This window comes from Rhizobium sp. BR 250, assembly GCF_047445855.1.
GTDB classification, from domain to species: domain Bacteria; phylum Pseudomonadota; class Alphaproteobacteria; order Rhizobiales; family Rhizobiaceae; genus Agrobacterium; species Agrobacterium tumefaciens_I.
The window spans coordinates 1-45,328 of sequence record NZ_JARWKW010000022.1 but is presented as its reverse complement, the minus strand read 5'-3'; the positions used below and the strand labels follow the sequence as shown (position 1 = coordinate 45,328).

General features: G+C 60.2%; 36 protein-coding genes and 3 pseudogenes. 22 read left to right on the top strand and 17 right to left on the bottom strand.

From position 1 onward, the window contains the following. Nucleotides 1-651: 651 nt before the first annotated feature. Nucleotides 652-1,637, bottom strand: a pseudogene (locus QD336_RS23660) (GlxA family transcriptional regulator). A 52-nt stretch (nt 1,638-1,689) separates the two neighbouring features. On the opposite strand from QD336_RS23660, the pseudogene QD336_RS23655 reads away from it, so the two are divergent. Beyond that, nucleotides 1,690-2,356 (top strand): annotated as a pseudogene (locus tag QD336_RS23655) (DJ-1/PfpI family protein). Between the two features lie 460 nt (nt 2,357-2,816). Here the strand turns inward: QD336_RS23655 and uppZ are convergent. Beyond that, nucleotides 2,817-3,800, bottom strand: coding sequence for a polysaccharide biosynthesis acyltransferase UppZ (uppZ, locus tag QD336_RS23650; protein ID WP_499172385.1), 984 nt, complete (start codon nt 3,798-3,800; stop codon nt 2,817-2,819). 654 nt (nt 3,801-4,454) lie between these two features. Between uppZ and uppW the strand changes: the two genes are divergently transcribed. After that, nucleotides 4,455-5,873, top strand: coding sequence for a Wzy-type polysaccharide biosynthesis protein UppW (gene uppW / locus QD336_RS23645; protein ID WP_499172384.1), 1,419 nt, complete (start codon nt 4,455-4,457; stop codon nt 5,871-5,873). A gap of 245 nt (nt 5,874-6,118) precedes the next feature. On the opposite strand, the gene QD336_RS23640 is transcribed toward uppW, so the two are convergent. After that, a complete protein-coding gene (locus QD336_RS23640; RefSeq protein WP_499172382.1) occupies nt 6,119-7,255 on the bottom strand; it encodes an ROK family transcriptional regulator in 1,137 nt (378 codons plus the stop codon). Nucleotides 7,256-7,370: 115 nt separating this feature from the next. Between QD336_RS23640 and QD336_RS23635 the strand changes: the two genes are divergently transcribed. From QD336_RS23635 to QD336_RS23610, 6 genes are read left to right on the top strand one after another with little or no spacing between them, the layout of a single operon-like run. Then, on the top strand, nt 7,371-8,738 hold the full coding sequence (locus tag QD336_RS23635) for an ABC transporter substrate-binding protein (protein WP_499172381.1): 1,368 nt from the start codon (nt 7,371-7,373) through the stop codon (nt 8,736-8,738). 60 nt (nt 8,739-8,798) lie between these two features. Continuing rightward, the gene (locus QD336_RS23630) at nt 8,799-9,710 is read left to right on the top strand and encodes a carbohydrate ABC transporter permease (RefSeq protein ID WP_499172380.1); all 912 of its coding nucleotides are present in this window, start codon (nt 8,799-8,801) and stop codon (nt 9,708-9,710) included. Beyond that, the gene (locus tag QD336_RS23625; RefSeq protein ID WP_499172378.1) at nt 9,711-10,790 is read left to right on the top strand and encodes a carbohydrate ABC transporter permease; all 1,080 of its coding nucleotides are present in this window, start codon (nt 9,711-9,713) and stop codon (nt 10,788-10,790) included. 4 nt (nt 10,791-10,794) lie between these two features. Then, a complete protein-coding gene (locus tag QD336_RS23620) occupies nt 10,795-11,850 on the top strand; it encodes an ABC transporter ATP-binding protein (RefSeq protein WP_499172376.1) in 1,056 nt (351 codons plus the stop codon). Then, nucleotides 11,847-12,560, top strand: coding sequence for a glycerophosphodiester phosphodiesterase (locus QD336_RS23615; protein ID WP_499172375.1), 714 nt, complete (start codon nt 11,847-11,849; stop codon nt 12,558-12,560). Before QD336_RS23620 ends, QD336_RS23615 begins: the two co-directional genes overlap by 4 nt. Further along, nucleotides 12,557-13,429, top strand: a complete 873-nt coding sequence (locus tag QD336_RS23610; protein ID WP_499172374.1) for an endonuclease/exonuclease/phosphatase family protein — start codon at nt 12,557-12,559, stop codon at nt 13,427-13,429. Before QD336_RS23615 ends, QD336_RS23610 begins: the two co-directional genes overlap by 4 nt. 477 nt (nt 13,430-13,906) lie before the next feature. On the opposite strand, the gene QD336_RS23605 is transcribed toward QD336_RS23610, so the two are convergent. Further along, nucleotides 13,907-15,394, bottom strand: coding sequence for a xylulokinase (locus tag QD336_RS23605; RefSeq protein WP_499172373.1), 1,488 nt, complete (start codon nt 15,392-15,394; stop codon nt 13,907-13,909). Between the two features lie 120 nt (nt 15,395-15,514). Further along, on the bottom strand, nt 15,515-16,501 hold the full coding sequence (locus tag QD336_RS23600; RefSeq protein WP_499172372.1) for a sugar-binding transcriptional regulator: 987 nt from the start codon (nt 16,499-16,501) through the stop codon (nt 15,515-15,517). A gap of 129 nt (nt 16,502-16,630) precedes the next feature. Here QD336_RS23600 and QD336_RS23595 point away from each other — a divergent pair, with 129 nt between their 5' ends. The 11 genes from QD336_RS23595 (at nt 16,631) to QD336_RS23545 (ending at nt 29,388) form a co-directional block, all read left to right on the top strand. Beyond that, a complete protein-coding gene (locus tag QD336_RS23595) occupies nt 16,631-17,974 on the top strand; it encodes a sn-glycerol-1-phosphate dehydrogenase (RefSeq protein ID WP_499172371.1) in 1,344 nt (447 codons plus the stop codon). Nucleotides 17,975-17,978: 4 nt separating this feature from the next. Beyond that, complete coding sequence (locus QD336_RS23590; RefSeq protein ID WP_499172370.1) at nt 17,979-18,791, top strand: HAD-IIB family hydrolase; 813 nt, start codon at nt 17,979-17,981, stop codon at nt 18,789-18,791. After that, entirely contained in the window at nt 18,788-20,323 is a 1,536-nt protein-coding gene (gene glpD / locus QD336_RS23585; RefSeq protein ID WP_499172369.1) for a glycerol-3-phosphate dehydrogenase, read from the top strand. The genes QD336_RS23590 and glpD overlap by 4 nt, the downstream gene beginning before the upstream one ends. Before the next feature lie 124 nt (nt 20,324-20,447). Next, a complete protein-coding gene (locus tag QD336_RS23580) occupies nt 20,448-21,335 on the top strand; it encodes a carbohydrate ABC transporter permease (RefSeq protein WP_269344501.1) in 888 nt (295 codons plus the stop codon). Nucleotides 21,336-21,337: 2 nt separating this feature from the next. After that, on the top strand, nt 21,338-22,213 hold the full coding sequence (locus QD336_RS23575) for a carbohydrate ABC transporter permease (protein WP_269344502.1): 876 nt from the start codon (nt 21,338-21,340) through the stop codon (nt 22,211-22,213). Nucleotides 22,214-22,295: 82 nt separating this feature from the next. Next, nucleotides 22,296-23,792, top strand: a complete 1,497-nt coding sequence (locus tag QD336_RS23570) for an ABC transporter substrate-binding protein (protein WP_499172368.1) — start codon at nt 22,296-22,298, stop codon at nt 23,790-23,792. Nucleotides 23,793-23,868: 76 nt separating this feature from the next. Further along, complete coding sequence (locus QD336_RS23565) at nt 23,869-24,594, top strand: SDR family oxidoreductase (protein ID WP_269344506.1); 726 nt, start codon at nt 23,869-23,871, stop codon at nt 24,592-24,594. 50 nt (nt 24,595-24,644) lie between these two features. Next, nucleotides 24,645-25,709 (top strand): ABC transporter ATP-binding protein, encoded by a 1,065-nt coding sequence (locus tag QD336_RS23560; protein WP_269344508.1) that lies wholly within the window; start codon nt 24,645-24,647, stop codon nt 25,707-25,709. A 72-nt stretch (nt 25,710-25,781) separates the two neighbouring features. After that, the gene (locus QD336_RS23555) at nt 25,782-27,830 is read left to right on the top strand and encodes a bifunctional aldolase/short-chain dehydrogenase (protein WP_499172367.1); all 2,049 of its coding nucleotides are present in this window, start codon (nt 25,782-25,784) and stop codon (nt 27,828-27,830) included. A gap of 33 nt (nt 27,831-27,863) precedes the next feature. After that, nucleotides 27,864-28,886 (top strand): NAD(P)H-dependent glycerol-3-phosphate dehydrogenase, encoded by a 1,023-nt coding sequence (locus QD336_RS23550; protein WP_499172366.1) that lies wholly within the window; start codon nt 27,864-27,866, stop codon nt 28,884-28,886. Nucleotides 28,887-28,950: 64 nt separating this feature from the next. Then, entirely contained in the window at nt 28,951-29,388 is a 438-nt protein-coding gene (locus tag QD336_RS23545) for an RpiB/LacA/LacB family sugar-phosphate isomerase (RefSeq protein WP_269344514.1), read from the top strand. Nucleotides 29,389-29,440: 52 nt separating this feature from the next. On the opposite strand, the gene QD336_RS23540 is transcribed toward QD336_RS23545, so the two are convergent. Further along, nucleotides 29,441-29,602 (bottom strand): hypothetical protein, encoded by a 162-nt coding sequence (locus tag QD336_RS23540; RefSeq protein ID WP_499172365.1) that lies wholly within the window; start codon nt 29,600-29,602, stop codon nt 29,441-29,443. A gap of 187 nt (nt 29,603-29,789) precedes the next feature. Between QD336_RS23540 and QD336_RS23535 the strand changes: the two genes are divergently transcribed. Then, nucleotides 29,790-31,823 carry a DUF4034 domain-containing protein gene (locus QD336_RS23535; protein WP_499172364.1) on the top strand — a complete coding sequence of 678 codons (2,034 nt, stop codon included), beginning with the start codon at nt 29,790-29,792 and terminating at the stop codon, nt 31,821-31,823. A gap of 197 nt (nt 31,824-32,020) precedes the next feature. Continuing rightward, complete coding sequence (locus QD336_RS23530) at nt 32,021-33,724, top strand: M48 family metalloprotease (protein ID WP_499172363.1); 1,704 nt, start codon at nt 32,021-32,023, stop codon at nt 33,722-33,724. A 112-nt stretch (nt 33,725-33,836) separates the two neighbouring features. Here QD336_RS23530 and QD336_RS23525 read toward each other — a convergent pair whose 3' ends face one another. The 10 genes from QD336_RS23525 to QD336_RS23480 form a co-directional block, all read right to left on the bottom strand. Beyond that, nucleotides 33,837-35,339, bottom strand: coding sequence for a SecDF P1 head subdomain-containing protein (locus QD336_RS23525; protein WP_499172362.1), 1,503 nt, complete (start codon nt 35,337-35,339; stop codon nt 33,837-33,839). Nucleotides 35,340-35,433: 94 nt separating this feature from the next. Next, nucleotides 35,434-35,784 carry a hypothetical protein gene (locus QD336_RS23520; protein ID WP_499172361.1) on the bottom strand — a complete coding sequence of 117 codons (351 nt, stop codon included), beginning with the start codon at nt 35,782-35,784 and terminating at the stop codon, nt 35,434-35,436. Between the two features lie 128 nt (nt 35,785-35,912). Further along, nucleotides 35,913-36,701 carry a hypothetical protein gene (locus QD336_RS23515; RefSeq protein WP_499172360.1) on the bottom strand — a complete coding sequence of 263 codons (789 nt, stop codon included), beginning with the start codon at nt 36,699-36,701 and terminating at the stop codon, nt 35,913-35,915. Then, nucleotides 36,698-37,240 (bottom strand): hypothetical protein, encoded by a 543-nt coding sequence (locus QD336_RS23510; RefSeq protein WP_499172359.1) that lies wholly within the window; start codon nt 37,238-37,240, stop codon nt 36,698-36,700. Before QD336_RS23510 ends, QD336_RS23515 begins: the two co-directional genes overlap by 4 nt. A gap of 198 nt (nt 37,241-37,438) precedes the next feature. Then, nucleotides 37,439-38,482, bottom strand: coding sequence for an ABC transporter ATP-binding protein (locus QD336_RS23505; protein ID WP_499172358.1), 1,044 nt, complete (start codon nt 38,480-38,482; stop codon nt 37,439-37,441). A 15-nt stretch (nt 38,483-38,497) separates the two neighbouring features. Next, nucleotides 38,498-39,340, bottom strand: coding sequence for a carbohydrate ABC transporter permease (locus QD336_RS23500; protein ID WP_080813145.1), 843 nt, complete (start codon nt 39,338-39,340; stop codon nt 38,498-38,500). Beyond that, entirely contained in the window at nt 39,330-40,256 is a 927-nt protein-coding gene (locus tag QD336_RS23495) for a carbohydrate ABC transporter permease (RefSeq protein ID WP_499172357.1), read from the bottom strand. The genes QD336_RS23500 and QD336_RS23495 overlap by 11 nt, the downstream gene beginning before the upstream one ends. Nucleotides 40,257-40,311: 55 nt before the next feature. After that, a complete protein-coding gene (locus tag QD336_RS23490) occupies nt 40,312-41,571 on the bottom strand; it encodes an ABC transporter substrate-binding protein (protein ID WP_499172356.1) in 1,260 nt (419 codons plus the stop codon). 29 nt (nt 41,572-41,600) lie between these two features. Continuing rightward, the gene (locus tag QD336_RS23485; RefSeq protein ID WP_499172355.1) at nt 41,601-43,211 is read right to left on the bottom strand and encodes an FAD-dependent oxidoreductase; all 1,611 of its coding nucleotides are present in this window, start codon (nt 43,209-43,211) and stop codon (nt 41,601-41,603) included. A 1-nt stretch (nt 43,212) separates the two neighbouring features. Beyond that, nucleotides 43,213-44,259 (bottom strand): LacI family DNA-binding transcriptional regulator, encoded by a 1,047-nt coding sequence (locus tag QD336_RS23480; protein WP_499172353.1) that lies wholly within the window; start codon nt 44,257-44,259, stop codon nt 43,213-43,215. Between the two features lie 278 nt (nt 44,260-44,537). On the opposite strand from QD336_RS23480, the pseudogene QD336_RS23475 reads away from it, so the two are divergent. Continuing rightward, nucleotides 44,538-44,659, top strand: a pseudogene (locus QD336_RS23475) (DUF4172 domain-containing protein); the annotation flags it as partial. Nucleotides 44,660-44,669: 10 nt separating this feature from the next. Here the strand turns inward: QD336_RS23475 and QD336_RS23470 are convergent. Then, a partial coding sequence (locus tag QD336_RS23470) for a hypothetical protein (RefSeq protein WP_499172352.1) occupies nt 44,670-45,328 on the bottom strand: 659 nt, incomplete at its 5' end.

Sequence of the window (45,328 nt, the reverse complement as noted above, 5' to 3'; positions counted from 1 at the left end):
CTCCATCACGACGATCGAAGCGCCTTGCCCGGCCATAAATCTTCGAAAATGCTGCCGGGGTAGCTTCCGCCGGAACTTCACCTCTCCGGAAAGCAAAGCTCCGTGAACCTGAAAAACGTTCTTCGCCAGATCGATCCCAATCATCGTGTCGTATGTCATGCTGCCATCCTTCCACCCGTTGGATTTAACCCGACCATCCTCTGACAGAACGTGCCGGGTGGGTAGAGCGGCAACCACGCCATCTATTCAAGGGAACACACAACGCCCTGGCCAATGAGGACTGGTGGGAAGCTTCTGGACTTGTCACAATCTACAGCGACGAGTTCTTCAAACGTGCGGACATAACCATGCATCGTGATGGGGCGGGAGGTTCAAAGCGGATGTCGCGGGCGAAACGCAGTTCGGTCATTCGATGCGCCACTGGCCGTTCAACTGAATGCCTATCGCAATTCGGCAACTGCGGATGAACTGTTGCAATGGTTCGACAGGTTCTTACGGAAAGATGATTTCGTTTTTTCGGAAGAAAAACGCGGTGCGGATCTCTACCTCAGGGGAGCTGTCAGATAGCCACCGTTTTGGTCGCAAAGACTGTCCCCGTCAAAAGCAGGGAACAGGCGTGTACGGTCCAGGGCCACCAGAGATCAGCTGCAATCAGCCACGAAACCTTTCCTGCCATTCTTTCGGTCCGACTCCCAATCTGCGCAGGAACAGCCGCCGCATCGTTTCCGGTGATCCGAATCCGCACTTTCGAGCAGTTGTTGCTGCAGAGGTGCCGGTCTCCAGTAGTCCCTGCGCCCTCTCCAGGCGGATCATCTCGACCGCCTCAGCCGGGGTGCGACCTGTCCGTTGCCGGTAATGGCGGACAAAAGAGCGACGACTCATGCCGGCCTGGTCAGCGAGGGTCTCCAGCGTGATATGGTGCGCAAGATTTGCAGCGACCCAGGCGTGCAGTTCCGTGAACTTGTCGTCGACCGTCTGAAGACCGAGTGGCCCACTGAACTGGGACTGGCCCCCCGGGCGCTTCAGAAAAACGACAAGCTCGCGTGCGACGGCGAGAGCAAGTGCGCGGCCGTGATCTTCTTCCACCATCGCCAGAGCGAGGTCGATCCCTGCTGTCACACCCGCCGAGGTCCACACTGAACCGTCGCGCAGAAAGATCGGGTCGCGTTCAAGACGTACCTTTGGAAATCGGTTTGTGAACTCGTCGCACCGGCGCCAATGGGTAACGGCACGGCGACCATTCAGCAGGCCTGCCTCCGCCAGCAGGAATGTGCCGCTGCAAACGGAGGCCATGCGCCGGACACGGGGTGCGCGATCGTAAACCATTCGATCAGTGCCGGCCGGTTGCAGGCGGCATTGACGCCGCTTCCGCCAGCGACGATGGCCGTATCAGGCGCAGGTTTGCCCGTTGGCAAGGTCTGGCAAAGCAGCGTTATGCCGGAGTTGCACGTCACCTGCGTCTCTTCCGCGACCAAGGTAACTTCGTAGGGCCTGTAGGTCGTTGTTCGGGATAACCTGTTGGCGGATGCGAATACCTGGGCCGGGCCGGTTGCATCGAGAACCTGAGCATCAGGGAAAACGAGGATTTCGATCTGACGTAACATCACGATTGGCCTGAAGCGAGGGAATATTGGCATTCGCGCCAGAGCATTTAGTGCAATGGTGGCTGCGTCAAGACAGGAGAAACCAATGACCCTTCGCTTCGGTATTCTTTGCTTCCCGGGTGTTCAGCAGCTCGATCTCACAGGCCCTTATGAGGTATTCGCTTCCGCGCGCGATACGCAGGTCGATCTCGTCTGGAAAACCACCGGACCGGTACGTGCCTAGACCGGACTGTGGTTGACACCCGACAGGACCTTCGAGGAAGCGCCATCCTATGATGTGATCTGTGTGCCTGGCGGCGGTGGCGTAAATCCCCTCTTGACCGACACGGAGACACTGGATTTTTTGCGGCACCAGGCGAAAACGGCGCGCTTTGTCACCTCGGTCTGCACGGGTTCACTGGTGCTTGGCCAAGCCGGACTGCTTGCCGGCAAACGGGCAGCTACGCACTGGAACGCGATGGATTTTTTGCAGCGGTTCGGGGGCGATCGCGGTGGACGAGCGCGTTGTTCGTGATGGCACCCTGATAACCGCAGGCGGTGTTACGTCCGGGATCGATTTCGGGCTTGCTATCATTGCCGAACTGATGGGACAGGACGAGGCAGAGATAATTCAGCTGTCGCTGGAATATGCATCAGCGCCGCCCTTCGATGCCGGTGTGCCCAGCCGAGCCAGTAAAGAAATCCTCGCGGTGGCCCGTCAGCGTATGGCGAGGTCGCGAGAGGAGAGGGAGGTTTTGTTGTCTCGGGAATAGATAGTTGCCATCACAAAACGCATGAAAAAGGCGGCACTTCATTCTCCCTCGCCGCACGAGACGCTGGACGAGAACGAAGGGCCCTCACAAGGTCCGCGCTATTTCTCGATCTGCGAAGCGGTCGCGACCGGGATCCGGCGTAGGCAAATGGCGGCAGTCTCCGTCGGCTCTGTTTTGATCGTCCGCGTCACAAGGTTAGGATCTATCGGTCCGTTAGATAGGACAAAAGGTCCCTTGCAGGAGCGTCAATTGACCTGTTCCTCGCACATGTCGACAATCCGGTCGCGGTAGTACGGCGCTCCATCCACCCTTCTTGATCAAATTCAAGAATGGCGTTGGTTACCGATGATTGATTCAGGATGGTGATTGTCCGCATCCGGCACCGATAAGCCGTCCGATTATTCAGAAAAGATCGGAGTTCCTGTGCTTCTTGGTGTTGTCCTCGCGGTCGATCCCGGCGTCAGCGCATCGATACGGCATGGTCCCGTTGGCGCGGCACGGCGCTACCCTTGCGTCTGAAAAACTTGATAAGCGGTTTCTCGAACAGGAAATGCGCCAAGACCGACACGGCCAGTGCAACGACGATGATGACCGCTCCTGCGAGAATACCGGGCGCCAATATCTTATGAATGATTGAGATCACCAAGCCATGCAGAAGATAGAGGGCGTAGGATGAGTCCCCGATAATCTCGATTGGTTTCAGCAGACGTCTCGGCCATAATCCGGCATTTTCGAGCCACACGCATCCGGCCACAAGGAAAAAGGCAGGTACGCCCCATGTTATCAGGCGCAGCATTCCAGATTGCTCGCTTATCATGGCCGCGGCAACAAAACCCGTCAGTGATATGACAAGCGCGGCGATACCCGCTTGTCCGCCCTGGAACATAAAGCGCGACAGCAGAAGCCCGCCAAGGAACTCCAGCAAGAGCGGCGAGGTCCAGGTTTGTATAAAGGGGGATTGTGTGGGTAAAACCTGTCCCGCCAAGGCCATGACGGACAGGATGCCGACCGTTACGGCCAGCGGCGCGCGCCAGGCAAGTCCAAGCGCGAAGACAATATAGAAGAACATTTCCATATTAAGGGTCCAGCCCACAACCAAAAGGGGAGCTACTTCGCCGTTGTCGCCTGTATAGGGAATAAAAAGCAGCGATTTCCATAAATGCTCGGGGGTAAAGGTAAAGGTGGAAAAAACGCCCGCCATCGCACCGGCGCACATCACCAAGGTCACGGCCCAGTATAAGGGCACAATACGGACCAGCCTGTGATATAAAAACACCCCCGGTCCCGCCGCCGTCGCGAAAGAACCCATGATGAGGCCGGAGATGACAAAAAAGACATCCACACCCGCCGCCCCAATCGTAAATGGGTCACCGATTATATGAAACAGCAGGACCGAAAACGCCGCGAGCGCCCTCAGAAACTGGATGGAATAAACCTTTTGCATTGCCGCTCCTGAAGTACTCAACCGTTCACGTCCTTCACCTCAAATGCAGACAGAGGCAGCGAGTCGCGCCAACTCGAAAAAGTTGCCGAACTCTCCTGTTTACGATGCTTGCAAGGATTGATGAGGTATACGTTCAAAAAAATACCTAAAATCTGAAGAACCAGATGGCCAGAATTATTCTTGCCAGAAGCAGCCATCTCATGTGTAATTGACTAACGCCCTGGTTACGGACGCCTATATGCCGCAACCTAGTCGATTTTGACAGTGTTGTTGGGATAATGCCGGGCCCGACGTCCCCGGTCAGGTCAGTAAAGAACCCCTCACGATACCCTCAATCAAAGACATCTTCTAGTTGAGGCCCATAAGCCTGAACTGGCATCTTCCCGTCAAGTGCCGAGTTGGGAGTTCGTCGCAAAGGCACCACTTTATCGAGTTTATCGGGACGACAAGAGAATCTAACCCGAGCCAGAATCTGCACACTGTTTGATTGCAGAAAAGCATCTGTTTCTCCGCTTAGGCCTCTTTCCTTCATAACGGAATTGCTATTCATCCGTGCATTCGGGATAACTAAAAAATAGGGTTTTCTCGGGATATTGATGTCACCGGAATGAAGCATCGGGCACACATGGGAAAAATGGCAGAGAAGATCCCCTTATGGATGCAGCGCACGAAGAACAGACGCGTGGAAATTGGCGGAATACACTGTTTTATGTGACGTTCCTTTATTTTACGGTCGGTTTCTCGCCCTATATTTCTCTCTCGTCGACCTATCTGGGCTCCGCCATGGCGGAGGGGTCCAACCTGCTGAACCAGCTTACCGCGATCATCCTGCTTTTCAGTTTCATGGTGTTCATGGTGAAGGAACGGTCTTTCTCCATCGTCTTCACGCCGCGTCTGCTGATGGCGGCGATTTTCGGCTGGTATATTTTCACCTCCGTCGTGGGGGAGGCGCCGATGTTTTCGCTGCGGCGGCTCGTCATGTGCGCCATCATCTGCGTGCTTGCCGGTTGCTTTTTGCAATTGCCGCGCACGGAACGACATTTCGCCACGCTGCTTGCCAGCTGCGCGATGATTATCCTTTTCCTGTGCTATTTCGGCGTCATCGTCCTGCCGTCACGGTCGATCCACCAGGCGAGCGATGCGCTTGAGCCCCTTCTTGCGGGTAACTGGCGCGGGGTCTTCCAGCACAAGAACGAGGCTGCCTCGGTCATGGCGGTGTTGATCATCGTTGCGATTTATCTCTGCAAGCGCTGGTCCTTCATCGGTGGTTTGCTGGTGCTGCTGCTATCAATGTTCTTTCTGATAAAATCAGGTGGCAAGACCGTACTCGGGCTGGTGCCGATCATCATCGCAACGGGCTGGTTCATCGTCGGCTGGCCCGGCTGGCGCTATATGGTGGTGACCCTGCTTTTGTTGGTCTTTACCGTTGTGGTCGTCGGCACCACAATCGATCCGGTCTTTTCGCAGATGCTGACAAGGATGGGGCTCGATGCCAGTTTCACCGGAAGAACCGATATTTGGGCCGTTGCGATCGATTATATCCGCCAACGCCCGATCCTTGGCTACGGTTATCAGGCGTTCTGGCGCAGCGACACCTTGATGTCGAGCATCACCGATAGCAACAGCTGGGCAACGACTGCGCCGGCGGCACACAACGGATATTTCGATCTGCTGCTTGCGGGTGGTATCCCGGGCCTGGTGCTGGTGATGGCGTGGATTTATCTGCTACCGCTTCATTATCTCGGCAAAATGGATGAGGTGACGCGCAACAGCCCGTTGACGCGGCTTTACGTCGGTATCTGGCTTTATGTGCTGCTCTATGGCTTTCTGGAAACTCTATTCTTGCTTAGCGCGGGCTTCGTCTGGTTTTTCCTCCTCGTGGCCGTGATGGGCCTGCATCTGCAGGCGAACGCCAGCCTCGTCGAAAACGAGGCTGAGCCGGAATCTGCGCGAACCGGCGCTGATGCGGACAGGGCTAAGATACCGCACTTGCGATTGGCTGTTGCCCGAAAGAAGTTCGCAACTGCCCAGTTGGCGCGAAACTCAGAGTCCGGCCAAAAAAGAGCTGAGTGAATAAGCCAGCTATGATTTTGTGCGTTTGCTTGGGACGAGCGCCAATCCGCGGAGCGTCAGGGATGGAAGGTCGTTCAATACTGTGCGCCGAGGCGCTCGACCGAATTTCCCGCGACCAGCAGCGTTAGAGATACCCAAGTCGGGTCGATTGACGACCAGAAGTCGCCAAGACCTAATTTGAACCTCTCGATTTACCGGAATAGCGCGTCGCAGAGGATCGTAAATTGTCTTAGCTTGGCGCCGGCCTAGGGCGGCGACGTCATGTGGTGCAGGACGAGCGCTGCCGCGCCGAGCGCGGCGCTGTTCGTGGCCGGGATTTCCGACAGAAGAATGCGGGGCTGGCCAAGCGTGGCGCCGTCGAAAAGCGCTGGGCGCGAGAAATCCATCCATCCGATCAGGGCGCGGCGGACACTTTTGGGAAGCGTGCCGCCGATGTAGATAGCGGGCGGATCGAGAATGGCGCCGGCTGCGAAGGCGAGGCGCGCGGCTTCCGGCCCGGCCCGTTGCAGCCACCGTTCGACGCTTTCCGGTGCGGCGGCCAGCACGGTCTCCCATTCATCAGGATCGCGACCCTGTGGCAGGACCACGCCATCGGCCTTGAGCCAGGCGGCAAGGTCGTCGAACGACGGCCGGCACATGGAGCGGGGGCGCAGCGCGCCGATCTCGCCGGCATTGCCGATGGCGCCGCGATAGAGATTGCCGTTGAGAACGACCGCGCCGCCGATACCGCTGCCGAGATAGAGGTGGAAGAAGCTCTCGTGATGTTCCGGGTTGCCGACCGTCAACTCGCCGATGGCGGCGGCATTGGCGTCATTTTCCACGATCACGGAGCAGCCCAACGCATCCGACAAGGTGGCCGCGATGTCGATGCCGCCCCATCGGCCCACATCCTCGGCCAGATCGAGGGCGGGCTCCGTGCTGCGGAAACGGATGGGCAGCGCAAAACCGGCGCCGATCAGGTCGGCGGCCGATATGCCGGTTCGCGACAGGAGCGCTTCCGCGCCTCCCGCAATCGTCGCCGCAACGTTATCGAAGGTTGCGAAGCTGTTGCGGATCTGGTGCTCGCCGCGGAGCGTACCGCAGAAATCGAGGAGCGTCAGATAGACGGAATAGTAGTCGGCATGGATACCGAGCGCATAGCCCGCATCCGGTGAAAGCCGCAAATCGATTTGCGGCGGTCCCCGATGACCTTGCCGCCGCCCACTCTCGACAACGATGCCGCGCACCATCAGTTCGTGGATCAGCATGCTGACCGCTGCCGGGGTGAGGCCGCAGAGGGCTGCCAACTCTGCCCGTGACGCGGGCGCCGAGCGCCGCAGAAGGTGGATGAGCCGCTGATGGCTGCCGCTCAGTCCCATTAAATCAGTTTTTTCATTCAGCATTTTCGATGTCTCAAAAAAATCGCGCGCGACAACAGAATTGTCATTCGATTGTTAAGTAAGCAACTTAATTAATTAATCAACAATCGCTATTCCACCAAATCCAAGTGAGGTAATCATGTTTCGAACTCTGGCTCTTGCAGCGACGGCCGTCGCCCTTCTTTCATCGGCCGCAAATGCCGAAGAAATCAAGCTGAAGTTGTGGACCCTTGCCGATCGCAATGGCCCTGCGCGCACCACCAACATCGAGGACGCCGCCGCTATCCTTAACAGCCAGTACAAGGCCGCCGGCGTCGACAAGACGATCGTGATCGAGGTAAACAACAGTGGCCAGAAGGGTTGGGACGACTACGCTCTCGATACGCTGAAGGCTTTTGCGGTCAATCAGGGCCCGGATATCTACCTGCTTCCGCACGAATGGATCGGCCAGTTTGCGACCGACGGCTATGCCAAGGCGCTGGACGAGGAAATCGCCGCCAAGCCATGGGTCTACGGCGATGTATTGCCGGTGCTGTGGAATTCCGTCAAGGGCACCGATGGCAAGGTCTACGCGATCCCGCAGGACGCCGAGATTCGCATGTTCTTCTACAACAAGGACATGCTGCGCAAGATCGGCAAGGACGAAGCCTTTATCGATGCTATTCCCGCCAGGGTCGAGGCGGGTGAGTTCACGCTCGACGATTTCACCGCACTCAGCAAGGAAGTGGTTGAAAAGGGTGCCGCCCAGTACGGGATGCTGCATCGCCCGAATGTCGGTATCGATTATCTGATGGTCTTCGCGTCGAATGGCGTGAAGTTTACCGACGAGAAAACCGGCAAGCTGCTTTTCCCCAAGAAGGAAATGGAAGCGGCCCTCTCCTGGTATGAGCGCAACGCCAAGGAAGGCGTCACCCCCGTCGACAACACGGCGATGAGCTGGGAGGCGATCCAGACCGCCTTCAAGCAGGAAAAGGCCTTCGTCTTCCATCAGGGCGTGTGGGCTGTTGCCTGGCAGGTCGGCGACAAGCTCGGCGCAACCTGGCCGACGGACGGCAAGGGCTATTTCAACAAGATCGGCTGGATCCCGGCGCCGGCCGCCGAAAAGGGCGGAAAACCCGCCAACCTGTCGCACCCGATCGCCTACGCGATCAACCCGAAGGGAACGAATGCAGCGATCGCTGCCGATCTGGTGGCGCTCGCCTCGCTTCCCTATTTCAACACCAAGCACGCGGTTTCTTCCTACCACACCGCCATCAGTAACGCCCAGACTGCCATGCCGGACTACAAGGCGAACTGGGCGCTCGAAGCTGCATCGCCGATGATGGTGCACGCCAAATTCGTACCCAACCACACCAAGTTCGGCAGCTATAACAAGGTGCTGTTCAGCGGCCTCCAGGCCGTCGAGACCGGCCGCATGAGTGCTGCCCAGGCCGTCGAATTCATCGCCGACGAGCTGGAAGTCCAGTTCGGCAGCGACGTGGAAATTCGCGACGCGCTCTCCAACTGACGATCAGCGAAGGCAGGCGGGCCAAGCTTTCGCCTGCCTTCGGCATTCAGGACCCCATCCATGATGTCACGACCGCCAAGACACCACCGGCCCGCCCGCCCGATCCTCTATCTGATGCCCGCGATCATCATATTGTCGGTGTTCTTCATCGCGCCGATCCTGATCGATGTCGTCATCGCCTTCACCAATATGGGCGCAAATCTGAAGGTGGAGAAATTCACCTTCGACAACGTCATGCGCATGCTCGGCCGCGACAGCCGCCTGCCGATGGTGCTGATGACGACGTTCATCTACGTGACAGCCACGCTGTTCCTGTTCAATATCGGCCTCGGGGCCATCCTTGCCGTTACGACGACGGCGGTGCCGGAGCGGCTTGGCGCCTTCTTCCGCGGCCTCTGGCTTTTGCCGCGCATGAGCCCGGCGGTACTTTACGGCGTATTGTGGATCTGGGTCGCCGATCCGACTTCCTACGGCCTCATCAATCAGATCGGCGGCGCTCTCGGCTTTCCGCTGCTCAATCTGCGCAACGACCAGCCGCTGCTTCTGATCGTCATCGCAAACGGCATGGTTGGTGCCTCCTTCGCCATGGTCATCATGACCTCGACGATCCGTTCCATCCCGTCGCATCTGTTCAGCGCCGCCCGCATCGACGGCGCTGGCGAATGGTCGGTGCTGCGCCATGTGGTGCTGCCGGCGCTGCTGCCGCCGCTGCGCTTCATCACCATCTACCAGGCGCTCTCGCTGATGACGACCTACGAATACATCCTGCTGATTACCCGCGGCGGACCGGTCTACGATTCCACCACCTACGCGCTCTACGTCTATCGCCGCGCCTTCGAAAGCGGCGCCTATGCCTATGGCGCGGCGCTGGCGCTCGGCCTGATGGTGATCGGCGTTGCGGTCACGCTGCTGCAATGGCGCATGACCGGCATGAAGCAGAGCTTCACCGCCCCGAAGATCGAGGTATTGTAAATGACCGTGACCACCATCGCAGGGGCTCCGGACCGAAAAACCACGGACTGGAGCCGCCTGGCCCGCCGGACGCTCTGGAACCGCACCGGCTTTCTAGCCATCGTCATCGGCTTCCTCACCGTCATTTCCCTGCCGATCGTCCTTCCTTACCTCTGGCTGCTGGCGATCTCGCTGACGGACAAGGGCGGCGATGGAACCGCCATCCTCTGGCGGCTGTTTGCTGTTGCTGCGGCCGGCTATCTTGCGCTGATCGCCATCGCCCTCTTTGCCCCCGAGGGGCAAACAGCCAGGCGGCTGCGGTGGGGGGTGATGCTTGCAACGGTCGCCGTCTTCGCTGCCGGAGTAGGCCCCTACCTGACCGTCGACAATTTTGCCTTTCTCTGGGACCCTGCCAGCGTGGCGGCCGAGCGCGGTAGCCAGAGCCGCATCGGCCTCATGCCGTCGGTCTGGTCGGCGATGGGCAATTCCTTCGCCTTTGCCGGCGCGCAGACGCTGATCGTGACAGTCGTTGCCGCACCTGCCGCCTATGCACTGTCGCGCTTTTCCTTCGCCGGGCGGGAAAGTTTTCTGCGCGGGCTGTTGTTGCTGCACGCCTTTCCGGCGCTGGCGCTGACAGTGGCCATCTTCATCCAGATGTACTGGATGGGTCTTCTCAACTCGCTCTCCGGCGTCATCCTTGTCCTGTGCGCGCTCGAACTGCCCTTCGCGATCTTCGTGCTCAAGGGCTTCTTCGACGCCGTTCCCTGGGACATCGAGATGAGCGCGATCACGGACGGCGCCTCGCGTTTTCAGGCCTTCCGCATGGTGGTGTTGCCGCAGGTCGTCGGCGGGCTGATCGCGGTCGGGACTTTCACCTTCCTGCGCGGCTGGGAGGAATATGTCTTTGTGCAGACCCTGCTGATCGAAAAGACCAGCCTGACGATGAGCCTCTACCTCTTCTTCGTTTCGGAGGACAGCATGGGCGTCGACTACAGCCTCGTCGCCGCCGTTGGCGTCGTCTACGTGCTGCCGGCGCTCGTCCTCTATATCTTCACGCAAAAATACCTGACCCAGATGAGCTTCGGCGGGATCAAGGGATAAAAGAATGGCAAAGATCACACTCGACAAAGTCACCAAAAGCTGGGGCCAGACCCAGGTGCTTCGGCCGATGGACCTCACCATCAACGACGGCGAATTTGTCGCCATCCTCGGTCCTTCGGGGTGCGGGAAATCGACGACGCTGTTCCTGCTCGCGGGCCTCTATGCCCCGACCTCGGGACAGATCCTCTTCGACGATCACACCGTCAATCGTGTCGACGCCCGCGACCGCAATGTCGGCATCGTCTTCCAGTCCTATGCGCTCTATCCGCATCTGACGGTGCAGCAGAACATCGCCTTTCCGCTGCGCTTCAAGGATGTCCCGAGGGACGAAGCCGACAGGCGGGTGCGCGAGGCGGCGGCCCGCGCGCTGGTGAAGGAACCGAACATCCTTTTGCTCGATGAGCCGCTCTCCAATCTCGATGCGACGCTACGCATCGCCATGCGCGCCGAAATCAAGGCGATCCAGGCTCGCCTCGGCATCACCACGCTGATCGTCACCCACGACCAGATCGAGGCGACGACCATGGCCGACCGGATCATCTGCATGAACAACGGCTGCATCGCGCAGACCGGTACGCCCGACGAACTCTACCGCAGCCCGCGCGACATCTTCGTCGCCGGCTTCATCGGCTCGCCGCCGATCAACCTGATCAAGGGCGAGGCGCGTGTCGACACGGTGCTGGTCGGCGAACGGGTGATGAACCTTTCCGCGACTTACCGCGGCGATATCACCTTTGGCCTGCGGCCCGAGGACGTCGCAATGATTGCACCGGCGGAGGCGGCGATGACCGGCAAAGTATCGCTGATCGAGCCGATGGGCCGTGAGATATTTTACACGCTGGACACCCCGTTCGGCCGTCTGCACGCGCTGGAAGCCGGTGAGAAGGCGCGCTTCGCGATCGGCGAAGCCGCGGGCCTGGCCTTTGACGCGGAGCGCACGCTGTTCTTTGATGCCGAGGGTAACCGGCTTCCGGGCCTCCACGCCGACATCACCACGACCATCCATGAGCCGGTGCCGTCCGTGTTCCAATCTTCCCATGCGGCGGAGGTCGCCCAATGACGCTGATCGTTTCCCACCGCGGTGCAAACGTCTTTGCACCGGAAAACACCTTTGCTGCGGCGGATCTGGCCCTGAAACAGGGGGCGGACTACATCGAACTCGATGTTCGCGAAAGCGCCGACGGCGTGCTGTACGTGCTGCATGACGAGACGTTCGAGCGGACGACGAACGGCATCGGCCCCATCGGTCACGCCTGCGCGCAGGAGATCGACAGGCTCGATGCGGGGGCCTGGTTCGGAGTGGAATTCGCGGGCGAGCCCGTGCCGCGCCTCGATGCCTACCTGGAGCATCTGCGCGGCCGTTGCGGCGTCTATATCGAGCTGAAGCTTTGTGACCCGGTCAAGCTTGCGGCACTGGTTCGCGATCTCGGCATGGTAAGTGACACATTCTATTTTTCCTTCAGCGCGCAGATGCGCGATGGTCTTCATGCGGCTGCTCCCGAGTTTCGCAAGATGATCACGCTCGACATGGCGAAATCGCCGTCGCTGGCGGGGCCGCTGCATCATGCGTCGATCCTGGAGATCACGCCCGCGCAGATGATGCGTCCGGGTCTTGTCGACACCTGCCGTGCTGCGGGACTGGACGTCATGGTCTATTACGGTGGCGACGACCCGGCCACGCATCTTGAGATCGCCGGAGCCGGCGTGGATTACATCAATCTCGATCGTCCCGATCTATTTGCCGAAGCACGCGGGAGGATCGCGGCATGAAGCTTGTTTCCTACAATATCCAGTACGGGCTCGGCGCTGACGGGCGCTACGACCTTGCCCGCATCGCCGATGAAATCCGCGATGCCGATATCATCGCGTTGCAGGAAGTGGACCGTTATTGGGCGCGCTCCGGCATGGTCGATGAGCCGCAGGTCATCGCCGACGCGCTTGGCGACCGCTATTGGGTCTATGGCGCCAATGCCGACATGGATGCGAGTTTTTGGAGCAGCGAGGGACGCCTCGTCTCCCGCCGCCGACAGTTCGGCACCATGGTCCTGTCGCGCTTTCCGATCCTTTCCAGCCGCAATTTTCCCTTGCCGAAATTCGCCACGCTGACGCAGCACTCGATCCAGCAGGGCATGCTGGAAACGGTTATCGCTGTGGACGGAAGAGCGTTTCGCGTCTACAGTGTCCATCTCAGCCATCTTTGCGCGGAGACCCGCCTGCCGCAGGTGGAGGCCATGCTCGATATTTTCGCGCGGGCGCCGGCGGAGGGAGGAGCATGGTGCGGCGGCCATCCCGATCCCGCCGCCGGCTGGACGGAGGGCGACATGCCGCCGATGCCGCGCGACATGGTGGTGATGGGCGACATGAATTTCACCGCCGACAGCGCTGAATATGCCCGCATGATCGGCCCGCAGGCGGGCCAATACGGCCGCCTGGTCAATCGCGACGGGCTTATCGATGCCTGGGTTGCCGGGGGGAACCCGGAAGGTGAGGGCAGCACCCATCCGCAAGGGGGCCGCATCGATCATTGTTTCGTTTCCGCGTCACAGGCAGGAAAGGTAAGACGATGCTGGGCTGACAAAACGGCAAAAGGCTCGGATCACTATCCCCTCTGGACGGAACTGGACGACTTGAGCGCATAAGGACCCGTGGCGATCTAAGGGCAGAATGGCGTCAGGCTCCATTCCTCCACGCTTCAAAACGGCGTTCCTTGAAGGCGGCGGTCGCCATCTTTTGGTCGCTGGTCGCCAAAGGTAGCCCTTGTGTTTTCGCAAGCGCGACATAGCTGGCCTCGTATGAGGTCAGTTTGTAGCGTGTCGCCAATTCCAGGACCAGACTGGCATCTAAATCCACTTCTAGCGCAAAATGGAAAATGTCGATCTCGGCTGACTTGGGCAGAGAACCTACAAGTCTCCATGCGTTCAGGCCCCGTCCCGGCTCTTCGGGCGCAACTCCAGTTCGTAACAAAGCATGGTTTTTGCGGCTTCAGAGGCAAACCGGAACTGGGTACTCAGTCGGGAGTGGAACGCGGCGGTGTTGCATAGAACGGGGACCGATAATGACAAATCTTCATCGCATCTACGATCAACGTCGTACAGTTTTTATAACTGCAGGCGAAATCATATGACGGCATGCAAGGCAGGATAAAGACTGCTTTGACGTGCCGAAAGGGCGCGCCAATCGTCACGCATGTGCAAATCCGGATCAACCTGCTCGGCGAGGCGGGTCATTGCGTTGGTTGCCGTTGCAAAATTTTCGTACCAGCCGTGACCGACGGCTGCGCTGATGCCGGCGCCAAGGGCGGAGGCTTCGTTGGAGAGGCTGCGGATTACCGGCAGGCCGCTCGCATCCGCTACGATTTGCCGCCACAGCGCGCTTTCGGCCCCGCCGCCGATGACAAAGATACGATCTGCTTCGATACCGGCCGCGCGCATCTGCTCGAGTGAGCGGACAAATTCCAGCGTGATCGCCTCTATCGAGGCGCGGTAGAGATGACCCATGCGCGTTTCGGGGCCCATGCCGACGAAGGCGGCGCGCGCGGTCATATCCCAGTGGGGGTCCATGCAGCCGAGAAGATAGGTGGAAACGGTGACACCGCCCGAGCCGATCGGCAATCCGCGCGCCTCCGCTTCGAGTTTTCCGAAAAGTTCCGCGCTGCTGCGGCTACCCGCGAAGGTTTCGAGCAACCAGTTGATGAAATAGGCGCCTCCGCGCTGGCAATTCTCCAGAAGATAACCCTCCCCGCTCGGTGAGGTGAGGGTGCGCCAGTATCGGCTCAGTTCAGCCGTCGGCGACCAAAGACCGCCCACGACGGCGGTTCCGAGATTGAGATAGGCGATGCCGGAACTGATGGCGCCGACGCCGAGAGCCGCGCAATGGCCATCACCCCCTGCCGCATAGACGGGCGTGCCGATCCGCAACCCCGTCGAAGATGCGGCATCTGCCGTCACGTGACCGATGAGAGAGCCCGGGCGATGGGCGGGCGGCAGTTTTGTCGGCGGGATGCCGAGATGGTCGAGAATTTCGTGTGACCAGGCTTTTTTCTCTATATCGAAAATGCCGAAGGGATCGCCGCTCGTCCAGCTTGCCGCTGCTTGCCCCGTCAGTTTCCGTACGAGGAAATCATGGGCGCTGAGTATCTGTGCAGCTTTGTCGAGGAGGGCGGGATCGGTCTCGCGCAGATGACGCAGACGATAAATGCAGGGAATGACATCGACCGGCTTTCCCGAAATGGCGTGTATGCGCTCGCCGCCGAGTTCTCGCGCAAGGACGGGAACCATTTCGGCGGCGCGGCGGTCCAGCCAAAGGGTTGCCGGCGCAAGCGGCCTGCCTTCGACATCGAGCAGGACCATGGTTTCGCGCTGGTTGGAAATGGCGATACCATCGATCCTGTCGGCGGCGACCTGCCGGGTGAGGGATTTCAGCGCGTCGGTGGCGGCAACCCACCAATCTTCCGCATTCTGTTCCGCTTTCAAAGGGTGAGGTGTGCTGATGACGTGTGGCGCGCGACCTTCCGCGCGCGGCGTGCCGTCCATGGTCCAGGCGATCGCTTTCACCGATTGGGTCGATGAATCGATGCCGACGACATAGCGTTCCCTGTCCTGCATAAGCACTCCTCCATCCCCATGCCCCGGTTCCGCTTTCTTCCAGCCCGGTGAATTCGCAATGTTACGAGCCTTTGTCCCCGGGCGGCGTCTCCCTCGCCATCCGGGTGCCCCGTCGCGGCCTCAGCCGGACAACAGGATTTCAGCCGTTGCCATGTCCGTCACGAAATGCGTGGCGTAACCGGCGTTCAGCGTTGCCCTGATCGCGGCGATTTTGGCCGATCCTCCCGCGAGACAGATGCGGTTGCGCACCCGACGCAGCTCATCAAGCGTGATGCCGACCATGCGCTCGTCATGATCGCCGCCGAGCGGGCGGCCATCCGCACCGATGAAGCGGCCGATGATGACGGCGACCGCGCCGCGCGCCACATAATCTTCCATCTCTTCTTTACTGGCGATGCCGGAGAGACGCACCGTGCTCTTCGGTCCGATATCGCCGACACCGAAAAGCACGTGATTGGTCGAATGCACCAGTTCCATCTGCTTCTTGAGGATAGGCTCGGCAAGCAGCTGGGCCTTGAGTTCCCGCGTCGTCAGGAAGGCGGGTGCGAGCAGGTTGACGCAACGCGCATGAATGCGGTTCGACAGGAGCGAGGTGCAGAACTCCGGCGAGAAATCGCGCTCGCCCGTCGAACTGCCCGAAACCTGCACCACCGTCAGGTCGCTGACCGGGCGGGTGAGCGAAATGCGGTCGGCGGCGGCCAGCACCGTGCGACCCCAGGCGACGCCGATCGTATCGCCGTCCACCAGCATATCGGCCAGAACCCGCGCCCCGGCATCCCCCAGCCTGTCGGCGAGGTTTTGTTCGTCAGCGCTCGGAATGACGAAGGCACCGTCGAGACCGTATTTTTCCATCAGTGCCCGGGCAATCGTGGTGCGGCTGCCGGCGGCCGGGCTGATATGGACCGAGACGACGCCGCGTTCCCGGGCTTCCTGCAGATAATTCACGATTGTCGCGCGCGAAACGCCGAGCTGCTTGGCGATTTCGCTCTGGGTCATCTGATCCGCATAATAGAGCCAGGCGGCCCACATGATGGCGTCGCCGAATTCCGTGGGCACCATGGCCCCGGTCTCTCCGGCCGGTCTTCCTGAAGTTTTTTCCTGTGTCATGCCGCTATCTGGCGCATGCGGGTGTCATTTGTCAACTGCTCCTGTCATGTGTATTGACAAATGACAGACGATGTTGTCACTTGTTGAAAATAGACATGGAAGGCGAGGGCTTGGGAGATGGAAAGAGCGATGACGGCGGCATTGGGAACGGAGGCGCCTCAGGGTGGCTGGACGGCGCTGATCGACGATCTGGTGGCCGGCAACTGGACCAATCCCGAGACCGGCAAGCGCGCCACCGTTCCTTATGAAAAGATCGTCATCGAAGACACGCTGGACGGCGCGGAGGCCGGTCTCGTCGCGGGTCTCGATCTCGGTGAGCGCTTTACCGTCGTTGCCGATCCCGATACCTGGGATGCCATGGGGTCGCGGGTGGCGGGGGCGCTCAAGGCGCTTGGCCCGGTCGAAACGGTGATCCTCGATCATCCCCATGCCGACATGGCCGCCGTCGCCGACCTCACCGAAAAGCTGAAGCATGCCGGGGCGGTGATCGCCGTCGGCTCCGGCACGATCAACGATCTCTGCAAATTCGTGACCGGCAAGACGGACCGGCGTTACGCCGTCTTCGCGACGGCCGCGTCGATGAACGGTTACACCTCGACGACGGCCTCGATCACGCTCGAAAACGGCTTGAAGGTCTCGCTGCCGTCCCATGCGCCGGCCGGTTTCTTCGTCGATCTGGGTGTGACGGCCGCCGCCCCCACCTATCTTTCGGCATCCGGCTTTGCGGATTGTCTGGTGCGGTCCGTCGCTCAGATCGACTGGTGGATGTCGCACCGCCTGCTTGGCAGCCTCTACTCGACCGTTCCTTATATTCTTCAGGAGAAGGACGAGGCGGAGCTGAACGCCCGCGCGAAAGGGCTTGCCGCCGGCGATGTTGCGGCCAATGGCTATCTGCACCGCGTGCTCGCCTTTTGCGGTCTCGGCGTGTCCTTCACCGGCATGTCGAACCACGGGTCGATGGGCGAGCATCAGATTTCCCATTATATCGACTGCTTTGCCGGCGAGCGCCATCGCGGCACGTTGCACGGGCAACAGGTCGGTGTTGCGACGCTGACCATGGCGCGGCTGCAGGCGCATTACCTTGCCGGCGAAACGCCGCCGGTCATCCGGCCCAGCGTCATCGATCCGGCCGACATGGCGCGGCGCATGGGAGGCGATATCGCCGCGCATTGCCTTGCGGAAATCCAGCCGAAACTGTTCGACGCGCGCGCCGCCKACGCGATGAACGAAAAATTCGCCGAATTGTGGCCGACCCTTCGCGAGGAACTACAGGCTTTCGCGCTGCCGGTTGCGGAAATGGAGCAACTGCTTCGCGATGCGGGCGGGCCGATGACGGCGGCCGATCTCGGTCTACCCGTGGAGTTCTACCGCGAGTCGGTTCTTCATTGCCGTGAAATGCGCAATCGCTATTCCTTCCTCGATATTGCCGCCGACGAGGGTATCCTCGCCGATTTCGTGTCCGGGGAGGCTTGATCAGATGCAGGCGATCGCGGATATGCCCATCGAAATTGCACGCCACGTCACGGTGCTGTTTTGCGATATCGACGATACGCTCACCAATGAGGGGCGGCTTCCGGCCTGCGCTTACGCGGCGCTGGAGCGGCTGACGCAGGCAGGCATCGCGGTGGCCCCGATCACCGGCCGGCCGGCCGGCTGGTGCGACATGATCGCCCGCCTCTGGCCTGTGGCCGGTGTTGTCGGCGAAAACGGTGCCTTCTATTTTGCGTACAATGAGAATGCCCGTCGCATGCGCCGCGTCTTCGCCATCGAGGACAGTCAGCGCACGCTGGATCGGGAAAAGCTTGAAAAGGTTCGCGCCCGGGTGCTGGCCGAGGTGTCGGGGGCGGCGGTCTCGGCCGACCAGCTTTATCGCGAAGCCGATCTCGCCATCGATTTCAGCGAGGACGTGCCGCCTTTGCCGGTCGCTCATATCGACCGGATCAAACGGATTTTCGAGGAGGAGGGCGCGGTCGCGAAGATTTCGTCCATCCACGTCAATGGCTGGTACGGCGCTTACGACAAGCTGACAATGGCCCGCCGTTTCGCCGCCGAAATCCTTGATCTCGACATCGAGCGGGATCGTGACCGCGTGGTCTTCGTTGGCGACAGTCCGAACGACGCGCCGATGTTCGGCTTCTTTCCCCATGCCTGCGGGGTCGCCAACGTGCTTCAGTTCCGTGGCCGCATCGAGGCGGAACCGGCCTATGTGACGGTCCGGGAAGGTGGCCACGGTTTTGTGGAGGTCGCGGATCGCATTCTCGGCGCGCGCGGCGGGAGGGATGCGGCATGACCGAACCCGTGTACGATCTCGTCATCATCGGCGGCGGCATCAACGGCGCGGGGATCGCGCGCGATGCGGCCGGCCGTGGGTTGAAGGTGCTTTTGGCCGAACAGGCCGACCTCGGTTCGGCGACATCGTCGAATTCGACGAAGCTCATCCATGGTGGCCTGCGTTATCTGGAGCACTACGAGTTCAGGCTGGTGCGCCACGCGCTGGCGGAACGCGAGCGCCTGTGGGCGATTGCGCCGCATATCATCTGGCCGTTGCGGTTTGTATTACCGCATCGCAAGGGGCTGCGTCCGGCATGGCTGCTGCGCCTCGGCCTGTTCATCTACGACCATCTGGGTGGACGCAGGCTTTTGCCCGCCACCGCGACGCTTCGGCTGAAGACCGATCCCGCCGGTGCGCCGCTGCGTGACGTGTCCTCGGTGGGTTTCGAATATTCGGATTGCTGGGTGCAGGACAATCGCCTCGTTGTCCTCAACGTTCGCGATGCTGCGTCGCTGGGCGCGGATATACGGGTTGGAACGCGGTGCGTTTCCGCCCGTCGCGACAATGGGCTTTGGATCGTGCGGCTTGAGGATGCCGAGACCGGCGCTGGCAGCGACGTGCGCGCCCGCGCCATCGTCAACGCCGCCGGTCCATGGGTGGACAAGGTCGTCGGCGATATCACGGGCAGCGGAGCGCCGGAGCGGGTCCGTCTCGTGCAGGGTTCGCATGTGGTCGTGCGCAGGCTCTACGATCACGACCGCTGCTATATCTTCCAGAATCCGGACAGCCGCATCTTCTTCGCCATTCCCTATGAGGAGGATTTCACGCTGATCGGCACGACCGACCGGGATTACCATGGTGCGCCGGACAAGGTCGAAGCGTCAGCGGAGGAAATCGACTATCTCGTGGCGGCGGCGTCTTCCTATTTCAAGCGGCAGCTGACTGCGGCGGATGTGGTCTGGACCTATTCCGGCGTGCGCGCCCTCTATGACAATGGCGCCGCCAAAGCGCAGGAGACGACGCGCGACTATGTGCTGCTGCTCGACCGGCCGGAAAGGCAAGCGCCGCTGCTTTCGGTTTTCGGCGGCAAGATCACCACGTTTCGCTGCCTGGCGGAAGATGCGCTCGACAGGCTTGCCGCGATCTTTCCCGACTGGAACAGGGATCGCGGCTGGACCGCCAGACGCGCCCTGCCGGGCGGCGGCTTTCCCGTTGGCACGGCCGACGATCTCGTCTCCGCCCTTCGTGCGGATTTCCCGTTCCTGTCGGTTCGCGAAGCGCGCCGATTGGTCCGCCATTATGGTCTCGAGGCAAGGGAGATACTCGGCACAGCAGGGAGCAGGGAAGACCTCGGCCGTGATTTTGGCGGCTCGCTGACGGAGGCGGAAGTGAATTTCCTGATGGAGCGGGAATATGCGCGCACCGCCGCCGATATTGTCTGGCGGCGCACGAAGTCGGGCCTGCGAATGACGGTTGCGGAGATCGAGGCGCTGGACAGCTGGATGCGCCAGCGCCGCTCGGTTCCAAAAAGGGTGAGTGCTGCACGATAGGAATACCGTCACCCTTGGGAGAGGTGGGCGCAGTTACACGGATATCCGTGGGACTTTAAAAAATAAGGGGAGGACGCGGGATGCGCCATGCGTGTTCCACGACGGCCCGAGGAGGAGGAACAGCATGTCTGTTGCACAGGTAAAACGCATCGCGATTTCGGATTCGCCATGGCCATGGCTGTTGCCGCTGATCGCGCTGTTGATCGTCTTCACCATCTATCCGCTGATCTACAATGTCTGGCTGAGCTTCCATGAATTCGTGCCGCGCAAGCGCACGCTCGCTTTTGTCGGCTTCGATAACTGGATCCAGCTCTGGAACGACACCCGCTTCTGGGGCGCGCTTGGCGTGACTTTCGTCTATTTCGTCGTGGCGCTGACCATCGAGATCGTCCTCGGCATGGCGGTTGCGCTACTCCTCGATGCCGAACTGCCGGGTTTCGGGGCGCTGCGCGCCATTCTGTCGATGACGCTGGTTATTCCGCCGGCCATTGCCGGCATGATGTTCCTGCTGATGCAGGATCCGCAATTCGGCATCATTCCTTATCTTCTCGATACGCTCGGCCTGCTCGACAAATCGACGCCGATCCTTGCGACATCCTCGCTGGCGCTGGCCGGGGTCCTCGTCGCGGAAATCTGGCAGTGGACGCCGTTCATGGTGCTGATTTTCATGGCGGGTCTGCGCTCGCTGCCAAGCGAACCCTATGAGGCGGCGATGATCGACGGGGCGTCGTCGTTCCAGATGTTCCGCCGCCTGACATTGCCGATGATGTCGCGGGTGATCGCGGTGGCGGTGCTGTTGCGCGGCATCGATCTGTTTCGTGTCTTCGACTACGTGTTCGTGATGACCTCCGGCGGACCGGGCACCTCCACCTACACGCTCAGCCTCTATGCCTGGCAGCAGACCTTCTCCTTCCTGAAATGGGGTTACGGCGCAACGCTCAGCCTTACCAGTCTGGTGATCGTCATGGTGCTCGCCAATCTGTTCATCCGCGTTGCAAAGATACGGTGGTAATCATGCATCAGAGCCGTTTTGCCCGCACCCTCAGAACCATTGCCGGCTGGCTGGTCGTCGGGGCGTTCTTCTTCCCGATCTATTTCTGGACCTCGGTGGCTTTCCGCGACGCCAAGGACATCTTCAACTGGCCGCCGATCATCGCCGATTTCCAGCCGACGGTGCGCAATTTCGAGCAGGTCTTCGGCATCTCGTTCGGTTTTGCGCGTGATGCCAGCGTGTCGCCCGGCGGCGGCAATTTCTACATGGGACCGCGTCTCTGGGATTCGATCGTGGTCGCTTCGCTCTCGACCGTGCTTGCCATCGTCGTCGCGACGCTTGCCTCCTATGCGCTGTCACGGATGAATTTTCGCGGCCGCCACGATTTCGTCAACTGGGTTCTGTCCACCCGCATGATGCCGCCGGTTGCCGTGGCGATCCCGATGTTCTTCATTTTCAAGCAGTTCAGCCTGCTCGATACCTATATCGGCATCATCCTCATCCACGGGCTGATGAACCTGCCGCTCGCCGTGCTGCTGCTGAAGAGCTTCTTCGACGACATTCCGGCCGAGATCGATGAAAGCGCGCTGCTCGACGGCGCCTCGCGCTGGACGATCTTCCGCCGCATCGTTCTGCCGATGGCCAAGGGCGGCATCGCGGCCACCGCGGTCCTCTGCTTCATCTTTTCGTGGACCGAGTTCCTGTTTGTACTGACGCTGACGCAGACCGGCATCAAGACCGTGCCCGTCGTCTCGTCCACCTTCGTAACGTCGATCGGCACCGCCTGGGGCAACATGGCCGCCCTTGGCGCTGCGGCGATCGTACCAGCCTTCATCGTGATCCTTCTCGTCCAGCGCCATCTGGTGCGCGGTCTGACCATGGGTTCGCTGAAACAGTGACAAAAACTGCGCATGAGGAGTGCGCGGATCAACAGGGGAATCCCGTCGTCAAACACGGCGAGGGAAAAGAGGAGGAGAGAAAATGAAAGAGGAAGACAGAAAGCTTTATCTCGCATCCATCACCGACCGGTTCGTGCGCGGGGGAATGGATCGCCGTTCGTTCCTGAGTTCGGCCGGCAAGCTGGGCCTTGGAGCGGCCGCGCTCGGCATGGGCATGGGCAGCCGCCCGTTCGTCATGAACAGGGCGCTGGCTGAGGAGCAACTGACCCCCAGCCCGGAAATCCTTGCGTGGCTGAAGGACGTCGGCAAACCTTTCGCCGGCACGACGCTGAAGCTTGCGACGGAATCGACGCCGCCATCCAACGCCATCAACTCGCAGCTTAAGAAATATTTCGAGGAAGCGACCGGCATCAAGGTCGAAATCGAGGTTCTGCCGCTCGAACAGGTTCTGCAAAAACTGACGCTCGACGTCGCCTCCTCGCTCGGTACCTATGACCTTTATTACATCGACCAGAGCTGGGCGGCCTCATTCAGCCAGGATGTTTTCGACCCGCGCGAGCAAATTCAGGCCAAGCCCGACCTCGCCATGCCGAACTACAATATCGACGACTTCATGCCGGCGCTGGTCGACGGTATCGCCAAATACGAGGATCGCTGGGTGGGCGTGCCCTACGATATCCCGATCTTCATCATGATCTATCGCAAGGATATCTACGAGAAGCTCGGCCTGAAGGCCCCGACCACTTTCGAGGATCTCCTCAACAATTCCGTCACCATCACCAAGGAGATGGGGCCGAAGGTTTACGGTTATGCCGGCCAGATGAAATCGGGCCATTATGCGCTGGAATGCGAATGGACCTCCATGCTGTGGGGTCACGGTGGCTCGGTCTTTACCGCCGACAAGAAATTTGCCGGCAATGACGAGCGGGGCATCGCCGCGCTCGATTATTATACGGCGCTGCGCAAGGTCATGCCGCCCGGCGTCGATCAGTGGACGTGGGACGGGCAGGGGCAGGCGGTCGCGCAGGGCGTCGCAGCCTCCATGCTCTCCTGGGGCGAGTTCTTCCCCTATTTCGACGATCCGACGCAGACCAAGGTTTCCGGACTTTGCGAAGCGGTCATTCCGCCGCAGCCGATTGCGCTGCGCAAGCCTTCGGAATGCGGTTACGGCGAAATCCCCGGCGTCGGCCACCAGGGCGGCTCCTCGCTTGCCGTCTCGCGATATTCGAAAAGCCCGGACGCGGCATGGCTGTTCATGCAATGGGCGACCTGCGCCGATACGCAGGCCCTCATCACCACGCTCGGCGGCGGCACCGGGCCGACCCGCACCTCGGTCTATAACGATCCCCGCGTCAAGGCGCATGCCCGTGTGGGTGCCGGCACGACCCGTCACCTGCCCGTCGTGCGCGAGACCATCGACAAATACATGGGGTCGGAGCCGGACCTGCCGGAGTGGGCGCAGCTTTCCAATGACACGATCCCGGTCGGTCTCGGCAAATATTTCGCCGGCAATTACGGCTCGTCCAAACAGGCGATGGACGACATCGCCTCCCAGGTTGAAGCGGTGCTGAAGGGCTGATCCGAGAAGTGGCAAGGGCGGCGGCGCGGCCGTCGCCCTTCCAGACGGAAAGACAAGGGAAAACGGGAGGACAATCATGGCGGATAAACCGTTGATCGCGATCACGGGTGCGAGTTCCGGTATCGGCGAGGCCGTGGCGCGCGCTTTTTCCGCAGCGGGCCACCCGCTGCTGTTGATCGCCCGGCGCCTCGAGAGGCTGGAGGCGCTCGGTCTGCCGAACGCCGTCTTGAAAAAGGCCGACGTGCGCGACCGCGCCGCGCTTGCCGAAGCGGTGAAAGAGGCCGAGGCGACGTTCGGGCCGGTGGACATGATGTTCGCCAATGCCGGCATCGCAAGGCTCGGCGATATCGGCCGCCAGCCGCCGGAAGAATGGGACGAGATGATCGACATCAACACCAAGGGCGTGATGAACAGCGTCCATGCGGTGATGAACGGCATGATCGCGCGCAAATGCGGCACACTGGTCATGATGAGTTCGATTGCCGGCCGCAAGGTCTATCCCGACCATACCGTTTATTGCGGCACCAAGTTCTTCGTGCATGCCGTGTCCGAGAGCCTGCGCGAATATCTGGCGCCGCACGATGTACGCGTCATCGTCGTTTCTCCCGGCATCATCGATACGGAAGTGCTCGATCACGTGAAGGACGAGGCGACGCTTGCCGGCTACAGGGCCAATAAGCAGGCCATCGGCGGGGGAATTTCGGCGGATGTCGTCGCCGGTCTCATCCTCGACGCCTACCGGCTGCCGCAGCGGGCCATCGTTCAGGAAATCGTCATCACGCCGACCCGGCAGAAATATTGACCGTGCCGCCGGCGGGTCCGGCAGGCTGATAAAAATGGAGTGGGAACCCTATGGCGACCGTGGAATATCAGGGCATCGGGAAATCGTTCGGCGCCTTTACGATCATGCGCGACATTTCCTTCAAGATCGAGGACCACGAATTCGTGGTGCTTCTTGGTCCCTCGGGCTGCGGCAAGACGACCCTTTTGCGGATGACGGCGGGTCTTGAAACCGTCAGCGGCGGCGATCTTCTGATCGGCGGCAGACGCGTCAATGAGGTTCACCCGCGCGACCGTTCGATTGCGATGGTGTTCCAGAACTACGCGCTTTATCCGACCATGAAAGTCTATGACAACATCGCCTTTAGCCTCGAGGTCGCCAAGGTGCCACCGGCCGAAATCAGGAAGCGGGTGGAATGGGCGGCCGCGACGCTCAATCTCACCGCCTATCTCGACCGTTACCCCAAGGAACTGTCGGGCGGACAGCGCCAGCGCGTCGCCATGGGCCGCGCCATGGTGCGCGAGGCGCAGGTTTTCCTGTTCGACGAGCCGCTGTCGAACCTTGACGCGAAGCTGCGCGCCCATATGCGCACGGAAATCCGCCAGCTGCATAACCGCCTGAAAACCACGACGATTTATGTCACCCACGACCAGATCGAGGCCATGACCATGGCCGACAAGATCGTCGTGATGCGGGCCGGCAAGATCGAGCAGATCGGCTCGCCGGACGACGTTTATGACCGTCCCGCCAGCAAATATGTCGCCGACTTCATCGGAAGCTCGTCGATCAATTTCCTCCCCGGAACGGTCGTCGCATCGAACGGCACACCCGCCGTCGATACGGCGACCGGACGGGTGCCGCTCGAAGCCACGACGACGGCAAGGACCGGGCAAAAGGTCATTGTCGGCCTGCGCCCCACCGATGTCGTGGTGGACGAGGCAGGCCCGCTTGCCGCGAAATCCGTGCTGCTCGAACGGCTCGGCCATGATGCGCAGCTTTTCTGCGACGGGCCGGACGGCCGCTTCCTGGCGGTGGTGGACAAGGCGGCGCGGTTTGCCGAGGGCAGCGATGTGCGTTTTTCCATCGCGCCCGCCAAGGTTCATGTCTTCGATGCCGAAACGGAGGTCCGCATCTGAGGGTGCGCGCGCCAAATCTCACAATATCGCGACTATCGGGCCGGGCAGACGGCCGCAGGAAAGGAATTTGCAATGAAATCGCGCTGGTCGGACTCAGAGTTCAAATCCGTGGTCGATGCCTATGTCGCCAAGGGAATCAACCGCGACCTCGCCATCCGCACCTATACGACACGGCTTCTCGGCGTCGATCCGGAGCTGGTGCTGCATGGCGGCGGCAACACCTCGGTCAAGACGGTGTTCACGGAAATGGACGGTTCCGAGGTCGATGTCCTGTGCGTCAAAGGTAGCGGCTGGGACATGGGCACCATCGAACCGCCGGGCCTGCCGGCTGTGCGCCTCGATCCGCTGAAGGCCATGGTCGGTTTCGAAACGCTGACCGATGACGACATGGTGATGCTGCAGCGCCGGCTGTTGCTTGATCCGGCCGCTCCCAATCCTTCCGTGGAGGCGATCCTGCACGGGCTGCTGCCGTTCAAACATATCGACCACACCCACGCCAACGCCATCGTGTCGCTGACCAACCAGCCGCATGGCGAAGAGATCGTGCGCGAACTCTTCCCCGACAGCATCATCGTGCCCTATGTCATGCCGGGTTTCGACCTTGCCAAGGCCTGCGACGCAGCCTTCCGGGCGAACCCGAAGGGCGACGGGATGGTCCTTCTCAAACACGGTATCTTCACCTGGTCTGAGGACCCCCGCCAATCCTATGAGGACATGATCGAGAAGATCGACAGGGCCGAACGGTGTATCGCGCAGGGCCGGGCGAAGCCGTTCAAAAGCATCGCCATTCCCGATAGGCTCGCCACCGCTGCCGATATCGCGCCGATCCTGCGCGGCGCAATCGCCATCGACACCGGCATCGAGGGCGCGCCGAAACGTTTCGTGCTCGAACACCGCACCGGCGAGAATATCCTCGACTTCTGCAATGCCGAAAATGTCGAAAGCCTCGTCAAGCGCGGCAATGCGACGCCGGAACACGTCATCCACATCAAGCGCTTCGGCGTGGCGCTGCCGGCCCCGGCGGAAGGAGAACTGGAGCAATGGGCCGAAACGGTCCGTGCGGCGGTGAGCGCCTATCAGGCCGAATACACGGCTTATTTCGAGCGCAACAATGCCCGCGTCGGTGGCATCAAACATATGCTCGACCCCATGCCGCGCGTGTTCTACGTCGCCGGCATCGGCCTCTTCGCGGCCGGGGCGGCGCGCAAGAACGCCATCGTCGGTGCGGATGTGGCGGAAGCCACCGTATCGGTCATCACCAATGCCGAAGGCATCGATGCCTTCGAGGCGCTTTCGGAGGCCGATCTCTTCGACATCGAATATTGGTCGCTCGAACAGGTGAAGCTGACCAAGGTTCAGGAAAAGCCGCTGACCCGCCAGGTGGCCATCGTTACCGGCGGGGCGAGCGGTCTCGGTCTTGCCGTGGCCGAAGCGCTGAAGGCGGAAGGCGCGGAAGTCGCGCTGTTCGATATTTCCGACGAGGCGGTGAGGCGGGAGGCCAAACGGATCGGCGCATTTCCGGTGGTCTGCGACGTTACCAGCCCCGCTTCCGTGGATGCGGCGGTGACAAGCGTGGCGCGGCATTTCGGCGGCGTCGATATTCTGATTTCCAATGCCGGGGCCGCCTTCCAGGGCAAGCTGCTTTCCGTCGATGAGGCGACATTCCGCAAGGCGTTCGACCTCAATTTCTGGGGCCATCACTACATGGCACGCGCCGTGGTGCGGGTTATGGAGAAGCAGAAGACCGGCGGGGCGATTGTCTTCAACGTCTCGAAACAGGCGGTCAATCCCGGCGCCGATTTCGGTCCCTACGGCACGTCCAAGGCGGCGCTGATGGCGCTGATGCGCCAATATGCAATCGAGCACGGCGTATCCGGCATCACCTCGAACGCCGTCAATGCCGACCGTATCCGCACCGGCCTGATGACGGATGCGATGGTGCAGCAGCGCTCGAAAGCGCGCGGCCTGACGCCGGAGGCCTATATGCGCGGCAATCTCGTCGGCCGTGAAGTGACGGGCGAGGATGTGGCGGCGGCCTTCGTGCACCTTGCGAAAGCGCGCAGCTCAACAGGAGCGGTGATCACCGTCGATGGCGGCAATGTCGCGGCGATGATGCGCTGAAGCCTGTCTCCCAAAGGTTTGAAGGAAAAGACCATGGCAAAAATACTCATTCTTGGCGCCGGCGTGATGGGCAGTGCGCTAAGCGTGCCGGCGGCGGACAATAGCCACACGGTCACCCTGGTGGGCACGCCCCTCGATGGCGAACCTGTTCGCCGCATGCAGGCGGGCGAGGCGCATCCGAAGCTCGACCGGCCGCTGCCGGACAATGTTACGATCCTTGCCGATCACGAATTGATGCCCGAGCATATGGCGTCCGCCGATTTAGTCATCATCGGCGTCAGCAGTCCGGGGATTCCATGGGCAATCAAGCGGCTCAACGAGACCCTTTTGACGCCGAAACCGGTCGCCTTCGTAACCAAGGGACTCGACCGCAAGCATGGTCGCATCGTCACTTATGCGCAAACGTTGCCGGGGCAGGTGGCGAATATGGCAGCCTTCATCGGCATCGGCGGACCCTGTATTGCGCGGGAACTGGCCAATTGCTATCCGACGACGAGCGTCTATGCCTGCCGTGACCGACAAACCGCCGCTTTTGCGGCTGCATTGCTGCAAACCCCCTATTACCGCCTTGCGGTCAGTGATGATGTGATCGGGGTCGAAGCCTGCGCCGCCCTCAAGAATTTCTTCGCCATCGGCGTCAGTGCCATGCAGACCCGTTATCCCGATACCACGCGCGCCGACGGGCAATCCAAAAACCCGACGGCGGCCGCCTTCACACAGGCCGCCGGCGAAATGGCGATACTCTGCGAGCGGATCGGTGGACGGGGCGACACCGCCTTCGACCTTGCCGGCATCGGTGATCTGCATGTGACCGTTGGTGGTGGTCGCAACAGCCGGCTTGGCCACGGTCTCGGACGCAACCGAACGGTGAGCGGCATGATGGCCGGTGAACTCGCGGGCGAGACGGTGGAAGGTATCGACACGGCCCGCGTGCTGGCGGAATTGCTCGGCACCGTTCCTTCGGCGAAAGCCGATTTTCCACTCGCCTGCGCGATCATCGCCGCCGTGCTCGATGGCGGCGCGCTGGACTTCGATTTCTCCACACTTTTTGCCTGAGCCTCAGGCCGCGCCGGTTGCGCAGCCACGAATTCGTTCTTCAGACACAGGGAAGGAAACCGCCATGAAAATTGCCCTGGGAGCCGACAGTGCCGGCAAACCCCTGCTGGATGTCATTGCCGCCCATCTGGCCGGGCGGCCGGATATCGAGGTCACCGACCTTAGCCAATCCGGTTATTACGCCGATCTTGCAGCCAGGATCGGGCAGGATATTCTGGAGCACAGGCACGATCGGGCCATCCTGTTTTGCGGCACCGGAATCGGCGTCTGCATTTCGGCCAACAAGGTGGCAGGCATACGTGCGGCTCTCACGCACGATACCTATTCGGCGGAGCGCGCCGCCAAATCGAACGATGCCCAGATCATCACACTGGGCGCGCGCGTCGTTGGTCCCGAACTGGCAAAGACAATCGTCGATACCTGGCTGGCTTCAAGTTTCGATCCTGACGGCCCATCGGCAGGCAATGTTCAGGCGATCAACAGGCTGGATGTGACACGGTAACGCGTTTTTTGGGAAAATCGATATCGCTATCAACGATTCGGGCATCCTGTCGTCACAGGCGGCAGGTCGGAATATGGACGCCGCTGAAATTGATCAAGGCCGGCTGCGGTTCAAGGTTCCCAAGCATGCGGGCGAAGCCATCAAAGCATTTGTCTTGATTGGAACAGGTCAGGAAAAGATGGTCGCGCGTTCTGGCAATCGCGGCTTCGAACATCAGCCGTATTCCATCGGGTTGGGCAAGGGGCTGCACCGTTGGTGCCCTCATCGGTGATCGCGGCTCGACTACGGATGAGAGCCGCTACTTTGTCGGTTATTTCAAGCAGTTGCAAAACCCTTACAACCGGGCCATGAAATGAATTACCTGAAGATCGCCTTTCATTAACTGTTTCAAGGAATCGTCCATGCCGACTATCGAAAGCCTGCCCCCCTTGTCGCTGGATGGGCCGTCGTGGATTCGGCTGCGCCAGCAGGAGGAACTGCGCAGGGCGATGCTTGAGCGGCGTTTCGACGAAGTCGAACGTCTTTTGGCGGAACTGGAGGAGGTATGGTGGAAAGCCGTTGCCGTTCCGGACGATCGCTATACCTTTCTTGCAACCAGCTCCGCCCTGTTCGACAATACGGGTGTCGATGCGGCTCTGAGGCTTGAACTGTTGAACGAGTGGGTGCGATCCCACCCTGCCTCCTACCATGCGCATATGGTTTCCGGTGATTATTACTTCCGCCGGGCCTGCGATATCCGCACGGCGTCCTGGGCATCGCAGGTGGGGGAAGATCAGTGGGTCGCCGCGCATATGGCCTGCATCAACGCAGCCGAATATTTGTTGAAGGCAATGACGCTTTCGCAGAGGCCGGCGGTCGCCTGCGAAACCATGATGCAGATATGCCAGTATCTCGGTCAGCCGGATTTTGTCGATGCGCTGTTTGACGGCGGGCCGGTTCAAAACACCATGCAGCGGGATGAATTCGAGCCGGATATTTACGAGGCGGCTTGCGCCCAGCTTGCAAGGCACGGGCTGAAACCACCCGGCATCGCCACCGTAACGCTTCCCGCTTCCGCACCGCCGGTACAGGAGGGAGATCTTCAAAATCCCGGCTATTACTGGCTGCGTTATTGTTTGTCGATCAAGCCCGGCTGGGCGGATGTGCTGGCGGATTATGCGCAATATCTGAGCGCGCGGTGGGGCGGTTCGGAGGGTGAGGTCGAAAAATTCGCTTCCGGCCCCCTGTGCGCGCAACTGAGTGAGAAGGAGCGCAACGCTGTCCGCTGGCCGGGCGTTCACGATACGCTGACAATTCCCGACTATCCCGAGCCGGGTGATGTTCGAGGCGCTGCCGCGCGGCAGAAAAAATTCGAACAGTGGCTGTCACGAGACCTTCCCGACCGGCTGCGGTTCATTGCTCTCGGCAAATACGCCAATTTCACGCATTATTCCCTGCAGGACACAGAACTGGCGCATCAGCGCCATGTCGAATCCGTCCGTTACCTGAAGGAACCGGGCACATATCCCGGTGTGGACGGGCCTTTCCGGGACTTCACCAATCTGATGTTGATCCACCATGTCGAGGATGTGGAAGGTGCCTATGCGCGGGTGCTGCAAACTGCCGTGCGCCGTTTCGACGAACCGACGATGCTGACCATGGCGGCTTTTGCCTGGCAGTTCGGCATGTGGGGCATAGGGGCGGACCCCGAGATCGCCACACGGTTGATCGACCGGGCGGCGGAGCTTGCACCGCTTTACGAACCGGACGAATTCACGCCGATGCACGCCTGCCGGATGATATGGGACGGTGGCTTTCAGGACGAGTCCGCTTATCTCACGCGCGCCTTTGCGGAAAGACGTGCCTATGCGGCGGCGGCCAGCATGTATGATATCGTCAGGGGTACGCGGGACGACGCCAAACCGCATCTGCTTGACGAGAGCCAAGCGGATTACTGGCTTGAGCGGGCCGTCGAGGAAGGGGACCCGGTTGCGTTTTATAACTACGCCTGGCGCCTTGAAAATGTTCAAAACACCGATCTGACGATCCGCGAGAACTTCGAACAGGTTCGCAATCTTTATATCGGGGCAATGCATGGCGGCCTGGAGCTATCCGCGATCAAAGTAGCCAGTGTCAGCCGCCGGCATGGAACGCCGGAGGAAAAGCAGCAGGCCGTTGCCGACATGAAATCCCTTGTTGGCCACGATGACGATCATCTCGCCGGCGAAGCCTATGGGCAGGTCGTCCTCGCCTATAAATATGGCGACGGTGTTCCCAAGAGCGAGTTTATCGCCATGCAGTGGTTTGATCGATACAAGGAACTGTTCCCCGATCATTCATCGCTCGACTGGATGGAAACGCAGGTTTACGGTTCGAGTGGCTGGCAGATGGCCGGGCGGGCGATCCGCGCTTTCTTCGGCAACAAACTTTCCAGTGACCATTTGCCGCCGAAATAAGGGCCATGACAAAGCACTCGCCGCCGCATGATGGTCGATGGAGAGCCTTGATCTGGCTCGCTTTCGGTGATGCCGTTCTGCTGTTTTCCGGCGTCCTGCTGGTTTTGTCCCCACTTCTGCTGATCTTTTTTCTGAGTTCGCCGCTGTTGCTGGCGATCTTCGCCCTGCCGTCGCTGTCGTGGTTCTTTTATGGGCTGATGGTCCTGCGCGCCCGCGCCGTGCCACCACCATCGCCGGTCTCGGGTGAAATATTGCTCGATCCCGAAAAGTTTCCGGCTCTGGTCCGCGACCTCGAACGGTTGCGGCTTGCCTGCGACGCGCCCGGTTTTACAGAGGTTTACGTCAACGCCGAGCTCAATGCGTCCATTTACCAGAAAGGATCGCGCTCCGGTTCCCGTAAACATATTCTCGTGCTTGGTCTGCCGCTTCTGGCCTTGCTGACGAAGGCCCAGGCTGAAGCTGTCCTTATCCATGAATATGCGCATATTTCCCGGTTGCACGGCCATTTCGCCCGTTGGACCTATATGGCGCGGCAGCGCTGGGCGAGGCTGGGTGAACTGCATGAGCGCAACCATCGGCTGATTACCGCGCCGCTGCGGCTGTTTTTGTCCTGGTATGTGCCGCGCATGATGCGCGAGACCCTCGAATTCTCCCGCCGTTGCGAGAAGGTCGCCGATGCGCAGGCTGTCGAGATATGCGGTTCGGAACTTGCCCTGGAGGCGGAACTCGCCCTGGCTCTGAGGCAGAGAGCAATGACTGACGGCTTCTGGCCGGGTATATTCGAGTGTGCCGGAGAAACGGATATTGGCTCCGCCAGGCCGTTTACGGCGCTACTTGCCGAGCCCGCGACAAGCCATCCGCGCGATGGTGCGCAGGCGGCCGTCTGGCTGCACGAGAGCCTCTGCGAAAAGCCGGACCCCGGCAGCACACATCCATCCCTTTTCGAACGTGTCGAGACGACCGGTTTCGATCCCTCCGGTCCGCTTCCCGATCGCCTGCCCTGGCGACTTGACCAGGCGTCGGTTGCCGCAAGCTGGCTGGGGAAGGAGGCGCCTGCCCTGGCCACACAACTCGATGAGAGCTGGCGCGAAAATGCCACGCAGGACTGGCGAAATGCAAAGAGCTGGCGGGTGAACCGACATGGCGAATTTAAAACCCTGCTACACCGCCGCAGGCAGCAGCTATTTGACGAGCAGGACTGGTTGCAACTGGCGTTACTGGCGAAGAAATTCGATCAGACAGGGGTGCTTCGCGCTGAAGCGATTACAGAGGGACTGCAACACTTTCCCGAAGACCAGGCGCTTTTGCAGCTAAAAGCTGATGATCTGGAGCAGGACGGCGACAGCCATGAGGCGATTGCGCTGTGGCATCGCATCGGCCAGCCCTCTTCTTCTTTCCAGGTCCGGGCTCATCGCCGTCTTTGTGAACTTTATCTGCGGCAGGGAGACAAGGCAGCGGCAGAAGATCACCGGCACATTGCGGACCGATTGTGGGCAAGCGAGGAGGTGAGGCAACCCGCGGCAGCCGGCCTTTTTCCACACGGAATGGAGGTTTCCGAACTCGCATTGCTGCAGAGCAAGCTCCAGCCGCTCCATCAGCATGCGCGCGCCATCTGGCTTTGCCGCGACACGCCGCCGAGCAGCCAAAAGCCGACCCGATGGTTTTTGTATGTTGAGGCCTATGACGGTTGGTTCATGCGCCTCGTCGGCAGGCTGACGGGCGAAAGGGACTATAATGCTTCCGCATGCGAACGGTTGATCGAGCGCTTGTCACCACGGCTACATATTGACCACGAAGTCAAATTTATCGGACCATCGGAACAAATTCCGGTCCATTGCACACCCGACAGTTTGATCGCGCGGGCCGGCCTTGTGGTGACGCAAATCACCGACAAGCCTTGAAAGAAGGCGAAAGGGACATTCAGGCAGGAAATTTCAGCATCCTGTAATATGTTCCAATTGCTCCTGCACCGGCGCTTTGAGCCCAGTTCCGGCGTCAATCAACGCGACGTGCTCACGGCGCCAACCGCACAATGATCGCGGCCCCAGAAGACGACAACTGTCGCTCGATGGCCAGAGCTCGCGCTGAATCAATACCACCGATGGGGACTACGCCGCCCATAATTGGCTCTCGCACCACCGGCTCGAAGATGACTTCGCCATCAATCAGTAGCTGGATTTTTTGCCCGAGAGCTGCATGCGTGAAATTCTCGAAAGCCTTTGTGCTTTCCCGTGTCAACGCAATTTCCACCCTAGGCCCGGCAGCGGGATCGACCGAGGCTTTCGCCCTTGCGACCTTGAGCGAAACGGGTGCAATGTCTCCGGCGCCGTCGATAGAGGTTTTGCCGCCATCGGTCTGGTTGGGCGAGGGAGGCGTATCGGCATCGGTCTTCGGGCGGTACTGATCCAGATCGATCGAAGTTTGCGCATTGTTTTTGGGCAAGGGTTCAACGAGCTGGCCAGACAGGGCGTTGGCGTTCCATGCATGCGGCGCGGGCAGGACCGGTGGCTGATCCTCCTGCCATATGTGCACAGCCACGGTGACGGTCATGCCACCGACACTTGCGACCGTGTTTTCCAGCACTTCGAGTGTCGAGCCGTCGCGTGTCGAATTGACATAGGTCACCGTCCGTGACTTCGCGGCGCTTCTGACCTGCGCCAGCTGGGCGTCAGTCAGTTGCTTTGCCCGGTCTCCGAAACTTGCAATGATGCCATCGATCGATGCTTGCTGCGATTGCAGCAGGGTAACCGGATCGTAGGTGACCTTAGCGATGAAAGTGGCCGTTTGCCTCGTTTTGTCGGCAGCTTCGAGTTTCCACACGGTGCTTGTCGGGACGAGCATGCCTTTCAGCTCTTCATTGCCTGCAACCGTCCACTCCTGTCCGATATCGGCCGTGAAAGTTTCAGAAGACTGTCCAAGCCCCAGGGTCATGATTTCAGGCGCAAGAACGTCGATAATCGTGAGAGGGCTATTTTTGACGGTCTGGAGCATGCGAGAGGCTGTGCTATCTGATGCGGAGCTGGACAGCAGTCTTTCCATATTGGCGACGATCTGATCCGCGCCGATCAGCGCCGTCGGAGTACCGCTCGGATCGGCCTCGAATTCCAATTGTTGAACGCCGTAGGCGGCGAGTGAATTGCGAAACATGGCGTTCATCGGATAAGAATCCGCAGCATCCGCCACATCCGGTGGGAGATCGGCGGAAAGCCTCCATTGCACCCGCATGCCCTCGTCGTTCCGCGATAGCACGGTTGCCGATTGACGGAAATTGCCACGCAAGACAACGGAGGATGCTTCCGGCTTGTCGAGCCAAAGCGACATGTCGGTCTCGGTCGTCTTTTGAACGCGATAATGACGCTCAGTCCCGACGGCAGGCGCATAAGGCGGAACGGTCACGCTCTCTGCCGCCTGTGCGAGGCCGACTGTTATCGTTGCCTGGAATATCAGCCCGGCAGTGAGAAAGAGGGGAGGGACCAGACCGATATTGCGGCGCGTTGCGTTCTTGCGAATTTGCATGCCCTCCGGTTACGGCTTTTCCAACAGGTGACATGCCGATTTCATACTGTCTATCCCAGGTTCAACGCTACACGGCTCCCATAAGCAGTGATTTTTAATCATTGAATCCTGTCCTGCGTCGCGATTCCGCGATCATTGCGCTCAGGCGGTGCTGCAGTTCGGGCGGCTCGAATTCCATCCGCACGCTGCCAAGCGCGTAGCACATTGCGGGCGTGAAGGGCATCCAGGCTCTCAAAAGATCGAGCAGCTCATCGGACATTAGATTCTCCAAGGGGTCGACACCCAATTGGCCGAGAGCCCGCTCGTGATCGGGCATCTTTGCGCGCGCGATAATGGCGAGGGTACGTTTTAACGCGAAATCTCTTGGCTCGTGATGCAGGTTCGTTGACCACCACCATGCATCGACGTCGGCAAGATACGCGGCAATGTAGCTTTCTGCGGTCATTGCCGGTTCGCCTAAAGCAGCCATATCCGGAACCCATGAGGGATCCGATGCAATTTCGGATGGTGAAAATATTCCGAGAGGTGGCGTTTCGGAGCGGAGCGCTTTCAAACCCGGTTTGCGATGGCGTGTCATGGCGAGCGGCTATTTCCCAATTCCGACAGATGCTTGAACGCACCCACAAACACCTTGGCGTTGGTAATATGCCGCTCGTCCAGCAGATATTCCCTCTTGAGGGTTCGTAGCCTCAGCATCGATGTCTCGTCACCGTGATCGGATTGACTGGTAAAATGGAAATCCGTGACGGAATCCAACGGCAGAACCTTACCCTTGATGTGCACGGCCTTCTGATCGAGCGCGAGCTTTGCGCCGAACGAAACACGTTTGCCCGCCCGCAACTGCGCGATTGCTGCCGATAACAGATGGGATTGGCAGCGATGTTCGAGCAGATCCACAAATAGCGCGCTGTCATGCCAGATCGGCCATCGAAGCCTGATCGAGGGGCCTTCATCCAGCAAGAGGCGGGTGGAGGACCTCCCGACATCGTTCTGCAGACCACGAACCTGATCGAACCTCAGTTGCCGCCGACCGTAACGGAAGCTATCGCGGCTAATGATAAAGGGGCGCGGCGCCGACAGGAAAGCCATGAGCGTCGGCAGATAATAGACGGTGCCGGCCAGGGCCGCGAAGGCGAAAAAATAGGCGTATCCCATGTTCGGGAAGTTGCGACGCGGTGAATTCAGTTTGGCATTTACGACAACCGCCGCCAAAAAGCCGGCGACCAGAAGGCCGCCGAGGCTCCACAAGAAAGCGCCGACTGGAAACCGGCGAGAGACACGCATCTCGTCGATGCCCTCGAGGTCCAAGGCATCGTAGCCTCTCTTTATGCCGATGGAGCGCTCACCGAGGATGGATGTCATGGGTGTCGGGCACCGCCGTGAGCGGCAGGGCCATCGTCTGAGTGTTGCCCGCTGCTCTGCTCATAAAGCTCGCAAAGGCGCATATATTCCCTCGCGGAGCAATTGAAGGTGATGGCCGCGCGCTTGATCTTCCTGTCCAAGGTGCGGACATGCAGCGCTGCCCCCGTGGTGAGACCAAAGCCGCCAAGGCTCACCCATTCGTTTTCGATGATGTCATGCCAGCGCATCAGCGGTTTACCGCGAAACGTCAGCCCTTCCTGTGAAATCACCAGAACGGGCGCGCCAAGCGTGAACCATTTCGGCAGCGCGCGCAGGCAGAAGAACAGGAAGCCGGCTCCTGCTGCGATGAGAAGCAGCCATACCGGCCTGTCGAGCGGTGCACCGGCCGGTGCCTTGCTGAAAATGCGATAGGCAAAATAAAGGGCGACCCCGCACGTTCCCAGCAAGAGGATACTCAAAAGCGTGAGCTTGACGACAGAGTGATAAATGGCGTGCGGGCTGGATAGCTGGCTACGCATCGTTTTGGAAACATAGGTCACGGCGATTTTTCCAATTGAGGTCCGTTAACAAGCTATCGCAATGGCTTAGCCGAATATAGCGTAATCGGATGTCATGCGGGTAATTGCGATATGGCGTTTGGTTCAGACGGGCACGTTGCAAATTTTCCTGTTTGGCGCGTGTTGACGAATTGTGATGGCGTCTTTCGTTTCAGCGGGGGGCGCCCGGTTTCATCAACGTTAGTTGAGGCGTTGACTGGTCGCGGCATCGAACAAATGGATCGATGCCAGATCCGGCTGAACCTGTATGGTCGCGCCCGGTTGCGCCTGCACACGCTCGCGGAAGACACCGATAACCTGATGATCGCCGAGCATCATCGTGACCTGCGTTTCCGACCCCATCGGCTCCACCAATAAAACGGTGGCGGTGAGGCCGTGCTCGGACAGTTCGAAATGTTCCGGGCGGATGCCGTAGATCGCATCGCCCGAGACGTGGCCGGGCGGGAGGGGCAGGACGACGCCGTCAGCCTCGAAGCCATCGGCGGTAAGTCGTCCCTTGATGAAATTCATCGCCGGCGAGCCGATGAAACCCGCGACGAAGGGATTGGCCGGCCGGTCATAAAGCTCGAGCGGCGCCCCGCATTGCTCGACCCGCCCGGCATTCATCACCACGATCTTGTCGGCCATGGTCATGGCTTCCACCTGGTCATGCGTGACGTAAACGGTGGTGACGCCGAGGCGCTGGTGCAGCCCCTTGATTTCACCACGCATCACGACGCGCAGCTTGGCATCGAGATTGCTGAGCGGTTCGTCGAACAGAAAGACCTGAGGATTGCGGACGATCGCGCGGCCCATGGCGACACGCTGCCGCTGACCGCCGGAAAGCTGGCGGGGGAACCGTTCAAGTAACGGCGTCAGCCCCAATATCTCCGCTGCCCATTTCACCCGCTCAGCGACCTCGGCCTTGCTGCCGCCGCGATGCTCAAGCGAGAAGGCCATGTTTCGGGCGACGGTCATATGCGGATAAAGCGCGTAGTTCTGGAAGACCATCGCGATGTCGCGGTCTTTCGGTTCGATCTCGTTGACGACGCAGTTGCTGATCGAGATATCGCCGCTGGTCACGGTTTCAAGGCCTGCGATCATCCGCAGCAGGGTGGATTTGCCGCAGCCCGAAGGGCCCACCAGCACAACGAATTCGCCATCGGCAATATCGATATCGACACCATGGATGGTGGCGAGTGCGCCATAGCTTTTCTTGACGGATCTAAGGGTAACGGGTGCCATGGGTTTGCCTTTCGATTAGCCTTTAAGCCCGGTATGGGCGAGGCCTTCGACGAATTGTTTCTGCGCAACGATGAAGACGATGAGGACGGGGATGGCGGTCATCGTCGCAGCGGCAAGCTGGATGTTCCACATCGGCCCGCCATAGGCGTCGGTAAATTGTGTCAGCGCCTGGGGTAGGGTGAATTTGTCGGGGCTGGAAAGAAAGACGATGGGTTCAAGATAAAGGTTCCAGCTGCCGAGAAATGTGAAGATCGCAACGGCGGCCAGCGCCGGACGGGCAAGCGGCAGGGCGATGGTCCAGAATATCTTGAACCGGCCGAGGCCATCGACCCGGGCGGCTTCCTCCAGTTCCACGGGCAGGGAGATAAAGAACTGGCGCATGATGAAGGTGGCGAAGACCGCCGGCGCACCGAAAATCGGCACCAGGATCAGCGGCCAGTGCGTGTTGATCATGCCCCATTTGAGAAACATCCGGAACAGCGGAACCAGCGTCACTTCTGATGGGATCAGCAACCCCACCAGCACCACCATGAAGATGGCGTTGGCGAAGGGAAACCTGATGCGCGCAAAGGCATATCCGGCCATCGAAGCCACTGCCATGGTGCCGATGGTGACGATTGCGGCGATATAGGCGGAGTTCCAGTATTGCAGCGCGAAGGGCTGTATTCTGAAAACGTCGGAATAGGACGAGAAATCGAAGGCGCGCGGCCAGATGTCGGGCGGAAAGGCAAATATCTGGCTGACGGGTTTGACCGACGACGTGACCATCCACCAGGTCGGAAAAACGAAGGGGACAAGCAGCACGCAGAGTATGAAATAGATAAGCGTCTGCGCGCGTGGGCTGAGTTCAGTTTTCATAGAATACGAACTTTCTGCGCAGGTGCCATTGGATGAAGGTGAGCGCGCCGACAATGACCAGCAGGAGGATGGAGAGTGTCGAGCCGTAACCGAAGAGGTAGAACTGGAAGGCCTGCTGATAGAGGTAATAAACGAGAACCGTCGTGGAAAAGCCCGGCCCGCCCTGCGTGAGGATCATGATCTGCGCAAAGACCTGCAGCGCCCCGACGATGGTGACGATGGAGGCGAGCAGGATCGTCGGGCTGATCATCGGCAGGGTGATGCGATAAAATTGCTTGAAACGTGGCACGCCGTCGACGCGCGCGGCTTCGAACAGTTCCCGCGGCACGCCCTGTAGTGCGGCCAGAAACAGGATCATGTTGAGACCGAGATTCTTGAGTGCCTGCACGACGATAACCGAGATCATCGCGGTCGTTGGGTGGCGCAGCCAGTTGGGACCTTCGACGCCGATCATTTGCAGGAGGCCGTTGATGCCGCCATTGTTCTGCAGCAAAAAGCTCCAGACGATTGTCCAGGCGACCAGCGACACCACCACAGGCGAAAAGAACAGCGTGCGGAACACGGTCATGAAGGCCAGTTTCTGGTTCAACAGCAACGCAAGCCCCAGCGCCAGGCTCATATTGAGGAGCGCAAGCCCGGCCGAGAACACGGCGGTCACGCCCAGCACTTCGCCTATGGCCGGGTCGCCGAGCAGCTTCTGGTAATTGGCGACGCCGGTGAACCGGAACGACCCCGCCAGCACGTTCCACTCATGCAGTGAATACCAGAAGACCAGCACCAGCGGCACGAGCACGAAGACAACGATACCGATGAGTTGCGGCGCTATGAACAGATAACCGGTGGCGGCGTCACGGCGCGCCATGGTCCAGAAGCCGCGCCGGGCCTGTGTCTGCGCTGTCTGGAGGGCAAGCGTCATGGCTTTTCTTCCTTCTGCTTTTCGCATCCACTGAAAATCGGATGACTGCCAAGCGTCAATTGGCCGCCAGCAACGGATCGAGACGGCCGCAAAGCGCTTGCAGGACAGCCGCGACATCGGCATCGGGGCGCCAGAGACCGTCAAGGCCGGCGCGAACAGTCTGTTGCAGCCGGGCAAAATTGAGAACCTGTTGCGTCGACTGGCCCGTGGCGACGCCGCGAATGACCACGGCCTCTATCTGCTCACGCGACAGCAATGGGTTGGCGGCCGCGAGGACATCGGCGGTGAGCAAGCTCTGCCGTGCCGGCGGGAAAAACCGCGCGAGCTTGGCCACATTAGGCTTGGAGGAGAAAAACGCCAGGAATTCCGCCGCGAGCTTCGGGTTTTTGCCGCTGGCCATGACGCCAATGCCTGCCCGACCTGTTACGGCATAGTCACCTGCAGGTCCTTTAGGCAACGGCACGAGATCCCAGTCGAAGGCCTTGTCGCCTTTCGGCAGAAGCGCTGCGCGGCTGATCTGGGTGGTCGTCATCGCCGCATCCCCGGCAAAGAAATCGGCAGAAACACCGGGGCCCGGCATGGCTTTTTTCACGAAGATCGCGTCGTGAATGAAGCGCATGGCATCAACCATCTCCGGGCTGGCAAAAGCGCAGGACTTTGTGTCTTTCGACCAGGGATAGGCATTCCAGCCGGTATAGACTTCGGCAAGGTTCTCCCAGGCCTTGTATTCGAAATCACGAATGATCAATCCCTGTTTGCCGGTGGCCGCGACTTTCGCAGCCGTCGCAATGGCATTGTCCCAGTTCCATTCGCCGGCAGCGATCATCTCGGCGGGTGTCTTGGCACCTGCCGCCCGGATCATGTCGTTGTTGACGAAAACGCCGAAGGGCGATGTCGAGAAGGGATAGAGATATTGTACCCCTTCATACGACCAGGCGGTGAGTGTTGCCGGGGGGAAGTCGCCCATGTCGTAACCTTCGGTATTGGCAAAGGTTTCGGTGAGGGGATAAAGCGCCCCGGCCGCCATGAAGTCGGGCGCGGTCGTGTCGAACAGCCAGGCCAGATCGGGGGGATTGCCGCCGGCAATCTGGGTGGTCAGGGTGGTGGCATAACCTTCGTAGGCAAGCGAATCGTAGTTGATCTTGACGCCGGGATGGCTGGCCTCGAACTCATCGGCGATCTCGTTGAAGAGGGCCAGATGGACTTCGTTGGCGCTCCAGATGGCCATCCGCAATTCCTGCGACAAAGCCGGCGAAACCAGCCCGGATGTGACCAGAAAACCGGCCACTGCAATTTTGACTATACTCCTGCGCATGAATAATCCTCCCAGATTATACGTTTTGGCTAGTAGCCGCGAATATCAGGCCAATGGCGCTCCACCCCTTGGCGTTCGATGTGGGTGTGAAACTCCGCCAGCCGCTTTTCATCGGCATGCACGCCATGCGGGGTCTCGCCCCTGTCGAGGCAATAGGCGGCCAGCATGCCGGCCACTTCGCCGATGTTCCATTCGACCGGATGCAGCCTGTAACAACCATTGGTGATATGCGTCGTGCCGATATTCTTGGATGCCGCCAGCAGGTTCGTTTTGTGGCGGGGAATAAGGGCACCCAGCGGAATTTCGAAAGGGCAGGCGCCGACATCGATATAGTTATCGCCGCCCGTCGAGGGGTGCAGATCGATACGGTACATGCCGATACCGATGCTGTCGCGGTAATGCACCGCGCCGCGATCGCCGCGTACGGCAAGCGACAGATCCTGTTCGACCACCGTGGTCAGGGCGCGAATACGACGGCTTTCACGGATATAGGGCGCCATGGCCAGGCCATGCTCCGTGCCGGTAATATCGCCGCGCAGGCGCAGACCCGGAAAACCCTGACCACCATCCGGGCGAGGCGCCTCGGTCTGCATCCAGTAGAACATGGAATAGGAGAGGCTTGCCGCATCGGCCAGCCGCTCGGCATATTGTTCGGGGGTAACGTCGATGATCGGCGCCTCGAAATAATCGATCATCGGCCAGTTCACGAGGCAGATATCGCTGGCATAGGCGCCGGGCCGAAATGTATGGCGGGCTGCAATGCGGCGGAATATCCAGAGACTCATATCGCCGGCGCTGTGGCGCTGGTCGGCAACGTCGCGTGTTGCATTGTCGACCGGATTGGGATCGAAAAAGCGGCGGCTGCGCTCCAGTGTCCGCGGATTGGGCGAGTCCCAGCTCAATAGCGGGCCGCCCCAGAATTCGGGGGCAACCTGACGCCAGTGGTCGTAACGGGCGGGTTTGTCGATGACATGATTGCCGTCAACCTGATCGACGGCGAAGCAGATCGAGACGGCCTGCTGATTGTGCGGTTGGGCCTCCGCCGGCGCGCTCGGCTCGCCGGTTTCGGATTGGGCTTCGAAACCCGTGACATAGTCGGTTGCGGTCAGCGGCAGCAGATCGCCCAATTCGGTGGCGTCGATAATGTAGCGGGCCGAGCAGGAAATGAGATCGCCTGTATTGTAATGGCGCAGCGTCACGGCCCGCACGGTGTCGCCGTCGGTCTCCGCTGCGATCGGCTCATAGGGCTTGAGGATGGTCAGCTTGCCGCCCGCCGCGTAAGGGGCCAACATTGCCTCCATCACCGCCAGCGAAACCCGTGGTTCATGGCACAGGCGAGATACATTGCCGTCGCCGGGGTTGAGCGTCAGATCCGCCCGGGCGGCGTCCGTCAGCGGATAGTGGTCGCGGTAATATTGCCGCACGCCCGTGCGCAGGGCGCGATAGCTGGCCGTGATCCCGAACTGTTCGACCCAGCTGTGCTCATCGGGCGGCACGGCCTGGCTGGTCAGCTGGCCGCCAATCCATTCGAATGCTTCGGTCAGGATAACGCTGCGGCCGTTGCGCAGGGCTCCAAGCGCCGCCGCCACGCCGCCAAGTCCGCCGCCAACCACAAGAATATCTGCATTGTATTCTCTCACGTCAGGTTCTCTTTCCTTGAGTTGGGGAGCCAAGCGTCTCGCCCGCCACGATGTCGCAGCCCAGCAGTATCTGCCGTACGGGGCCGGGGGGGCTGGTGAGGGTTTCGACCAGCATGGAGGTCGCCTGCCTGCCCATCTCTTCTCGGGGGATGGCATAGGAGGTAAAGACGCGTTGCAAGCGGAGCGTATGCGTGCGTGTGCCGCTGCCCAGCACCACGATGGAAAGATCGCCGGGAACGCTCACCCCCTGCGCACGGGCATGATTATCGAAGACCACCGCTTCGGCCACCTCGGCAAAAAAAACCGCGCTCGCTCCGCTGGCGCGAACGGCGGCCAGTTGCTCGGCCGGATCGCCATTTTCGCTTTCATGGGAATAGACCAGCTCGGCCGCACCTTCGATGGCAGCCAGAAACCCACGCCAGCGGTCGCTGATGGATTCCGCCGGACCCGTCGCGCCGATGAAGGCGAAACGCCGATGGCCGGCGGCAAGTGCTTCTCGGACAAGAGCATGCGTGGCGGTGACGTAATCCGCGCCAACATAGCGCACCGGCCCGCCAGCATCGTCACGACGGCCGACTGCGACGTAAGGATAGTCACCGGCAACCAGCTGGGCCAGCTCATCGCGATCGAACTGGCTGCCCAGAATGAGGCATCCGTCGGCTAGTCGAAGCCGACCCGTTTCCCCGAAGATGCGCTTGCGGCCGTTATCGTCGCGCGCCGCAGCCGTCATCAGCAGAAGGTCGTAGCCCAACCTCTCCGCTTCCTCCTCGATCCCCATCAGAAAAGGCGTGTAGAAATCGGCCTGCGCGATCGGAAAAGCCGGCTGATAGGTGAAAACGCCCAGGATCCGGTTGGCACCCTTGACCATGCTGCGCGCAATGGGGTCCGCCACATAACCGGTGTCCCGAATGGCCTTCAGCACACGCTCTCTTGTTTCAGGCGGGATACGGCCTTCAGCGGATTTTGCCTCGTTGAGCACGAGCGAAACCGTTGCCTGACTGACCCCTGCGAAGATCGCAATGTCCCGTTGCGTCAGCCGCCTAACCATCGAAGCCTCGTCTCTCGTCGTTTGCTAATTCGTATTAGCTGCTTATGCGTATAAACAGAGTTTACGAGAGGATGTCAAGAGTGAGTCGCTCCACGATGATGTGTCAGGTTCCGGCACGGAGCATGTCGCAGCAGGCAGTTCGCTGGCGGCATGATTCACGACGTTCAGACGCCGTTCGGCATTTCAGCGATGATGACAGCAGTCAGCTCCGAATTGAATTATTGAGCGATGAGGCGGTCAAGACCTCCCCTGGAAGCCCAATAGACAACGCTCGAATGGATCGATTTCGTGGGCGGTTTAACGAGCGCAAGGAGATGTCGAACGCATATTTCGAGAGGGTGTCGCAGGCTTCAAGGGTGGGCTCAGCGTGGAAAACTACATTTCGATCACTGCCACATCGCTCCCGTTCGTCATCTGTCCCGCCACTCCGTCGGCACAAAAACGAGCACGTTAAAGCCTTCATCAACATTGAAGGTCTGTAGGTCGAGTAGTTTGTTTGCGTGTTCGGAGCTGAACCAGAACGCGGTGTTCTCGTCATGAATTGCCGTCACGCTCTCCCGTACGCTCTCCTTGATCGTGTCGATGATGTCGACCCGGGTCTTGCCTCGCCTGTTGAGATGCCTGAGTTTTTTATGCGCGGGGCTACCCGCGTCGGAAACCGCAATGGATATCCTGTCTGTTGAGTAGCTTTTGACCCGAACGCGCAGGCGCTTCGGCCGCTCCGCGTCAAAGCGATCGTTGATGGCTCTGATACGTGCCTCAATGTCCGCATCGCTATAATGCGCTTCCGGCATGACATCGTCTACAGGTGCAAGCTCGTCTCCAAACTGCATACGCGCCACTTCTGCAGCGTGATGGGCATAGGCGAGATGGGTCACGGGCAGCGCCTTCAGCCATTTGCGGCGTTGTGTGATTGCCATCGATTTTGCCGCTTCCTCGCCCAGTTTGGCGATGGAGAAGTTTTCTCTTTTCTGCCCCTCACGGGTCATCAGCGTTGCCTGCCAGGCATCGCCGTCGGCGGTCTCGACACGCCTGACGCCGGAGATGCCGCTTCGGTTGTTCGTGCGCA

Bases quoted from the DNA above. Each gene is read 5' to 3' on its own strand.
- QD336_RS23630 (WP_499172380.1), top strand. From the start codon at position 8,799: ATGATGTCACGACCGCCAAGACACCACCGGCCCGCCCGCCCGATCCTC.
- QD336_RS23515 (WP_499172360.1), bottom strand. From the start codon at position 36,701: ATGACATCCATCCTCGGTGAGCGCTCCATCGGCATAAAGAGAGGCTAC.
- QD336_RS23610 (WP_499172374.1), top strand. From the start codon at position 12,557: ATGAAGCTTGTTTCCTACAATATCCAGTACGGGCTCGGCGCTGACGGG.
- uppW (WP_499172384.1), top strand. From the start codon at position 4,455: ATGGATGCAGCGCACGAAGAACAGACGCGTGGAAATTGGCGGAATACA.
- QD336_RS23530 (WP_499172363.1), top strand. From the start codon at position 32,021: ATGGTCCTGCGCGCCCGCGCCGTGCCACCACCATCGCCGGTCTCGGGT.
- QD336_RS23525 (WP_499172362.1), bottom strand. From the start codon at position 35,339: ATGCAAATTCGCAAGAACGCAACGCGCCGCAATATCGGTCTGGTCCCT.
- QD336_RS23625 (WP_499172378.1), top strand. From the start codon at position 9,711: ATGACCGTGACCACCATCGCAGGGGCTCCGGACCGAAAAACCACGGAC.
- QD336_RS23555 (WP_499172367.1), top strand. From the start codon at position 25,782: ATGAAATCGCGCTGGTCGGACTCAGAGTTCAAATCCGTGGTCGATGCC.
- QD336_RS23560 (WP_269344508.1), top strand. From the start codon at position 24,645: ATGGCGACCGTGGAATATCAGGGCATCGGGAAATCGTTCGGCGCCTTT.
- QD336_RS23545 (WP_269344514.1), top strand. From the start codon at position 28,951: ATGAAAATTGCCCTGGGAGCCGACAGTGCCGGCAAACCCCTGCTGGAT.
- QD336_RS23505 (WP_499172358.1), bottom strand. From the start codon at position 38,482: ATGGCACCCGTTACCCTTAGATCCGTCAAGAAAAGCTATGGCGCACTC.
- glpD (WP_499172369.1), top strand. From the start codon at position 18,788: ATGACCGAACCCGTGTACGATCTCGTCATCATCGGCGGCGGCATCAAC.
- QD336_RS23620 (WP_499172376.1), top strand. From the start codon at position 10,795: ATGGCAAAGATCACACTCGACAAAGTCACCAAAAGCTGGGGCCAGACC.
- QD336_RS23495 (WP_499172357.1), bottom strand. From the start codon at position 40,256: ATGACGCTTGCCCTCCAGACAGCGCAGACACAGGCCCGGCGCGGCTTC.
- QD336_RS23520 (WP_499172361.1), bottom strand. From the start codon at position 35,784: ATGACCGCAGAAAGCTACATTGCCGCGTATCTTGCCGACGTCGATGCA.
- QD336_RS23565 (WP_269344506.1), top strand. From the start codon at position 23,869: ATGGCGGATAAACCGTTGATCGCGATCACGGGTGCGAGTTCCGGTATC.
- QD336_RS23600 (WP_499172372.1), bottom strand. From the start codon at position 16,501: ATGACACAGGAAAAAACTTCAGGAAGACCGGCCGGAGAGACCGGGGCC.
- QD336_RS23540 (WP_499172365.1), bottom strand. From the start codon at position 29,602: ATGTTCGAAGCCGCGATTGCCAGAACGCGCGACCATCTTTTCCTGACC.
- QD336_RS23605 (WP_499172373.1), bottom strand. From the start codon at position 15,394: ATGCAGGACAGGGAACGCTATGTCGTCGGCATCGATTCATCGACCCAA.
- QD336_RS23580 (WP_269344501.1), top strand. From the start codon at position 20,448: ATGTCTGTTGCACAGGTAAAACGCATCGCGATTTCGGATTCGCCATGG.
- QD336_RS23500 (WP_080813145.1), bottom strand. From the start codon at position 39,340: ATGAAAACTGAACTCAGCCCACGCGCGCAGACGCTTATCTATTTCATA.
- QD336_RS23570 (WP_499172368.1), top strand. From the start codon at position 22,296: ATGAAAGAGGAAGACAGAAAGCTTTATCTCGCATCCATCACCGACCGG.
- QD336_RS23590 (WP_499172370.1), top strand. From the start codon at position 17,979: ATGCAGGCGATCGCGGATATGCCCATCGAAATTGCACGCCACGTCACG.
- QD336_RS23615 (WP_499172375.1), top strand. From the start codon at position 11,847: ATGACGCTGATCGTTTCCCACCGCGGTGCAAACGTCTTTGCACCGGAA.
- QD336_RS23575 (WP_269344502.1), top strand. From the start codon at position 21,338: ATGCATCAGAGCCGTTTTGCCCGCACCCTCAGAACCATTGCCGGCTGG.
- QD336_RS23550 (WP_499172366.1), top strand. From the start codon at position 27,864: ATGGCAAAAATACTCATTCTTGGCGCCGGCGTGATGGGCAGTGCGCTA.
- QD336_RS23535 (WP_499172364.1), top strand. From the start codon at position 29,790: ATGCCGACTATCGAAAGCCTGCCCCCCTTGTCGCTGGATGGGCCGTCG.
- QD336_RS23480 (WP_499172353.1), bottom strand. From the start codon at position 44,259: ATGGTTAGGCGGCTGACGCAACGGGACATTGCGATCTTCGCAGGGGTC.
- uppZ (WP_499172385.1), bottom strand. From the start codon at position 3,800: ATGCAAAAGGTTTATTCCATCCAGTTTCTGAGGGCGCTCGCGGCGTTT.
- QD336_RS23640 (WP_499172382.1), bottom strand. From the start codon at position 7,255: ATGCTGAATGAAAAAACTGATTTAATGGGACTGAGCGGCAGCCATCAG.
- QD336_RS23635 (WP_499172381.1), top strand. From the start codon at position 7,371: ATGTTTCGAACTCTGGCTCTTGCAGCGACGGCCGTCGCCCTTCTTTCA.
- QD336_RS23490 (WP_499172356.1), bottom strand. From the start codon at position 41,571: ATGCGCAGGAGTATAGTCAAAATTGCAGTGGCCGGTTTTCTGGTCACA.